The organism is Halomonas sp. BMC6, from assembly GCF_964204995.1.
Classification (GTDB): domain Bacteria; phylum Pseudomonadota; class Gammaproteobacteria; order Pseudomonadales; family Halomonadaceae; genus Vreelandella.
This window is the reverse complement of the sequence record NZ_CAXNSH010000001.1, coordinates 1,826,013-1,883,683: the sequence shown is the minus strand read 5'-3', so window position 1 is coordinate 1,883,683 and position 57,671 is coordinate 1,826,013. Positions and strand designations below refer to the sequence as shown.

The window sequence follows — 57,671 nt, the reverse complement described above, 5'->3', positions numbered from 1 at the left end:
AGAACTGCATCACGCTACGTGACATGAGCGCGACAGGTGCTGAGCTGTGGCCATTAGGCTGGGTGCAACACCGCCACCGCGCCAAGAGTGGCTACGTAGCCCGCATGGGCTTGCACCGTATGCTCGCTTGGCCGTACCTGTTTCAGAACTACGCCCTTGGCGATTTGGCGCAGTTGCTGGAAATCTACGGCCTACCGGCCCGCATCGGTAAGTACCCGAAAAACGCGACTGAAAAAGAGAAAGCCACGCTGCTGCGTGCCGTCGTCACCTTGGGCCAGAACGCCGCTGGCATTATCCCCGAAGGCATGGCCATCGACTTTACCGAGGCAGCGGGTAAAGGCAGCTCTGCCGATATTTACAAAACGATGATGGATTGGTGCGAACGCGCCAAGGCTAAAGCAATTCTAGGCGGCACCTTAACCTCCGGTACCGGCGAAGGTACGAACACAAATGCGCTGGGCAATGTTCACGAGCGAGGGCAAACCAGCCTCATTCGCTCCGACGTGCGCCAGTACGCGGGCAGTATCCGCAATAGCATCCTGTGGCCCATGGCGGCGCTGAACTTCGGTATTGATAAGCCAAACCGCGCCCCCCGTTTCTTTTTGGATACGGGCGAAACCGAAGACCTCGAACGCCTATCAAAGTCACTGCCCATCTTTGTGGATATGGGCGCGAAGATCCCGCTGTGGTGGCTGCATGAGAAATCCGGCATCCCCAAGGCGCAAGACGGCGAAGATGTTCTTATGCCAAAGGCAACGCCAAACCCCTTTGGTGCGCTGCGCATTCCCGCCTCACGGCCACTGCTAGCTGCCCTACGCCAAGCACCCACTCAACCGGGCCAGCCGAGCTACTACCGCGATGCCACGCTGGACCAGCTCGACGACCAGGCGCAGCCGATCGTTGATGGCTGGGTGGCGCAGGTGCAGCAGTTGGTAGAGCAGGCGACCAGCTTCGAGCAGCTGCAAGAGATGATCGCCACGGCCTTCGATGACCTGGATGAAACCGAGTTGGCCAACGTGATGGCCACCGCGTTTGAAGCGGCCAACCTAGCAGGCCGTGCCGTGGTGGATGAGGAAACCGGCGATGCCGATTAGCGCCCAGTTTAACCGCCCGTTCCCGGAGCAGGTCACGTTCTTCCGTAACAAGCTGAACCTGCCCACGACCCGCAGCGGCCAGATCACCCGCGACCAAAACGACGCGGCCTTTGTTGTGGCCGGTGCCACTAAGGCCGACCTGCTGGCGGATCTACGCGGTGCGGTCGATGATGCCATCAGCAACGGCCAAAGCCTCGGCGAGTTTCGCCAGCAGTTTGAAGAGATCGTTGCTAAACGCGGGTGGACGGGTTGGACAGGCGAAAGCTCTAAGGCGGGCCGTGCCTGGCGTACCCGGCTTATCTACAAGACGAACCTCGATACGTCCTACGCCGCTGGCCGCTGGGCACAGATGACCGACCCAGACGTCGTGCGCCTGCGCCCCTACTGGCGCTACATCCACAACACCATCGAGAACCCACGCCAGCAGCACCAGCGCTGGAACAACCTGGTTCTGCGTCACGACCATCCGTGGTGGCAAGCGCACTACCCACCTAATGGCTGGGGCTGCAACTGCGGCGTCGAGACGCTGAATGAGCGTGGCCTGCGCCGCCTGGGCAAAGACGGCCCGGACACAGCACCGAATGACGGCACCTATGAGCATGTCGATAACACCACAGGCGAAGTGGTCACAGTGCCCAACGGCATCCAACCAGGGTGGGACTACGCACCAGGGCAAACCGCCACCGAGCGTGCAATCGCCGCACGGCTAGAGCGCCTGGATAGCGTCGAGGCCACTATTGCTCGGCAGAACGTGGCCGACTTGGTCGAAGCGCCGTTATTCAACCGCTTTTGGAATGGCGAAGTGCGAGGCGAATATCCGGTGGCGGTGGTACCACAGGTAGAACGCCAGGTGTTAGGAGCTGAGTCACCAGTAGTGCTGCTCTCTCAAGAAAGCCTAACGGCGCATAAGGTCAGCCACCCCGAAGTGGGTTTGGAGGACTACCGCCGGATTCAGCAGATACTGGACGAAGGCGAGGTGTACCAACGGGAAAGCGAACCAGGGCGCATGGTCTACCTGAGCTTGGGCGAACGGCTATACAGAGCCGCATTAAAGCGCACAGCAGATGGCAAGAAGAACTACTTCCTCACGCTATTTATCGTGAGCGATGAAAAGGCCGAGCGGGAAGTCAGGCGGAAAATGGAGCGCGTGCGCTAGAGGAACTGAGCTGGAGGAACGTGGTGCAACGCTGGTTCGCCATCCCCAGATACCTCATCTGCTGACGCAGGGTACACCAGGCGAATATTGGTCTTTCGCACCACAAGAACAGTATAGGAGAGAACCATGATCACCATCAACGCAAACACCGACGCCATCGAGCGCGCCATCACTGACCTGATCAGCAAAGGCGACGACCTGACCGCGCCGATGAAGTCGATTGGTGAAGAGATGGTCAACCGCACTCAACAGCGGTTCCGCGATAAAGAAGCACCGGACGGCACGCACTGGGCACCGAACGCCCCTTCTACTGAAAAGCGCAAAGGCCATGACCGTGTACTCGAGGGCGAAAGCAAGCAGCTCGCAAAGCAGTTCAGCTACAGCGCCAGCAGCGAAGGTGTCGAATGGGGCAGCCTGATGGTCTACGCCACGATGCAAAACTACGGTGGCACCAAAGCGGAGTTCCCCCACCTATGGGGCGACATCCCAAGCAGGGAGTTCATCGGCCTGAACGATGACGACGAAGACGAGGTGCTGGCCACTCTCGCAGACTATTTCAGCCTCTAACCCCGAACCGCCAGAAACGCCCTGTAAGCGGCGCAAGGCGCTACCCCGCTACGCTGGCCCGACTTTTCCCCGCAATGCGGGTTAGACCCGCGTTAGATTTTGATTTGTGAATAGATGCATCACTCGCTAGGCGTAAAAAAAACGTGCTATGGAATTGACAGATTAATTTTACAAAATTATGATTCATTCAACCCTTAGGTTAAGCCATTCATCAAAGCGTAAACGCTGCTTGCCAAGGTAAATTAAAAAATCAAGGCGGAGGTGGGACCATGAACATCACAGCATTAGGAAAATACCTGAGGATTCTCCGGCTGAACCATGCTGAAATTATGAAGGTCATGGCTGAGAAGGTGGGTGTGAGCGTTGCTTACCTATCTTCTGTAGAGCTGGGGAATAAAGCGCCCTCCAACAAATTTCTAAAAAATATCGAGTTGTCCTATGGCTTAAAAGGAGATGAGCTAGATAATTTTCGTAGCGCCGCTGCAAAATCATTAGAAAACTTGAATATTGATTTAACCAGCTTTGACGATAGCGATAAAAAGTTAGCGCTTGTATTCGCTCGAAAAATCAGCGAATTAAACAGAGATGAAAAAAATGAACTAGCTCGCCTGCTTGATAAAGGAACCCATGATGAAACTAGCGCATGCCACTAAAGCAACCCCAAAAAGCCCGCAAGAAATTCGAGCCATCGCTCAAGGTATTCGTGATGTCATCGTAGACATCATGGAGAGGGGCAACGGAGGCATCGTCCACAGAATTCCTATGCTGGAAGTCTTTGAGAGCCTTTCTCTAAAAGATGAATTTATCATGGCCGTCGTGGATGACGGCCAGCTCCCAGAAGCATGTGCAGAGACCACGCCAGATAAGAAAACTATTACGCTAATGAACCGTACCGGTTTTCTCGGAGACCCGTTAGTTTGAGTCAAGCAGCCTTATTTGCCTGACTCTGTTGCTCATAATACATGGCTTCTCGCTCTGCTGGTGGGATGTGGCCAATCGGCTCCAGTAACCGCCGGTGATTGAACCAGTCGACCCACTCCAACGTTGCAAACTCAACCGCTTCTAGTTGCCGCCATGGTCCGCGTCGGCGAATCACTTCGGTCTTGAAAAGCCCTATCACGGTTTCAGCCATTGCGTTGTCGTACGAATCGCCCACGCTTCCGACAGAGGGCTCAATGCCGGCATCTGCTAAACGTTCCGTGTAGCGAATTGAGACGTATTGAACGCCTCGGTCGCTGTGGTGAATAAGATCACCTTTAGGTCGCTGAGGGCGCTCATGAAGCGCCTGTTCAAGCGCATCCAACACCATATCGGTTCGAGGTGTACTGGAAACTCGCCAGCCGATGATTCGGCGAGCAAACGCATCAATGACGAAGGCGACATAAACAAAGCCCTTCCATGTGGCAACGTAGGTAAAATCTGATACCCACAGTGCGTTCGGCTGAGCTGGCTGAAACTGCCGCTTGACCAAATCCGCCGGACAGGCCTTGTTAGGGTCAGATACAGTCGTACGCACCGGCTTACCACGTATCACACCGCGCAGCCCCATTTGGCGCATCAGGCGAGCGACGGTGCAGCGAGCCACCGGAGTGCCTTCTCGGTGTAGTTGACGCCAGACTTTGCGGATGCCGTAGACACCGAAGTTCTCTTCCCAGACGCGCTGAATTTCGGCCCTCAGCCAGCGCTCACGTTTATTGCGGGGAGGCGCTCGGTTGGGCTCGCGTGCGCGGGCACGATGCTCATAGTACGTCGACGGGGCGATCGGCAGGACACGGCAGATCGGCTCGACCCCGTATAACGCTCGGTAATCTTCGATAAAGTTGATCATCACTTCCCGCGGCGGTCGAGCTCCGCCTGGGCAAAATATGCAGAGGCCTTTCGTAGGATCTCGTTGGCTTGCTTCAACTCTCGGTTTTCACGCTCTAGCGCTTTGATCTGTTCACGCTCGGAGGTCGTAGCGCCTTCCCGACGCCCTGTGTCACGCTCGGCCTGTCGGACCCAACTGCGCAGTGTTTCAGGCGTACAGCCGATTTTTGGGGCGATGGCACCGAGGGCTGCCCACTGGGAGGAATAATCGGCCTCGTGGTCGAAGACCATACGTACCGCCCGCTGGCGAACTTCAGGGGAATATCGATTTGATTTGCTCATGGCTCCATCCTCTCAAGGTTTGGAGCCTCCGGGAATCCCGGTACGGTTCACCTCAGCGTAGCGTATTACATTTTTGAGGTGTCCACTGTTACTGGGCAGGATCAGGGTCCTCAGTCTGTGTGACCTCCGACCCTGCAACAATTTCCAGCACTTGTCCCAAGTATTGCCTCGCCTCTTTAGGCTCCGTCGACTTCCGCAGGTACTCGGGGATTACCTCGACGAATTCGGACATAGATACAGGTTCGAGCTCAACTAAAGCCTCTATCATAGCAGGCCTTAGTAGACACCTTTCTTTAGGTGTATTTGGGAAATGCTTTGCGATAACAGTCTTGCTAAAAGCTTCAAGACGATCACGTAAGCTAAATTCACTACCTAATATTGAAGATACTTCTTCATTATTATTCGCTCCTACCTCAACTTCGGCCTCCTCGAAACGATCAGCATCATGTTCGTAGAGATCCTCATCGGCAGACATATCAGTTTTCAGACTGTGCAATTCCCGAATAATCGGCTCAAGCTCACCTTTGGGATTACTAAACCAATCCGTTGACCAAATACGCCGAATCCTCCAGCCGAGCCGCTCTAAGACTTCTTGTCTCAAGCGATCACGATCCCGAGCTGATTTGGCAGAATGATATGTCGCCCCATCACATTCGATGCCCATCAAAAAACGACCTGGTTTACCTGGGTCCTTAACCGCTATATCTATAAAGAACCCAGCTACACCTACCTGAGCTTCACTTTCGAAACCGGCCTGGTGGAGCGCATCGATAACCGAGACCTCGAAGTCGCTGTCAGGAGATTTACCTGTATGGAGAGGCGTCCCATTCATACTGCCCTTCTCCGCATAGTCCAAGAAATCACGAAGGGCTATCACGCCACGCTTAGAGGTTTCTGAAATTAAAATATCGTCGGCACGCATGGAGCTAAAAATGTGCATCCGCTTTTTGGATCGAGTAAAAAGCACATTCAAACGCCGCCAACCTACATCAGAATTAATTGGGCCAAACCGCTGATAGACCCGCCCCCCGACCTCGCTTGGGCCATAAGTGCAAGAAATGAAGATCACGTCTCGTTCATCACCTTGAACATTTTCCAGGTTCTTAATGAACATGCCATCTTCCATATTCCTTAGAAAATCTACGGCATCTGCGATTTTACTATCTGCTTTGCACTCTTCTTCTACTGCACGTTCAATCTGCTCCCGCTGCTTCGAGCTCATGGCAACGATGCCAAGCGACTCATTTGGATGATTGACGGCATGCTTCACAGCGGCCTTAGCTACAATACTTGCTTCTTCAACGTTGTATTGGTTTACAAAACGGCCACCTTTAACATAGTTGAACTTAACTCCATATTCCTGAGCCTTAGCGTGGGGCGATGGAAAAATCACAAGATCGTTGTCGTAAAAGTTTCGATTCGAAAACGCGATCAAGCTTTCGTGCTGAGAGCGGTAGTGCCAACGTAGGCGACGCATTTTGAATAGAGGCAGGGAAGCATCAAGAATGCTATCTGTTTGCGTCATAGCAGCATTTTCCTCGTCATCATCATTCATCTCCTGACGATCGAAGAAGCTTGTAGGTGGTAGTTGTTTTGGGTCTCCTACAACGACAAGTTGTGCACCACGAGCAATGACGCCTAGCGCGTCCTCTGGTTTAACCTGCGAAGCCTCATCCATTACGACCAAATCAAAGTGCAGGTGACCTGGTTTAAGATAATGAGCGGCGGACATGGGCCCCATCATGAAGCACGGCTTCAAAGCTAATAAGGCGTTGCTTGAACGATTAATTAGCTGACGAATTGGAATATGCTTTGTCTTTTTTCCAAGCTCATTTTTTATTAGAGCCATTTCTGTATATTCGGATTTTCTTCCCCCTGCATTGCCCCCAGGCACATGACGCTCCGCCAATACACTGGCAATTCTTTGACGTTGTAATGTCTTTAGTTTTTGGTCATATTCGCGAAAGGTAGTCTGAAGTGCTGCTTGATTTTTGCCAGATATTCGGCCTAGGTGTGGCCTTTGTGAGAGGATTTCTCTGGACAACTGATCAAATATCGCCAAATTCAAAGCTTTCCTTGCACTCTCGATACTGAGCCTGCCACTCGTCACCAGATGCCAAAGTGGCTCAAGCCCTTGTGCTTTCATCTCGTTTCGAATTCGGACGAAGTTGACCCAATCATTCAGCCACTCAGGCTTTCCAATCGCTAGTAGGTTTCTTTGCCTGATTTCATCTATATTCCAATCTTGATTAGTCAACCATTGTGCGGGCCTCAGCTCAGTCTTTCTTTTAAACTGCTCGTATGCCTCTTCCTGATCACTCCAATCCGAAATATAAGCATCTGCTTCATCCTTTAGCCGCTCATACTCACCATGCGTTTTGATCGCTAGGATTACCTTTCTGAGCGGTTCGAACCGCAGCTTGCGATGGACGTAACTCGCGAAATCCAGTGTTTCGCGAATAGACTCTAGTGAACGTTTGTTTTCTGCAGTTGGCCCAACTGACAACTCAGCCTCAGGTGCGAAGAGCTTATATAGCAGATCATTCTCTTCAAACGTTAAATGCTGCTTTTGTAAAGTTCTCAACTGTTTTATACAAGACTCAATTTCTTCAAGAGTAAACTCGTTGTTTTTAAACCATTGCTGAATCACATGCACGGCCGCTTTAAAGCGACGGTGTGCCGACAGCAAAGAGCCTTGTTCGCCTGTAAGATTTTGGTTCTGATGAAGCTCATGCCGGATGCCGGGCAGAACCGCCTGAATATCATCTAGTGAAGCGAGTATCTCCCTCAGTTCTTTTACGAACCCTTTCTGTTGAAGCTGCTGAATACCTTTGAACAGCTGAGCATCTAGTGAAAAAATGCCGTCTCCGATAGCCACCGTTTGACCAAAACCGATGCCATAAGTATTGCGGATTTGCTGATACCATTCACGAAGAAGTTTCAGCCCCTCTATATCCGTTTCTAGCCCTTCAAATGCAGGACCTATTTGACGCTTGTACAACCGTGAATCGAATGTTTCCATTCCCGAGACATATTCTATTGCCTCAGATAGAACAGGATTGATCTGTTTTAATTTAATGTCAGGTTGTTTTGCCAAACCCTTAAGCTGCTTGCGAGCTCGCCACCAATCCCCAGAGAACCATTTACCCATTCCCTCTCGCAATAGCTGTATTTGTAAAGTTTGTAATTCTTTTGAATCAGGTAGTTTGTCAATATCAAAAATCTGCCTCACCCTTTCCCGCAACGGCTTGAGGTGAAGAAGCTTTACGTCTAGAGCTTCCAGTGTGGCATCGAGGTCATCTTCATCAAAATGCTCCGAACGAAGGCTAATCATCCGGCTATCAAGCGCTCCAATCGCTTCAATCATTTTGATTGCAGCTTCGAGGCCCTCAAAAGTTGGCTCTAAATTCGCATTTAATGCCTGAATTCAAACATTAAGCGCAGCACCCGCGGTTTCCAGCGCTCCTGAATACTCTCCCAGGAACACTTGTGCCGGTGTCCGATACCCCAAGCGTTTTCTGGGGCGATTATTCAGCTTGGCAACGACTCGCCTCAGTGCTGAGTCGCTCACCTTTCGGAAGTCCGTCCCTTTCGGGAAATATTGGCGAATCAGTCCGTTGGTGTTTTCATTGGTGCCACGCTGGCATGAGCGGTACGGGTCGCAAAAATAGGTCTTGGCCGAGACGGCCTTGGCAACCTGTCGGTGCTCGGCGAATTCCGAACCGTTATCCAAGGTGATGGTCTGCACTGCACCTCGGCGTGGTTTTAATAACCGGGTCATCGCTTTGGCCGTTCCTGTGGCCGTGATTGTCGGCAGGCGCGCTGCCAAGAGGTATCCGCTGCGTCTCTCGACCAGGGTCACCAGGCCGGATTCTTTGTGGCCCTTGAGCACCGTATCGCCTTCCCAATGGCCGATATGGCGCCTTTCTTCCACTTCGGCGGGACGTTGTTCAATACCTACCCGGTGTGGAATTTTGCCCAATCCCGCATGCTTGGCCAATCGGCGCTGATAGCGCCGCTGGTGTGGTAAGCGGAGTCGCTTCCATAATTCGCCGCCGTGTTTCTTGTCGTCCCAGATTAACGCATAGATCCACTGATGGCTTACGCAAACGCCGTTGGCATTCGCCATGAAGCCACTAATTTGCTGGGGGCTCCATTCGTCCATCAGTTGATCAGTGACCCATCGAATTAGGCTGGGCAGTCGCTTCGTCACTTTCCAGGCGCTGCGTCGACGCTGATCACTTCTCAATTGAGCCTGCTCAGGCGCATAGCCAGCAGTAAGCCCATTGCGCTTTATCTCCCGGCTAATGGTGCTGCTGTGAACCCCAATAGCCTTGGCTATCTGTCGCTGGCTGATGCCAGTCTCGAGGTAAGCGAAAATTTGGTATCGTTGGGCCTGGGTCAGTTGTCGGTATCCCATTCTCTGCTTCACTTTGGTCGGTAAAGTCGAGAGGGTACCGGCGCTGGCCCTCCTTCCTCTACTGTGTGATCCAAAGTGCTGCGGTTATTCTATGAATCCAGGTGGTGAAGGCAAAGCGACCTTCAATTCTTGCAGCTGCCGATCAAGAGCCTTCAGTTCACCCTCAACTTTCTCAAGCTTAATGGTTGCACGCACAATATTTGAGAAGTGTTCTTCTCGACATGCACCAGATAGAAGATGCAAGTCGGGGAATGCAGGTAAGGGCTCGCCACGCGATAGTGCTGAAAGCTTTTCTGAAAGGATGTGCTTTGCTAGCTTCCCAAATGTCTCCTGAATTCTTTGATGGAGACTGAGCAATTCCTCGACCTCAGACTGGGTCTTGAGATCAAGCCCATCAAGCGCCTTAAACAGCTCTTTACGAGAAAGTGCTGGTAGATCGTAGAGATCTAAAGCTAATGACTCGCATTTATCCAACGTTAACAGCTCTGACACATCAATCTTGAGAGTATGTGCAGCTCCCAGGTTGCGCTCATGCAATTGATCAAGTGACTGTTGCCACTCCCGAAGAACAGATACAACCTGTTCTGAGTCAAAAAGCTGAATTGCCGTACTCTCTACCCCAGACCAAGGATGGTCATGAAGTTGGGCACTTTGCCCGACCTGTTCTATCATTCCTCGATAAATCTGCTGGAACTCTTTAACTTGATCGACAAGCTGAAGCCGTTTCAATTCGGTGAGAGACGTCCCCGTCAGCCCAGTGATATGAATATCGGTTGGATTTATCTCTAACAGTTGACGATAACGAGCCGCACTACTAAAGATCTCGTGGATTGTTTTATCTGTATTAGCCCATGTTTCGTTGATTTCTTGAGCATAGTGATTGAGTCGCTCTTTAAGCTCCTCATAACGCATTGTTTCTGCGTCAATATTTTGTGTTGAGCTCAAATGCTTCTGCTTCACTACACGAGCATTGATATCTTCAAGCACCTTGCGCTTTTGTGATTTATGGCTGTGTAGCTCAAGACAGAAATCACCTAATCCGGCCTTATCTAGCCTAGTTTTAACTACGTCAAGAGCGGCCATTTTCTCCGCTACGAATAGTACTTTCTTGCCGTTTAACATAGCAGCAGCAATCAAATTAGTTATCGTTTGTGATTTACCAGTCCCTGGAGGCCCTTCAATAACGAGGTTCTGACCATTCACTGCATCAATAAGTGCACTATGCTGAGAGCTATCAGCATCATCGATTAGCGGGAACAAATCATGTATTTGTTCAACCTCATCGATGGAATACTCCACAGTATTGCCTTCCCCCTCATCCGAGCCATTTTCCGAACTTTTGAAAAAGCGCTGCACAATTAAATGCTTAATCAGGTTTCGCTCGTCGAGAGGCCATCTCTTTGGATCTAAATCCAAATACATCAGCATCTTGCCAAAATTCAGCAGAGCAAGAGCGCCGTAACGCCGGACGGTCCAATTTGGTTTTGTAATTCTAATTACTTCAGCAACATGATCGAGGTAGGTTTCAGGAGAGACATCTTCCTCAACTTCCGGTAACGCAAGACCAAAATCGACTGCTAGCTTTTCTTTTAGAGACAAGTTCGGGAGGATATCTTCGCCGGTGTAACTCAAGGTGTACTGATAAGTTCCACTATTGTGGTCTAGCTTCCCGCGGCTCAGATGTACCGGAACTGTAAAAAGCGGAGCCAATCTTGTTTTTGAGCCGCTGTCATTTTCTGCCCATTCCAGAAAACCAAGCGACAAATAGAGGATGCTTGAACCCATTTCCTCTATCGCGGTTTGAGCTTTGCTACGTATTGCACGTAATCTAGATTCCATTTCTGGTGGGTAGAGCAGAACCTGGATCGCTTCATCCTGATGCTTTCTACTGCCTAGAACCTCATCATCTCTCGGCAACTCAAAACTAATATCAAAACCGAGGACCTTTGCCCACTCCTTCGCATCAGGGTTAGCTTTTAACTGGCGGTCTTTGCCATTTTCTTCATCTACTTCAAGGTAACCATGCTCAATTAACTCCTCCCGGGTAGGAGGCGGAACAGACCTGAACGTAAGCTCACGCTCAGAAAGAAGCACTTTGCACAGTTGGTTTGGCACTTCATCTACAATCCGAAGGGCTGCCGCTTTCTGTTGAATAGGGAAATTCAACAATCTGTTTCGAGCCGTGAGATCTAATAGCTTTTTGCGCATCAGTTCCAGCGACTCAAGCACGAAAGGGTCTGACGAGTTTAGGAAGTTATCCGCAGCTTGCTGGTCTTGTTCATTAGACATAGTTTGGCTCAGTCCCTTTGTTTCAGTAGGCCTATAAGTCATTGATTTGACTTTATTATTTTTAACTTCTTGTGTTTGACGTGCTTCATGGGAAGCGTCTAATTGCTGACCAGGCAGCTCTAGCAGATGTTCAACTCGGCGTTTGAGCTGTCTCGCTGCACTTGTTTTTCGAAAGTTCAGCTCAAAGAGGACTGCCTCTAACAGGTTTTTATTCTGCTTGGCCGCAGAAACTGAGTGCAACACCTGAGCATTTCGCTAAGGTGTTGTCCCATGTCTTACCTCGAACTCAGTATTGAAGAACGTGCCAGCATCCAAGTGGGTCAAGCCCAAGGGATGAGCCTTCGGCATATTGCCCAGCTCCTGGGGCGAGCTCCTTCAACCATCTCTCGTGAAATACGCCGTAACCAAATGGCCCAGAACGGTTACTGCGCCCGGTACGCCCAACGTCAGCGAGAAAAGCGTCGAGAGGTCTGTCGTCCTGCGCGTAAGCTTTTGCCAGGCACCGAGCGGTTTGATCTCATCGTGCATATGTTGCGGCGATGCTTGTCTCCCGAACAAATTAGCGGCAAGCTCAAGACGATGAAACTCCCTGATTTGCGCGATGCCTACGTCTGCCGAGAGACCATCTACACGGCCATTTATGCCTTGCCTGTTGGCCACCTTCGCAAGGAACTGATTCACTGCTTGCGACAAGGTAAAACCACACGCAAGCCTCGCCGTGGCGAAGTGGATCGACGTGGACAGATCCCTGACATGGTCAGCATTCACTTACGTCCGCCCGAGGTCAGTAAGCGTGAAATGCCCGGCCACTGGGAAGGCGATCTGATCAAAGGTAAGAATAACGCGTCCGCGGTAGGCACCTTGGTAGAGCTTAGCAGTGGCTATCTGATCCTCGCAAAAATGGACGACGCCACCGCCACATCCGCCGTAGCAGGGTTTAGTGCCGCCCTGAACCGAATGCCGGCCACCGCTCGAAAAAGCATGACCTATGATCAGGGGCGTGAAATGGCACAGCATGCAAAAATCACTCAAGAAACGGGCGTTGCGATTTATTTTTGCGATCCCCACAGCCCCTGGCAACGTGGGGCCAATGAGAATATCAATGGTCTTATCCGTCAATATTTACCGAAAGGAACGGACCTTTCAGCACATAGCCAGGAAGAGCTGGACGCCATTGCCTTTGAGCTGAATATGCGACCTCGAAAACGCTTTGGATTTAAATGTCCGATAGAAGTGATGAGCGAGCTGATGGCCAAGTACCATGAAAGCCCATCAACCATCCAATGAGTGTGTTGCACTCAGAGTCTGCATCCGCCCTGTGTGTTGCCGTTTACGATCTTGCTCAGCCGGGTGGTCTCTAATGCAAGGTAAGGTCGCCGTTCCATCGTCCCCATGCTCCTGCCCAGAATAAATAGCTAGTTTGCCACCGAAGTATCGTTATTTACTACCAATTACTAGGGATACAATACGACCGCTTTGGTCGTTAAGCGACAGTTCGCCATCACATACGAAATTGCAACAGTTCAAGAAATCTATCAAAACCTCACCCTCTCCGCATGCTCCCTCAACCACTCACGACACTGCGCATAGTCCGGCATCACCCGTCCTAGCTCATTCCAAAACTCGGAGGAGTGGTCGTGGCGAATGAGGTGGCAAAGCTCGTGCATCACCACGTAATCCACCATGCGGTTGGGGGCCATCATGATCTGCCAGTTAAACTCCAGCTTGCCCTTGGCAGTGCAGCTGCCCCAGCGTGATTTGAACGTGCGAATGCCGACGCCCATGGGCGATACCCCCACAGCGGGGGCAAAGCGCGTTACTTTCTCTTTTATTTTTTGTTCGGCTTGGCGCTTGTACCAGCGTACCAAGGCATTGCGCACCATGGATGGGCGCTGGGTACTTTGGGGCAGCGTGACCAGTAGCCTGCCGTGTACCAGCTTTACGGGCGCAAAGGCACCGGTTTCTATCTTGAGACGGTAGTTACGCCCCAGGTAAGGGAACGCTTCACCGGAGACAAATTCTCGACTGCTGGCAGGTGCGGCCAGCTGGTGTAGCGCCATTTTTTCTTTGATCCAGCGCCGCTTGCTGGCCAACAGCTGGTCGATCTTTTCTAGCGGGGTGTCGCTGGGTACAACGATAGAGACAGCCCCTTCTTCCACGCGGATATCCGCCGATTTACGGCGGTTGGTGCGGATGATTTCAGCAATAAAGCCCGAGGCCTCTCGGTATTCGGTTGGGTGCGCCATGGCGGTCATTGGGCTGCTTTGCCGAAACGGTGCTTGGCCAGCTCCATAAAGCGGTCTTGCACGACGGTGACCAGGGCTTTGTCCGCGAAGGAGCCATCCAGTACGGCGCGCTTAATTTCTTTTTTCATGCGTTTGACCTGATCCTGCTTATCGAAGAAGTCGACGATTTGGGTGGCTTCATCAAACATATCGACGAGGTGCTGGCTGATGGCCTTGATCTCATCATGCACCGCTTCGCTAATGGCGTCTTCCCCGGCGTGGTGGGTCACTTCCGCTATTAGGATATTGTAGAACGCAAACTCGGTTTCACTCAGCCCTAGAGCATCGGCTTCTTGCTTATGCTCGGTGTCGATGTTGCTGACCATCTGCAGCAGTAGTTCTAGCTGTTGATCCCACTTGCCTGCCGTTTTTTCGATGATATCCCGCAGGCGCAGGCTGAGCGATTTGTAATACTCGGGGTCTTCTTCCAGGTTGACGGTGATGTGGTGCTTAATCGCGCTTTCGATCTCGGACGCCTTAGATTCCGGAGATTTGATCTGCTCCACGGTTTGCTTGAAGTTGGCATCCATTAAATCCACAGGTGGGATCTTGGGGTCTACCCCCGTGCTGATAATGTGGTCTTCCACCAGCTTGCGGACTTTCTCACCTACATCCGCCAAGTTAAGGCCGGGGTCGCGGTAGCGGTTTCTTGCGGCGTTTTGTACCTTGCCCCAGAATTTTAGGTCAGGCACAAACGGCTTGGCCGCCGTATCCGGCAGAATGATATCCATCTGCTTAGCAAAGGCTTTATAGGCCAGCTCAAACTGCTGGCGTTTGTCTTCGTCTTTGAGAAACAGCACGTAGGTATCAATATCCTTCTCTTTCAGCCCTGCAAATAGCTTCGCTACCCGCGTATGGGCGGCCTTCAGCTTGGGGATCTCGTCTTTCAGGCTGTGGTAAGTGCCTTCGGCGTCGTCGTGACTGAACATCTCCAGCGCTTCAGTGAGCTGGTCAGATAACCCGTAGTAATCGACGATAAAGCCAGCTTGCTTTGCCCCTTTGCCATTCGGGGAAGAGTAGGTGCGGTTAACCCGTGCTATTGCCTGCATGAGCGTGTGGTCTTTCAGGCTGCGGTCGATGTACATCGCCTGGGCAATGGGCGCATCGAAGCCCGTCAACAGCATATCCTTCACGATCAAAAAAGCCGTTGGGTCTTCACTTAACGGCTTGGTGAAATTGCTGATGACCTGTTTCTGGCGGGCTTTATCGGTGTACGGCGCTAGGTAAGCCGGGTCGTTGTGGCTGCCAGATACAATAACTTCAGACGGTGGGGCTCCCAGCTCATCCAGCGTTTTCTTGAACAGCGTGGCGGCATAGCGGCTACCCACCACAATCATCGCCTTAAAGCCGTTGGGCTGAATATGCTCGCGGTAGTGCTTCAGCAGGTCGATGCATACCCAGCGGATACGGGCCGGTGCTTCGCGTATCGCGCTCTCGACGCCGTACTTCCTCTTAATCTCTATTTTTTCGTCGTTGCTGTAGTCTCCGAAATATTCCTCAAACAGTGCATCCAGCGAATCGCCCACCACATCGGCGAGCACCTGACGGCCTTCATAGAGAATACGCACCGTGGCCCCATCGGCCACGGCCTCGTTAATTTTGTATTGATCAATGTAGCCACCAAACGCCTGGCTCATTTTCTGCGTTTTCAGCAACGGCGTGCCGGTAAAGCCAATCTTGGGCGCATTGGGTAGCGCCGCGTTAATGGTGGCAGCGAGATTACCGAACTGGGTGCGGTGGGCCTCATCGGCCAGCACGATCACTTTATCGCTGGGGTTCAGGTCGCTGAAATCGCCCTCGGCTTCGGCATCCTGAAACTTCTGCACCATGGCAGTGACGATATCGGATGAATCCCGCTGCAATAGTGTTTTCAGTTTTGCGACGGAACTGGCGTTGTGGATAGTTTCATTCTGAGCATCGCGGAAGGTGGCGGAGAGTTGGCTATCCAGCTGCGTGCGGTCGGTTAAAAACACCAGCTTGTACTGCTGAAGCTCCGGGTCGCGGCGCATCTTCACCGCGAGCATCACCATGGTGAGCGACTTACCAGAGCCTTGGGTATGCCACACCACGCCAGACTTTTCCTTACGATCCCGCCCCGTTTTTAGCCGTTCAATGACTTTATTAACCGCCCGGTACTGCTGATAGCGGGCGATCTTTTTGATCAGCCGCCCGTCCACGGCTTCAAACAGCGTGAAGTTCTGCAGAACATCGAGAAAGTTAGCCGGTGAAAAAAGCCCGGCGAGTAACCGCTCTTGGGCGGTAATAGCGCAGTGAAACGGGTCGCCCGCTGCAATACGTTGTGCTTCTAGCAGGTAAGCGGGGGAAGGCACCTCGTTAACGTCATACGCAGTGGTAGAAGGCTTAGGCGTGTTGGTGACTTGAGCGGAACTGAGTAACTGTTGAATATCCGCGTCGCTAAACGGGTAGGCATCTTTCCAATCGCCGTAATGCTGAGCGCTGGAGCTAATCGTGCCGACCCTGGCATGGTCTCGGCAGGTAGACACCATCAGTTGGTTGTACCAGAACAGCTTTTGCGCACCTTCGTCATCTTCGGGGTAACGCAGGTTGGCGTAGCGCCGTAACTGGTCAATACCTTGCGCTAAGGCATCAGCAATATAAGGCGATTTGCACTCAATCACCGCCAACGGTAGCCCGTTCACGAAGCAAACGATATCCGGGATGATGTTCTGGTTGAGGCCTTCAATCTTGAATTGGTTGGTGCAGAGAAAGTAAGCGTTCATTCCACGACGTTCTGCCACCCTGCTGAAAATCGCCCTACAGTAACCTCACACTTTCCAACACGAGGTTACCCCCATGAGAAAGCACCGCACACCCGAACAGTGGCAGGCTCTGGTCAATCAGCAGCGTGACAGTGGTCTGTCAGCTTCGAAGTTCTGCAAACAAGAGAACATCGGCTACGCCAGTTTCTGTAACTGGCGCAAGCGCCTGTCCGATCAGGCGGCCGGTGACTCAGCGGATTCCGGCGAAGCCGGTTTTCTGGACCTGTCCTCTCTGATGGGTGCGGCGCAGTCCGGCCCAGGCTGGAACATTGTGCTGAGCCTGGGCAACGGCGTCGAACTGCGGCTGAGCCAGAACGGATGATCGGGCTCGATAGCCAGGCGCGCATCTGGCTGTGCACCGAGCCCACCGACATGCGCAAATCGTTCCGGGGCCTGAGCGCCCTGGTTCGGAATCAATTGAAGCACGACCCCCTCAGCGGTCAGTATTTTGTCTTCGTCAATCGCCGTAAGACCCAGATGAAGATGCTCTACTTTACCGCCACCGGTTACTGTCTGTGGGCCAAGCGCCTGGAGCAGGGCCAGTTCCGGGTGCCGTTATCCGCCTCCGGTCAGCGAACCCTGACCCTGACGGATTTGCAGCTGCTGATTGACGGCATTGAGGTGCAGAAATACCGCCAGTTCAAGCGTTTTCGAGGGGTATAGAAGACAGAGTTCCGGTATAATATCGGCCATGAATTCAACGGCTTCAGCTTCTTCTCCCGGTACACTTTCCTCCTCGGCTCTGGCCGAGGAGAATGCACTGTTGCGGGAGCAGTTGGAGGCCCAGGCGGAATCCATTCGGCAGTTGAAACACCAGTTAGACTGGTTCAAGAAGCAGCTGTTCGGCCCCAAATCCGAGAAGCAGGTGGTCGATCTGCCCGGGCAGGACAGCTTGTTCCAGCCAGAGGAGGCACCGCGACCGGAACAGCCTGCCGATGAAGAAAAACGCACTATTAAGGCTTACCAGCGCGGCACCGGCAAGAAGCAGCGGGACGACGATTGTCTGAACGACACTGGCCTGCGCTTTACTGCCGGGGTGCCGGTGGAAGTCATTGAACACCTGCCACCGGAGCTGACCGGTCCGGACGCCGACCAGTACGACATCATTGGCACTAAAACGACTTATCGCCTGGCCCAGCGCGCCTCCAGCTATGTGGTGCTCAAATGCGAACGCCCGGTGTTCCGTCGTAAGGGCACTGACTCAAAACCTGTGACGACGCCAGCCCCGTTCAACGTGCTGGACAACAGCCTGGCCGATGTCAGCCTGCTGGCCGGGTTGCTGGTGGACAAGTTCCAGTTCCACCTGCCGCTGTATCGCCAGCACCAGCGCATTCAACAAGCGGGTATTACCCTCAGCCGCAGCACCCTGACGAACCTGGTGAAGCGGGCCATCGACCTGCTTCGGCCCATTGTGGACGCCCAGACCGACAACGTGCTGCGCAGCCGGGTGCTGGCCATGGACGAAACACCCATCAAAGCGGGCCACCAGGGCCGGGCAGGCCCGCAGAAAGGCAAGATGAAAACAGGCTGGTTCTGGCCCCTATACGGTGATGACGACGAAGTGGTGTTTACCTACTCGAACAGTCGGGGCCGACTGCACATCGAGCAGGTTCTGAACGACCAATTCAGTGGCACTCTGATCAGCGATGGTTATGCCGCATATGCCCGCTATGCCGCGGCCCAGAAAGGTATTACTCATGCTCAATGCTGGGTGCATAGTCGCCGTTGCTTCGTTGAGGCCCAAAAGGATCATCCTGAGAAGGCCACCGAAGCCCTGCAACAGATCGCGAAGCTGTACCAGATTGAAGATACCATTAAGGAAAAGGAGCTCACCGGCGAGAAGAAGCGCCAATACCGGCTGGACCATGCGAAGCCGGTCGTCAGCGGCTTCTTCCAGTGGTGCCGGGATCAGTTGGCACAAGGCGGCCTCGTGCCCAGCGACCCGCTGACCAAGGCCCTGAACTACGTGCTCGGTCGCGAAGCGAGCCTGACCGTGTTCCTGGAAAACCCGGACGTGCAGCCAGACACCAACCACCTGGAACGGGCGCTACGCCCCATTCCAATGGGCAAGAAAAACTGGATGTTCTGCTGGACCGAACTGGGCGCGGAACACCTGGGCATCATCCAGAGCCTGATCAGCACCTGCAAGCTGCACGATATTAACCCCTACACTTACCTGGTGGACGTGCTGCAACGCGTCAGTCAGCATCCCGCCAGTGAAGTGGCGAACCTGACTCCGCGGCGCTGGAAAATCCGGTTCGCCGAGAATCCGCTACGGGCTCTGATCGATCCCCGTCATCCGGACCGACAAGCCACGCAACTCACACCGGTGGAGGTCGTCCATGCGCATTGAGGACATGAGCATCGACGAGTTGCTGGAACTGAACCAGTACATCTGCCAGCGCATTGATGAACTGCAAGAACAGGAAACCCTGCAAGCCTTGAGTCGGTTGCGGGTTGGTCTGAAAGTGACCTTCGAAGGCCGAGAAGGACCGGTGTTGGGGATCGTCACCAAGATCAACCGCAAGAGTGTGATCGTGCTGGGCGAGGAAGGCAGGAAACAGTACAAGGTCTCGCCGGAGTTACTTAGGCCTCTGCGTGACGTGAAGTAGGTCAACTACGTCGTAGGATGAACGCTTACCAGAGAAAGTCGTTGTTGTCAGGCTGGTCGAAGTCGATGATTTTGACTGTCTGCCCCTTGCGCCCCTTGCCCACGTCCTGCTCTACCGAGAGGTAGTTGACCAGCTGTTGGTAAATCGCGTGGTTATACTCCATCAGGCCCGCATGGTGGGGATGAGTCATTTCCCGCAGTACCTTGCGCAGGTTCTCTTCACTGATCCAAGGGTTCAAGCGCCGCAGGGCGGCTTCTAACTGTTTGACGAGTACTACGTCACGATAGTAGCCGCGCTCACCGGTAGAAGGGGCACCGTCAATAGGCAGCACAGGGGATAAACTTGCCCCAGGAACGTATCGCCACCCCAGTTGCTGGAGTTGGGCAATAGCAGGTAGCTCAACCTTATCGACTTCATCCTGAAACAAGGTAATTATCCTTTGTCATGCTTTTGGCTCAGCCTAGCATGCTATCGCCACCGGTTCAGCCGTTTACGACACTCTTCTTTAGGTAATCGGGCACCTGCCTTCAGCATGCTGTCTAACGCATCGGCGAGCTGTTGCGTCGAGAGCAACACATGGCGTTCCAGCTCGTCCAAAATCCAGAGCACACCCCGCACATCAAGCTGGCCTTGCTGGCCAGATTTGCGCAGCGCACCGTCACCGGTTAATAGCGGCCAGCGTCGCTCCCTGGCCAGAAAATAGCAGGAGACATCGGCCAGAGAAGAGTTGCCCAGGGTCTGGCGAAGTTCAAAAAGCGACACCACCTCATCGCCATTTAAGCCTTCTATCGTCAGCCCCAGATCCGTCAACTGCTGGCCGGGTGGCTGCCTTAACTCTCGCCATACAAAATCCGTGGTGACGAATTGATGGGGCAGTGCAAAGACGGTTGAAAGCAGGCCACTACGATGAAGATCGATCCAAATATTGGTATCAGAGACAAGTATTGGTATCAGAGACAAGTATTTTCGCTGACATGCGCGCCGCCACCTGTCTGTCCGTTGGCCATGACCTCCTGGATATCCCCCAGGCCGGTATTAAGTAATTCTGCTGCCCGTGAGGGGGTGACTAACCCTTCCGCAAGGGCTCGGTAAACCAACTGCCGCAGGCGGTAAGACGTCTCTGAAGGTAAGGGGTTAGGCTCACTGGTGCGGTAGCCCTGCATTGACCAGTATTTGACGGTGCTTTGGTAGAGGTTTGGGTTGATGATGCCCAGGTCATGCAGCCGCCGTAGAATCGCCTGAATGGAAATGCCCCACTCTTGTTTTGCCAGCAGGAACTCATCAAACAGCACACGCTTGCGGTGCTCGCCGAAAATGGCGCGTACTTGGCTAGCAGGAAACAGAAAGGCACCGGCAAAGCGGTGGCAGTGGTTTTCTTCTTCCCGAGTGCCGTGAATGGCGTCAGGCATGGCCATGACAAGGTGACCTAGCTCATGGGCGAGGTTAAAGCGTTGGCGTTCACCGGGGCGATCAGTGTTGCTAACAATCACCGCATCTGCGCCCTCATTGACCAGCGCACACAGGCCATCAAACATTTGGTGTGCGTGCAGGCCCACGACCTTGATGTCGTTTTCTTCCAGGGTTTCGGTCAGATTGGCAATTGGGTTTAACCCCAGGTTCCAGGCGTGGCGTAATGCTTCCGCCGCCTGTTCTATCTCTTCAGGGTTAGCTACCGCAAAACGGCGATGCCATTGGGTAAAACCACGGCGGCGTGGTTCAGTCTCAAACACGCTTTCCGCTGCCAAGTAACGCTCAAGGTGCTCGCGCACTTGCTCTTTCACGGCTTCCTGCTGGCGTTTACCAAAAGCGGAGTGCTTGCGGAAATCGACTGCCCCTAGCGCGACGGAGTCAGGACGGAAAAAATACTCAGGGCTCACTCCCAGCACATCGGCGAGCTGGATTAAGCGAGTGGAGTTGGGCGCGTCCTTGCCCTGCTCATATTTGGACAGAGCCTGCTTGGTAATGTCCCCCAGCTGGTCGGCCACCTGCTGCAGGGTCATGTTCTTGAGGACACGCGCACGATGCAAACGATCATGCAGCATGGGGGATACCTTAGTAATGAGGAAGTGAGTTGACAAGTATGAGATAAAATGGAGACCTGTCAACTCAAGAAAAGGAGCAGTTGGGATGGGGAGTTCAGGCTTTAGCTAGCTCGCGGGCCTCTACTTGTACGCGGACTTTGCCGGTGAGTAGGTCTTGCATCAGGGCTTTTTTAAGGCTGTTTAGCTCGGCAATTTTGTCCTGCTGCTTTTCAAGAAGTGAATCAGCACTGCGGATAGATTCGCTGATTAATGTTTGCTCGCTAATTGGTGGTACTTTTAGCAGGATTTTGCTGCAATCTGGCACTCTTAAATGAGGCGTTGTGCTCCCCCCACTTAAGTCTGAAAGCTGCGCCTGGCAGCTTTCACTTTGCATGGAATACAACAAAAATAAATTACTCATCTTATTTTTATTAGCTCTGTACACCATGGTACGTTGCCCCAAAAACAGTCCGGTCGCATCTTCGAGTAGACCGCACTCACCTACTGGAGCTTCACGCGTAAAGATAAGGTCTCCTGCTTCTAGCTTTAATCGCCTAGTCCAAAGGTTGAATGTTTCAGGAGTTACATACCGCAAACCTTCTGTTTTTATTCTGCCGTCACGAACGTTTGTAGTACGAATCATTCTGTAAGGCGTCACATAATCAACAACGGGCGCAGTCTTATTGACACAGTCTACGATTTCACTGCACACCGCACTAATTGCCAGAACATCCCACGAAACCGGTATCCGCCCTATCGGCGAGTCTTTGAACTCAGTATGCGGAACGCCGTCCGCCCCAATCCCCTTGTTCAGCAATTCCTGCATCATGCCGGTTTTCAGGTCTTTCAGCTTGTCGATTTGGGCGCGTGTTTTTTCAATCACCTCATCAACGGATGAAAGAATGGCGGCGATTTTTTTCTGCTCGGGGAGTGGGGGAAGCGTCGCTCGAAGCCTTTTCACACTAGAAGAGGAAATCTCCGAAAATGTGCTGCCAGCAGACATTTTTTCTAACTCAGGACGTATCCAAGTAATATATTGATATATGTAGTCCGCTAAGGCATTTTTTTTGCAGCGTAAAGACTGAAATCCTTGGTTCGTAGCCATTGGAACAGTGTTGATCGCGACATAACCAATACTGGCCCGGCTGGTCATTAAAACAGTTCCAGGCGGGTGGAGCTTCGCAGAACTTTTTTCTAACCCTCTGAGAGTTATGCTTTCTTTAGTTTTTGAGATGTACTTTGAGTGACGTGTTGTAATTTCAGTAGGGGAAGCCCAAGGGATCTCACCATTCCAATATTCTTCAACTGACCGATCAGGTGTACCACCACCTACGGTATCGCAGAAATCAGACAGCTCAGCTGAAGTCCATCCCTCAGGCACCGAATCTACCGCTCTAGCGTATCCAGCGCTCGCGGTATTTGTGAATTCCTTCACGTCACTCATACCCCAGCTCCTTCAGATAGCCCTTCATCACGCTTTCTGCCTCGGCGACTTCAGCATCTAGTTCGTGCAGCGAGACCTTGTACTTATCCCACCAGCGTTCTAGTTGGCTAATAATGGCAGCGCTGTTATCAGCGTCAGGCGCTTCTTGCTGGACGATGTCGCGCAGCTGCTCTTTGCTGTCGATGGCGGGCTTGAAGTCGTAGTAGGCCTCATCACGCCGATCAAATACGCAGCGAACGTCAAACGCCATCAGGATTTCTTCGCGGATGTACTCGCTTTCCACTTCCCGCACGGGGATGCCACCGTGGAGGATGGCACGCACATCGAAGATTTCCGGCGGTGGGCTGGTATCGGCGTATCGACGGATGTTCAGGTTGTAGTCGTTCTCGGTTATTTCAGCCAAGCTGACGACTTTGGAGTAGCGCTTGATCTCGGCGTAATCGTCAAAGGTAGCAACGATCTTCTTAATATCCTGTGGACGCAGCTTGTTCTGGTTCTTACCTTCTTCAAACTCCAGCTCGCTGTTGATAAACAGCACCTTGCCTTTACGCTCGGCAGGCTTCTGCTTGTTGATAATCAACAGGCTGGCGGGAATGCCGGTGCCGTAGAACAGCGCCGGTGGCAGTCCAATCACCGCTTCCAGCAGGTCGTCGTTCAAGATGCCCTGACGGATGGCTTTTTCGCTAGCACCCCGAAACAGCACGCCATGGGGCATTACCACGCCCATCATGCCTTCGGCATTTAGGCTGGCGATCATGTGCTGCACAAAGGCCAGGTCGCCGGAATCTTTCGGCGGCGTGCCGTAGGGGTAGCGGCCATAGGGGTCGTTATCGGCTTCTTCCTTGCCCCACTTTTTCAAGCTGAACGGCGGATTGGCCAGTACCCGGTCGAAGGTCATCAGCTCACCGCCTTGGGTGTGCTGCGGGTCGCCTAGCGTATCGCCCTTGCGAATATCGGCGCTGTAAACACCGTGCAAGAACATGTTCATCTTGCAGATGGCCCAGGTGTTCAAGTTCATCTCTTGGCCAAACAGCGATAAGTTGGCCGGGTTCTCGCCATTGGTGGCTAGATGATTACGGGTTTGCACCAACATACCGCCCGACCCCACCGTGGGGTCGTATATGCGCATGCCCGCGTGGGGCTTGAGCAGCGATACCAGTAGCTGCACCACTTCAGAAGGCGTGTAGAACTCGCCGCCTTTTTTACCGGCGCTGTCGGCGAACATCTTGATCAGGTATTCGTAGGCCGTGCCCAGCAGGTCAGGCCGCTCGAAATCCTGGTTGCGTAACCGGTAGCGGCTGAAGTGGCTGAGCAGATCCCGCAGCTTCTTATCAGAGAGCTTGTTCTTGATGTTGAAGTCGATAGACACCAGCACACCTTCCAGCGTGGCGTTGTGCTCTTCAATCGCTTCGGTGGCTTTGTTCAACTCCGCGCCAATGTCGTGCTTAAGGTCTTTAATCACCCCCCAGCGGGCCACAGGCGGGATGTAGAAGGTTTTGTCGTACTCGTCTTCATCATCGGCCAGCTCACGTGCCTGAGGCTCGCTTTTGCCTTTGCTGAGGTAATACGCAACCACCGATTCCTGGGCTTCTTCAAAGGCATCCGACAGGCGCTTCAAGAACATCATGCCGAAGATGTAATCCTTGTACTCGGACGCATCCATATTGCCGCGCAGAATATCGGCGGCTTCCCATAGAAAGGATTCCAGCTGTTGCAGCGTAACGGTGTGGCTCATTGATGATTCCATGTATGCGATAACTGTGGGCATGGCGGATACCTAGCCCCCACAAAATAATGAGCCGAGTTTAGCGGTGTGGGGGCATGGGGGCAAAGCGATACTCCACTGACCGTATCCATTGCCTGGATAGGTTTAGTGAGCTTGTGGATCTATAGACAATGTCCCTTATTGGCGGCTAGTACCAAATGCACGCACCCCTAGCCCATACTGCTTTGTATTCGCTTTGCAGAGATACGAAGCGCGTGTGAAAGCCTGCTCAAAGCTAGTCAGGTCACCTCGGTCGATCCAGTAGTACGGGTTATCAGGGACGTGTATCCATGGCTCTTGAGGGTTCCAAGTGATTCCCAACGCGCTGTACCAAGCACGTGACACCCGGCTGATAAGGTTCTCGTTTTGAGAGCCTGCCTTACCTGGCATGTGATACGCGTCACGATTCAGTAGGAAGAAGAAGTGATAGTGCGGCTTGCCGTTATGGCCAATCTCCCGACACCACACGTAGCGCACCTTGGTATCTGGCACCCAGCCAGCCTTCCGCTTGTTCTCGCGGTCATGTTTGATAATTGCTTTAAAGGAAGCAATGAACCTTGCGATAAGCCCTTTGTGATCCTCCGGCCTCATCCGGTCGCTTATCGTTGTGGGAATGACAGGATCGACCCTGAAGGCTAGCACGCGAGGGTAGTCAGCGAGAGCCTTGTGCATTGTATTGTAAAGGGCCTGAAGGTATTCATCGGCCATTGGGAGATGTTTTACTTGGAGAGCAAGCCCATTGAAGGTAGGAGCAGCGTTCAAGCACAAATTAGCGTTTGATGGGTGTCGTTGAAGCATCGTAATTACCTCGATAGTGAGATCGACCCATGCCTTCGGAGGCATGAGCGTGTATTTCAGACACGACGAAACCTCCAGCGGAGGCTGGATTCATTGAGATGGATACGTTCGGATAGCTACCTTTACGCTCGCTACTCAGGTGCGGGGCTTGATGCCCCTCCCGTTACCCTTTGATTTAACTAATAATAATTAAACAAGGTTCTTGGGAATGGGTAGTGACCGATAGGTACTGATGGTTGCTGATGGGAGTGAGTCGCCGTTAGCGAATCATCACTCTTCAATTAAATGAGGAAAGGTTGAGTTACTTCAGCACTGCTTGATCTCTGCGCTCGATGCTTTCGCAGATCCAGGCTTCCACTTCACGCTCGACCCAGGCAACGGCCCGAGTGCCCAGCTTGATGGGCTGAGGAAACTGCCCAAGGCTGATGTACTTGTAGACCGTCGATCTAGCCAGCCCAGTGCGATCCATGACGTCTTTGATGCGGATAAGTCGATTGCTCATGACGAACTCCTGTTATTCGTTCATGAGATAAGGCAGGTGAGTATTTTTTAATTGGAGAGTGGCTTTGGCGACTGGTGGTTATGCGTCGCTAGGCTCTTGAGCATCTAACGCCGTTGCATCATCTGGCTCATCATTGATGGCTGAAAGGCAATCCTGATGATGTGTTTGCCAATAGGTTTTTAGATCCTCATCGACAGGATCCCGGTATAAGATATTTTTCTGTTTATCCTTACGATCTTCAGTTGTAACCCCATAACCACGCAGCTGATACGTAAGCAAGCGCTGTTTATCTGGCTTGCCAGCGTAAACAGGAACTAACACGTACGTTAGTGCTTCAAAATCGATACCGTCATCAGACCTAAAAGCACCTTGCAAATTTTTAGCCAAATGATGGGAAAGCGCATATATCAAAATTGCCAAAGGCGAATAATCGCTCTTTTTAGCGGATGAGTCGGTTGTCATGTGTTGGCTGTTGTTTTCCTCACCTTCACTGCGAGTGCTATGGGTATGCTCTTCAGTGTCAGCTGCTATTTCGTCGCATAGAGGTTCATGCCGTTCGGCTTCAAGTGTAAGGCTTAAGCGACGCGCAGCTCCTGCGATGATATCGGGTTGAGGTTGGTCGGGGCCTATTTTTCCTTCTTTCAATTCGAGCCAGCATGTTGAAAGCATTAACATGGCATCTGCATGGATGCTCGTAAGCAGTTTATCAGCGTTGCCGGTGTCGTAGGTATGGTAATCCCCCCGAAAAACAGCGGTGATCGAAAGTAGAATTTTCCGTAAGCTACACGCAGGGAGATTCTGCATGAAGAAGTCACGTTTTTCCGACAGCCAGATTCTGTCGATCCTGAAGCAAGCCGAGAACGGCGCCCCGGTTCCGGAGCTGTGCCGTGAGCACGGCATGAGCAGCGCCAGCTTTTACAAATGGCGCGCGAAGTTCGGCGGAATGGACGCATCGATGATGGCCCGTTTGAAAGAGCTGGAGGATGAAAACCGCCGGCTCAAGAAGATGTATGCCGAAGAACGGCTGAAGGCTGACATCCTCAAGGAAGCCATCGAAAAAAAGTGGTGAAGCCGTCTCGTCGCCGTGAGATGGCGCAGAAGGCCGTCACTGAGAAGCGTGTCAGCATTCGCCTGGCGTGTTGGATGTTCAGCATCAGCGAGACCTGCTATCGCTACCAGGCCAAGCTCAGCAGCGAGAATGCCGAGATTGCCGACTGGCTGATTCGATTGACCCATAATCAGCGGAACTGGGGCTTTGGTCTGTGTTTCCTGCATTTGCGCAATGTGAAAGGCTTTGCCTGGAATCACAAGCGGGTGTACCGGATTTACCGGGAGCTGGAACTGAATCTGCGCATCAAGCCCAAGAAGCGCCTGGTTCGTGAAAAGCCGGAGCCTTTGGCTGTGCCGGACACGATCAACGACAGCTGGTCGATGGACTTCATGCACGACCAGCTCAACGACGGACGCAGTTACCGGCTGCTGAATGTGATCGATGACTTTAACCGCGAAGGCCTTGGCATTGAAGTGGACTTCTCGCTTCCGGCAGAGCGTGTTATCCGATCACTGGAGCAGATCATCGAATGGCGGGGCAAGCCTCGTTCTATTCGCTGTGACAACGGCCCAGAGTACATCAGTGGCAAGCTGGCGACCTGGGCGGAGAACCAAGGCATTGCTTTGGCGTTTATCCAGCCCGGCAAACCCCAGCAAAATGCCTATATCGAACGCTACAACCGAACGGTGCGTTACGATTGGCTGGCACAATATCTATTCGACAGCACCGAAGAAGTCCAGGATTATGCCACTCGTTGGCTCTGGCACTACAATCACGAACGACCCAATATGGGACTCGGAGGGATTACCCCTCAACAGAAGTTGGCTATGATGGCCTGAGGTCTACTTTTGAACCCCGCTAAAAATGGGGGGATTACCGTATGAAGTAGCGTTTCGATACCGCCCTCTAGGTAACGAGTGTTGGGTAACAGTGTTAGAGCGCTTTGCATGACAACTTTAGCTTTGTAGTAGGCTTTGACCAAACGTGCAGATTCGACCCCTTGCTCTATTTCCTCACTAGTACCTTTTGACCTATCTCTTTCAGCAGCTTTGTATTGCCTCAGCAATAATTCGAGTTGTATGCCACACACCCCAGCGGCCATCACTGCATCGACGATTCCATCCACCAGCTCCGTTACACCAAAGGGTTCTGTTTCATCTACTAGCTCTGTTTCATCTACTAGCTTTGTTCCATCTACTAGCTCTGTTTCATCTACTAGCTCTGTTCCATCTATTATCTCTTCTGCATCTGCTAACTCCGCCTCCTTGTGCTGAAAGCTTGAGGATAAAGAGGAGATCGTTATAGATGCCCTACCGGTATTTCCCATTACCGGGTGTGCAAGGTCAAGCAAATAGGTAGAGGTCTTACGAGTACCAGTTTGAGGCGAGTATTGCCCTGGTTGATGATGAGCAATGACCCTCAGATCTGCTAGCTTCTTCAACTGCCTATCGATGCGAGAACGTGACATCCCCGTAAGCAGGTGCATTGTTGATATTCCAAGCCTAGTTACAAGCCCAGGTTTATCAGCGTGAGCTAGCAGAACTATGAGTAGATAACGGTTAGGTAAAGTAAGCCAAGATCGGCGTCGACGGCTATCTCTTACCAGATCTTCCACTTCACTCTTATTAGATAACAGCGTCGTTTTAGAAAGCGTAGCGATTTCTGCAGCGTGGAGGGGGTAAGGTGGCGAGCAATTCCGTAGTGTTTTCACAAGCTTGGTTGATAAGCGATAACGCGATCTTGGCCGACCGCGCCCTGCAGAGGGTAAGCGCTCGATGTCAACGAATCGCTCTTTAGACCGTGCGTGCCTATCAATGAGGACATCCCAAGCGCGACGACCTTGCGCGTAGGTCAAACCTAGGCTCTTGAAGAGCTCATGCAAAGGGCAGTCGATACTATTTTCGAGACCAATAACTGATGCCCATTGCATCAGTAACCACCTAGCTTCGGGCGTAAGGTGGGCATTTTTGTAAGTCAGGATGGGTGCGTTCATGCTGTGTAGTTTACGACGCCAAACGTAGAATAAAAATCCGATTTTGCGGATTAATTTGACGACAAGCTAAACACATTGTATAAATACGTTGAAATACTACAATGTCATCATACAACGTCATACGATGCAGCAAGAAAACCAACAAAATAAGCTATATCTAATTTAAAAAATGGAGTTTGGCGATGTCACGACCGTTTGATTGGGTAAATAAACGCAACAACGCTCATCTGAAGTGGATTGACGGTTACCTAAAGCGCAAGTCCCTTAAGGGATCTACTTTGTTCACTGAGGTAAAAAACCCTGCTATACATGGCTATTTTGAGATGGCCAAAAGCTTGAATGAGCTCCCTGATGAGGCAGAATATCGAGAAGCTAGTAGACAAATGAAATGGGCCTGGAATACGCATCAATATCGAAAGAACAATGGGAACCCTGTGTCTCTCCAAATGTCAGCTGATACTTTAGAAAAACTAAATTTCTTGTCTAAAAGCCGTGGTCAGTCCCAAGCAGCCACTCTCAATGAGATTATTAATGACACTATAAACCAAAATCAAAACATAACTGAAAAAGCTGAAAAAGCTGAAAAAGCTGAAAAAGCTGAAAAAGCTGAAAAAGCTGAAAAAGCTGAAAACAAAATAAATCTCAACACAGAAAAAGAAAACTTGGAGAGTAAAAAAACAGAAAAATATTACAATGAAACCATTGAATTACTACTAAGTGAGCTAGCAGAAAAAATAGCAAAAAGCTGTTTTTATCAAACAGCCTTAGAAGAGTCACAAAACATCTCTATAGAAGTAAAAAATAAATACAAATATGTCGAGTTGACAAAACAGCACTCCTCAGTGCTGAAGCCATTTTTCTTAAAATCAAAAAAACAAGAGCAGCATTTCGTTTCTTTATTACACAACCGTATAATAGAAAATTTAAAGCTCAGCGGATCTCATGAACCTGCATATGATGATTTTTTATTTGCAACTATTGCAGAATAGTTTTTTAAGCTCAATGTGTATCTTTTTCACATTAAACGCATACTAGTTTTATTTTTTTATTATTAAATGCTACGCACTCTCTCACATATACTTATAAAAACACAGTGGGACTTAACACTCAGAATACAAGTTGCTTGATGTGAAAAATAAAAAACATACCCCTAAAGCAGAGATAGACTCTTTAGGTATATTTATAATCGAATCGACCATCTATACATCATTTTAGCTCCACAGCTTACAACTCTCCCGCCAACTCATTCAAAAATATTGTTGAAGAAACTAATAGCAAAATTAATTTTTATTTAAAACTCAAGCTCAGATTAACACCTCATTTGCGACGCTGAAGAGTATTCTGGCCTCATTCATTAACTCGTTCTATCTAACTCTTAAAACCCTTTAGTAAATGTAAACTCCTAACCCCTAGAGCTCTTGAAAGTTTCTCTAGAAAAACCTAAGTTGGGACTATTAAAGTCTCAGGCGCTTACAGGACCTATTATTCAGCTTACGAAACACACACTTAAATTATGCATTATTAACCTCCCGCGGGCGTTTGACTTGCGAAAACGATCCTTAATTATGCCGTTAATGTTATTGTTAATTTCTTACAAGCCTGAACGACAATGATCACAGAAATAAACCGAGGCGCTAACCATTTTTGCAACAACTTTATGGCCTGAAAATTATGTGCCATTGTCTTAACTGAGCCTCAACAAGGCTTAAGTGACCGAAACTTGGCTTTATAAGTTAGTTACGCCGCCGCCATCGTTGGATGACTTGCCGTTAACAAAGAGCCACTTTGTCACTCTACCCACTCTTGCTTGTACCCATGAAGACTGCACCGCCTTCCCAATTATCGACAGTGAAACGTTTTTCGATAGCACAATTTTTCCGTGAGCTTAGGAAGCGTGTCTGATCCTGAAATTTTTGCATAGGCACGATGTTTATTGCGAGGCTTGGGCTAAAGGATGTATAGCCAAAAATTGCCACGATTGGCCCTATCGTCTCGAATCAGCAAATAGTGCCATTGATAACCAACTTCTATCTCCCGCTAGCAGCACAAACCACTAAACTTCTTTGGATTACACTTTTTTCTCACTTATCAGGCTAGCGAGGTGCTTTGTACAGCATAATCGGAGCACCCATTGACCAGATTCTGGAAGATTGAAGTCTGGAGCAGACTATAATTTTCATTAAGATTTCTATAGCGCAGGCGTTATTCGCAGTGGCTTGACTGACCTGGACTGACAAGACCCTCCATAACGCAGCCAAAGAGGAGTAGCCAGGCAAGCATCGAGCCTACTAGAAGTAAGCTCTCCAGCATATAGCCACACGCCACTGAGGTAGGTGACAGGCATCTAGGCACTGGTAAGGCATTATTGCTTGCTATTACTGCCTGCTAAGGAAACGCTGCACAAATCCGCTGGAGCTGCCTCGCATCGGCCGGCAGGGTAGAATCTGACCATTCCGACACCGTCTGACAGAGCTATCCGATGAAGCAGATCTCGTTCGCCCAGGCAGAGCACCAGAACAAGAAAAAGGTTACTCGGCGGGAGCGGTTCCTGGCGCAGATGGATGCCCTAGTGCCATGGCAACGACTGATCGACGCGTTGTCGCCGTCCTACTTCCCGAACTCGGCGGGCAAGCGGGGCCGGCCGCCCATTGGCCTGGAACGCATGCTGCGGATCTACTCCTCCAGCAGTGGTATGCCCTGGCCGATGAAGCGCTGGAGGACGCCATCTACGACAGCCAGGCGATGCGCGACTTCATCGGTATCGATCTGGCCATCGAGAACGTACCGGACGCGACTACGCTGCTGCGCTTCCGTCATCTGCTGGAGCAGCATGCGCTGACCCAGCGGATCTTCGAGGAGATCAATGCTCACCTGGCCGAAAAAGGACTGTTCATGCGCGAGGGCACCATCGTCGACGCCACCATCGTAGCGGCCGCGCCCTTCACCAAGAACAAGGCCAAGCAACGCGATCCGGAGATGAAGCAGACCAAGAAGGGCAACCAATGGTATTTCGGCATGAAGGCGCATATCGGCGTCGATGCCGTCACCGGGCTGACCCACAGTGTCGCCGCCACCTCGGCCAACGTCGCCGATGTCACCATGACCAGTGAATTGGTCCGGGACGATGACAAGCGGGTATACGGCGACGCGGGCTACACCGGCATGTGGAAGCATCTGGATGAAGAGAAGGATGCCCCGGATTCCCGGTGCTGTGTTGCCGCCAAGCGCGGCGCCATCAAGAAGATGGAGGACAGCCCGATGAAAACGCTGTTGCTGGCATTCGAGAAGGCCAAGGCCAGCATTCGTGCCAAGGTCGAACACCCGTTTCATGTCATCAAGAACCTCTTCGGCTACCGGAAGGTGCGCTACAAGGGGCTGGCCAAGAACCAGGCGCAGTTGTTCAGCCTGTTCGGGCTGGCCAATCTGGTGTTGGCGACACGCTGTGAGGGCCGAGTTGACGGGGCCGGTGCGCCTTGAATCTGCCCTGCCAGCCGGATAATCCGGCTGGCAGGGAAAACAAGCGGCCCAAGCGGGTCAGAAAATGACCGCAGGGTCTTTGAATTGACCGGGCTGAGCGCATCAGTTGCTCAGCGACGAATTGATCAGCGGTTCCCTAAGTTTGATGAAAGCTTGGGCAAATAATATCGTGAGTACAACATATTTCACTGGGGGACTAATTGGGGGACTGGTAAAACTATAAAAACAAAAAAGCCGCTGAAATCAGCGGCTTAATCTATGTTCTTGGCGGAGAGGGAGGGATTCGAACCCTCGAAGCCTTTCGACTTACACACTTTCCAGGCGTGCTCCTTCGACCACTCGGACACCTCTCCACATTTTAGCTCTGCTGTTAGGCGCTGCCTTTCTCAACAGAACGGCGCATATTCTATGGTCTAAGCTGTGAAATAGCAAGCCTTTTTCCTGACTAGGCGTTTGGCAGCACGGCGTAACGGCCTGTGGCTTCTAAACAGAGCGCATCACCGCAGTAGAGCTGGTGGGTCAATTCGATACTGCCCTTGCCTCGCTCGCTGAGTTTGGCGGCGAGCTTTGCAGGGCCATCCGGATGGCGGGGGGCACAGGTCATGCGGTAGTCACCCGTGACCGGGGCGAGAAAACGTTGGCTAGCCTCGGCGACCACCACGTCTTGCGCCCTGCCCTGCTGGCGAAGCCACAGGGTGACCCAACACCAGCCTTGCAGCGTGGTTTGCGCGGTCAGCGCCCCACCGAAGCCAGTGCCTTTGTCGTTGAGATTGGGCGTCAGCGCCAGTTGCCACGTGAGTGCACCGTTGGCTTGGCTCATACGGGTAATACCAAGCGCTGCCACCATGGGAATGGCGGCCTCCAACCAGCGCTGGAAAGCGATGAGATCCTCTTCTCCTTCCGGCAGCGGCAGTCGTGGGTATGGCATACCCGGCTGGCGTGTTGGGCGCATGTCGCTCTCCTTGGCGGCGGCGATTATTGCCAACGTTCGACGAAATCTGCCGTGTCGTGCTGGGGAAGAGGCTTGTGGCGACCGCCCACGCTACCCAGATAGATGAAGGCGACGACCTCGTCTTCTTCCTCAAGCCCTAACCCCTTACGCACCACGGGGTCGAACGCGTATTTTCCGCTGCGCCACATGGCCCCAAGACCGAGCGCATGAGCCGCCAGCAGGATGCCGTGAGCGGCACAACCTGCGGAAATCACCTGCTCCATCTTGGGCACCTTGGGAATATCCGGGGTGACCTTGGCAATCACGGCAATGATCATCGGCGCGCGTAAAGGCTTTTTACGCGCGGCGTTGAGCGTCTCGTCGCTCGCGTGAGGGTCTTCCTGAAACTCCGCTTCGGCAAACAGCTCGCCCAGGCGCTCCCGGCCTTCACCGGTGAATTCGATGAAGCGCCACGGTCGCAGCTCTTTGTGGTCGGGGGCACGAAGCGCCGCTTGATAGATGGCGCTGAGCTGGTCGGCGCTGGGGGCAGGCTCAGCGAGCTTGCCCATGGAGCTACGTTCGTGAAGCAGCGTGAGGGCGTCCATGGTGACTCCTTATCCGTTAGGGTGAGCGTTACTGGCGCGCCAGGCGCAGCGGGCTAGGGGGTGCCAAACCCGGTGTGGCACGCCACGGGCTGATGTCCAAGCCGCCACGACGCACGTAGCGCGCCAACACCAGCAACTCTTCCGGCTTCGCCTGCTGCATTAAATCAGTGAAGATATGCTCGACGCAGTGCTCGTGAAAATCCTGGTGCTGCCGGTAGCCAATCAGGTAGCGCAGTAGCCCTTCTCGGTCGAGCTTGGGGCCTTTATAACGAATCAAGACGCTTCCCCAATCCGGCTGACCGGTCACCGGGCAGTTGGATTTTAGCAGATGCGAATGCAGCGTCTCTTCGACGATCTCATCACTGGCAGTAAGGTGCGTGGCGCTTGGCGTGTAGTCGCTCACCTCGATATCCAGGTCGTCTAAGCACTCCCCTGGCAGGCGCTTGGGCGCCAGTTCACTATCATCAACGCCCAGCAACTCGACGCTAACGCTGGCACCAGCAGCGCGGCTCAAGTCGTGTACCAACGTATTCTCCACCTCGGCTTGGCTGGCAAAGCGGGTTTGGTTGAGGCTGTTGAGGTAGAGCTTCCAAGATTTGGATTCAATCAAATGCGGGGAGCTGGCTGGCAAGCGAAACCGCGCCACCGCGACGATGGGTTTGCCACGCGCGTTGAGCCAAGAGACCTCGAACGCGTGCCACTCGTCTTCGCCGACGAAGGGCAACGCATGCTCGTCGATGCCCAGCGGTGCGCGGTTGGCCGCACGGGGAATGGGGTACAGAAGCCCTGCATCGTACTGCTCTGGGTAAGCGGATTCGCGCCCCAAGGGCGCGTGCTCTAAGGTATCGGGGCGATGTGCCATGGACACTCTCTCAGTCGTGCGATGTCAATAAAGGCATGTCGTTGGGCGGCTGTTGCGGCCCATTAACTACGAATGCCTTTACCGCGTTCCAGCATGGTCAGCGCAACCATGAACAGGACGATAATAAAGGCAAAAATGGCGGCCAGCGCCCAGCCTACCGGAATATCGGAAACGCCCAAAAAACCGTAGCGGAAGACGTTCACCATATACAGAATCGGGTTGAGCATCGAAACGCCCTGCCAGAAATCCGGCAGCATCGAAATCGAATAGAACACACCGCCCAAGTAGGTCAGCGGGGTCAGAATGAACGTCGGCACGATGGAAATATCGTCGAACTTATTCGCCAATAGGGCGTTGATAAAGCCACCTATGGAGAACAGCGCCGAGGTCAGCACGACCACCAGTATCGTCAGCAGCGGATGCTCGACCGTCAAACGGGTGAAGAACAGCGATACCAGCGTCACGATCAGCCCGACGCCCAAACCCCGAGCCATGCCACCCAGAATAAAGCCTGAAAGGATCACGCTATTGGGCATGGGTGACACCATCATCTCTTCGATGGAGCGCTGAAACTTATTGGAGAAGAAGCTGGACGCCACGTTGGAGTAACTGTTGGTGATCACCGACATCATGATCAGCCCTGGCACGATAAAGTCCATGTAGCTGAAGCCGTCCATATCACCAATGCGCGAGCCGATCAGGTTGCCAAAAATGATGAAGTACATGGCCATGGTGATCGATGGCGGCAGCAGCGTTTGCGGCCAGATACGCGTAAAGCGCTTGATCTCTTTGAGCACCAGCGTCCATAGAGCCACCAGAGTTTGCATTGCGTTCATGAGCGGGCCTCCTGCTGTTCACGCTGGTCGATGGCCTGCTGACTGCTCTCTACCATGGAAACGAACATCTCCTCTAAGCGGTTGGCGCGGTTACGCATGGACACCACCTGAATGCCCTGCGCACTCAGCGCACTGAACACATCGTTCAACTGCTGGCCACGGTGAATCACCAGCGCCAGCTGAGACGGCTCGATTTGCTGCAGTTCGAAGCCTTCGAGGGCGGGCACTTGTTCTACCGGCTCGGCCAGATCCAGCAGGAAGGTTTCGGTATCCAGCTCTGCCAGCAGCTCGCGCACGCTCGTATTTCGCACGATCTCACCGTGATTGATGATCGCGATATTACGACACAAGCTCTCGGCTTCTTCGAGGTAGTGCGTGGTGAGGATGATCGTCGTCCCCTCATCACGATTGATACGCCGCATGTACTCCCACATGCTGCGGCGAAGCTCGATATCGACCCCGGCGGTAGGCTCGTCGAGGATCAGCAGTTTGGGGCGGTGCATCAAGGCACGCGCAATCATCAGGCGGCGTTTCATGCCACCCGAGAGCATCCGCGCGCTGCCGTTTCGCTTTTCCCATAGCCCTAAGTCAGTCAAGAGCTGCTTGGCGCGAGGCAGCGCTTCGCTGCGCTTCATGCCGTAATAGCCCGCCTGGGCCAGTGCGATATCCAGCACCTTTTCGAACTGGTTGAAGTTGAACTCCTGGGGCACCACGCCAAGCTGATATTTCGCTTTGGCGAAGTCTTTGTCGATGTCGATCCCAAAAATCGACACCTTGCCCGCCGTTTTCTGCACTAGCGAGCACACCACACCCAGAGTGGTGGACTTTCCCGCCCCATTGGGACCCAGCAGCGCAAAAAAATCGCCCTGCTGGACGTCTAAATCGATACCTTTTAACGCTTGAAAACCGTTGCCATACATCTTGGTAAGGCCACGGATCGACAATGCCGGTTCGGCCATGAACATGTCCTGTCAGCAAGTGGGGAGCAAAAAAGAGCTAGAAGGGAGGATATCGGGGCATGCATATGTTTTTTCAAGTTTGCGGCTTATAACCTCTGAACCACCACTTCCATGCCCCTGATTTTTCTCTATTTAGCACTACATTAGGTGACACTTTGCCACGCTATTGCTGCGGTAGCGCCTCGATTAATACTTTAGTATTAGCCCAGTGCCCGCCTGCCCAGGCAGCGGCACTTCAAGGGAACATACTGACCATATAAGCGAGCCTAACCGATAATGAGCACCGCCATTACGTCGTCACCCGTCGCTAACACTCACCCGTCATCAGGGTCGACTGCTTCCGCACAAAAAGGGCTGGCCGCCCTACCGCTGCGTCGCCAGCGTCTGCTGGGCGTCGCCATTTTATGGCTGATTCTGGCCATAATGATTGCGATCAACGCGTTTCAAAGCCGCGCGCTACTTTACGCCGAGCGCGAGCAGCGCATGGTCACCGCCGTGGATATCGCCGTGTCTACGCTGGAGCATTACCATCAGCTTGCCGAACAGGGCCAGCTCTCCATGCCAGAAGCGCAGCGACAAGCCTTCAACACCCTACGCGACGTGCGCTTCGGCGAAGAGGACAACTATCTGTTCGCGTTCAACGGCAGCCTGCGCATGCTTGCCCACCCAAGCCGTGACGTAGGAGAGGATATTTCGCAAGTCAAAGACCCCGAGGGGACGCTGATCTTCCAAACCATTCTGGATAATACGCAGCAAACCGGCAGTGGCTTTACCGAGTACTTCTCCAACTTTGCTCGTGGGGGCGACGCCAAACCCAAAGTGCGCGCTTACTCAGCCGCCTTTACGCCGTGGGATGTCTACGTGGCAAGCGGCGTCTTCGTGGGTGACGTCAGTAGCACCATCATGCGCCAGCTCGTCAAAAGCATCTTGGTCGGCATCGTGGCAGGCGCGCTGGTCACGCTGGCCTTTTGGGGCATGATCTCACTCATTCTGCGCCGGCTGGGCGGAGAGCCACGCTACGCTGCGGGTGTGGTATCGCGCATCGCCCAGGGCGACTTGACTGCCCCCGTAACGCTTCACCCCAACGACACGAGCAGCCTGCTGTATGACATTCGACAAATGCGCGACAAGCTGCGCGATGCGATGCAAGAGATTCACTCCACCAGCACCGCTGTGGATCATAACGCGGGCGATATCGCTGCGGGCAACCAGGAACTGTCATCGCGAACCGAACAGCAGGCTGCTGCGTTACAGCAAACGTCCTCCAGCATGGAAGAAGTGACCGCTACCGTCCGTCAAACGGCCGACAGCGTGCAACAAGCCAAAGAGCTGGTGCGCAGCGCAGGTGAAACATCTCAAGCGGGTCAGAAAGCCATCGGCGACGCCGTGGCGTCCATGAAAGAGATCACGGCCGAAGCGGACAAAATCACCGAGATCGTCACGCTGATCGACAGCATCGCGTTTCAGACCAACATTCTGGCCCTCAACGCCTCTGTCGAGGCCGCCCGGGCGGGTGAACATGGCCGCGGTTTCGCGGTGGTGGCCGGTGAAGTGCGCCAGCTAGCCAACCGCTCGGCCAACGCGGCTCATGAGATCAAAGGCTTGATCCATACCTCCAACGCCCAGGTCAGCAACGGCGCCACCTTAGTAGATACCGCTAAACAGCGCATGCAGGATATCGATCAGCACATACAGCGGGTCAACGACCTATTCACTGACATCACTGCCGCCACCCATGAACAAACGCGCGGTATCGAGCAGATCAACGTCGCCATTGCTCAGTTGGATCAGGCCACGCAGGACAACGCCGCCATGGTGCAGCAGACCGCCACATCTGCCCACGACCTGAAGCAGCGCTCCCAATCGCTCAACAGCGTCGTCGGCCACTTCACCTTGGTGGATTGACCCGCCGGCTGCCCAGGCCGTTGGCCTGGGCACGCACCTGCCATCTGCATCGCTTGACGCAAATCACGGGCACACAAAAATCCCGCTTCGAGGCGGCATCAAAAAAATCTTCTAGGGAGATATAAAAAACAGGAAGGAGTTTGCATGGAGCGGGAAAAGAGATTCGAACTCTCGACCCTCGCCTTGGCAAGGCGATGCTCTACCACTGAGCTATTCCCGCACTGCAAACATGCTACACGCTTAAGAGTGAGTGGCGTCCCATAGGGGGTTCGAACCCCTGTTCCCGCCGTGAAAGGGCGGTGTCCTAGACCACTAGACGAATGGGACGTGCTGGAGCGGGAAAAGAGATTCGAACTCTCGACCCTCGCCTTGGCAAGGCGATGCTCTACCACTGAGCTATTCCCGCTAAACAAGCTGTCTCACTACACAAGCATTTTTGCCATCGGATTGGCGTCCCATAGGGGGTTCGAACCCCTGTTCCCGCCGTGAAAGGGCGGTGTCCTAGACCACTAGACGAATGGGACGTGCTGGAGCGGGAAAAGAGATTCGAACTCTCGACCCTCGCCTTGGCAAGGCGATGCTCTACCACTGAGCTATTCCCGCAACTCCGATACCTTAACGACTTAATTGGCGTCCCATAGGGGGTTCGAACCCCTGTTCCCGCCGTGAAAGGGCGGTGTCCTAGACCACTAGACGAATGGGACGTTTCATTGCCTCGTCGAGGTGGCGCGTATATTACTCAGAGCAGGGGGTGAGTGTCAAGCACTCTGATATCAAAACATTAATTAACGAATCATGAGAGGTGACCACCCTACGCAGCGACTGCGCAATCGTAGTGCTTATCAAGGAGGGTACGCCTCGTTTCCGCATCATCGCGGTGCATTTCCCTTCTTCGTGCGCCAGTAGTAGCCCAACCTTCCCATGGCAAAGTAACGATAAACCGGCAAAAATCTTTCATTTAAAATAAAATCGATTTTTTGGCACACCCCTTGCAAACGCCTTTAGTGAACGAACGACGTGACTGATCCGCTAACTCTCGTTTCTCTTGACGGCTTGAGGTGCCCTATGTCCTTTACCCGACGCAAGTTTCTTACCACCGCTGCATTGACCTCCACGGCTGGCTTGGTGCTTGGCGCACCCAGCGTGGCCACCGCTCAATCCGCCGAGCGCTTCAACTGGCGCATGACCAACGCCTACAGCCCCGGCTCGCCCTTCTATGTCGAAGGTCCCGGCAGCCCCACCGATGTGATCGCCAAAATCAATGCCATGTCTGGCGGGCGCTTGAACATTCAACACTTTTCCGCGGGCGAACTGATTCCTGCCCTGGAAGGCTTCGAAGCCGTACAAAGCGGCACCATTCAAATGAATGCGGCCAACAGCTACTTTTGGTCGGGCACCACGTTCGCTGCCCAGTACTTCACCACCGTGCCCTTCGGCATGAGCTTCATGGGCCACATGGCTTGGCTCTACCACGGCGGCGGTTTAGAGCTGTGGGAAGAGGTCTACGCGCCTTACGGCATGATCGCCCTGCCGCTCAACAACACCGGCGTGCAGATGACCGGCTGGTTCCGTGAGCCGATTGAAGACATCGGCCAATTGAACGGCCTACGCATGCGCGTACCTGGCCTGGCAGGCAAGGTGTACTCAGCCCTGGGTGTCGATGCCCGCGTACTGCCCGGCGGTGAAATTTTCCCAGCCCTGGAACGTGGCGTGATTGACGCCGCTGAATTCGTTGGCCCTTACCAAGACCGCCGCATGGGGCTGCAAAATGCGGCCAAGTTCTACCACACCACCGGCTGGCACGAGCCTTCCACTACCGGCGAGCTGCTGATTTCCAAGCAGCACTGGGACGAACTGCCTGATGACCTGAAGATGATCGTGAAGAGCGCCTGTATGGCCGCCTGTCTGGAAAGCGTGACGTGGTCAGAAGCGGTGAACGGCGAAGCGATGACCGACCTTGTTGATAACCACGGCGTGACCGCCAGCATGCTCCCGGAACCCGTAGTGAGCGCCCTGCGCGAAGCCACCATGGACACACTGGCCACCGAAGCCAACGCCGACCCACTAGTGCGCAAAGTACACGATAGCTATATGGCCTTTAAGGCCAACCATGACCGCTGGGCAGGCGCCAGCGAACGTGCCTGGTTAAACGACATTATTGGGGTGTGATATGCAAGCCGTGGAACGTGTTGTCCACGGGATCGAAGCGGTGGTCCGGCTGTTTGGCTGGATCGCCGCTTGGACCTGCGTGGTACTAGTGGCCCTGGTCGCGGGCGATGTGGTGATGCGCTACTTTTTCAGCATTGGCGCCGTATGGCTTCAAGAGCTGCAGTGGCATTTAATCTCCCCCATTGCTCTGTTTGGTATGTCGTATCTGCTGTTCATGGGCGAACAGGTGCGGGTCGATGTGTTTTATGAGCGCTTCCCAGTGGCGCTACAGCGGGTGATTGAAGTGATTGGTGGCCTGCTGCTGCTCGCCATGGGGCTGTATATCGCTTGGCTCACGCTGCCCTGGGTGGAACAGTCCTACCTACGTAACGAAGCTTCCCCCAACCCTGGCGGCCTACCGCTTCGCTGGGTGCTCAAAGCCCTGATCCCCTTTGGCTTTCTCTTATTGGCAATGCAGGGCCTCGCCCACGCGCTGCGCCAAGGGTTTGCCCTTCCAAGCCGAGGTGAATAACGCATGTCTCCTAATGAGTGGCTCGCGATCGGCATGATCGCCGCTTTTTTTATATTGCTGATCATTGGTATACCGGTGGCCATCAGCATTGCCGTCACCGCCTTTGTGTTTGGCTATTTGGGCTTTGGCCCAATGCTGTTCAACCTGTTGCCGTCACGCATTTATGGGGTAGTGACGAACTACACCTTTATGGCGATACCGCTATTCGTATTTATGGGGGTCATGCTAGAGAAGTCGAAACTGGCCGAAGAGTTGATCGACGTGATTGGCCACCTGTTCGGTGGGATTTCCGGCGGTATGGGCGTGGCGATTATTTTCGTGGGTGTACTGTTAGGAGCGGCCACCGGTATCGTGGGTGCCACCATCGTCACACTTGGCCTGCTCACCCTGCCCACCCTGCTGCGCCGAGGCTATCCCAAACCGTTGGCCACCGGCATGATCTGCGCATCAGGTACGCTGGGGCAAATTATCCCACCTAGTTTGGTACTGATTCTCTTAGCAGAAATCCTCGGCGAATCCGTAGGCACCATGTTTGCCGCCGCGATGGTGCCTGGCTTGGCGCTGGCAGGCATCTACATCGTGGCCATTTTAGTAGTAGCCCAGCTCTACCCCGGCATGATGCCGCCCATTCCCGCTGAAGAGCGGGCCCAGCTCAGCAAGAAACGGCTGCTGTATAAAGTGGTCACCGTGGTCGGCCCACCGGTAGGGCTAGTATTTGCGGTCTTGGGCTCCATCATTGGCGGTATTGCCGCCCCAACCGAAGCTGCGGCAATGGGCGCGCTAGGGGCGCTGGTGTTTGTTGCCTGCTCTGGCCGCTTAACCGTATCGCTATTGAGCGACGTGGCCAAAGCGACGCTGGTGATCTCCGCCATGGTGTTCTTTATTTTGATCAGCGCTCAGGTGTTCGGGCTCGCGTTCCGGGGCTTGGGTGGCGAGCACTTGGTCGCACGGATGTTTGAGTGGGTGCCTGGTGGCGAAGTCAGCGCCCTGCTGTTCATGCTGCTGCTGATGTTTGTACTTGGCTTTTTTCTGGAGTGGATTGAGATTAGCTATATCGCCCTGCCGCTCTTTTTACCCTTCTTCGTACAGATGGGCGTGGATATGGTGTGGCTAGGCATTTTGGTGGGACTGGTGCTACAAACGTCGTTTCTAACCCCACCGTTTGGCTGGTCGCTGTTTTTCTTGAAAGGCGTGGCGCCTAAAGAAGTCTCCACCCTGAATATCTATAAAGGGGCGCTGCCGTTTATCGGGCTACAGTTTTTAGCCGTGGCGCTGGTGTTTATCTTTCCAAGCATTGCCACGTGGCTACCCAATGCCATTGGCTGGTAACCACAACCAATAACAAAGGACTTTTCAATGCTCCATACCCAACGTAGTTACGGCGGCAGCTGTGTTGCCCCGCATCACCTTGCCGCTAGCGCCGGTCGCGATGTATTAAAGCAAGGCGGCAATGCCGTCGAAGCCATGGTTGCCGCGGCGGCGGCCATCGCCGTGGTCTACCCGCACATGAATGCCTTGGGGGGCGATGGCTTTTGGCTGATTCACGAGCCGGGCAAAGCGCCGGTGGCCATCGACGCTTGTGGCCCCGCTGCACAGCTAGCCAACGGCGATTTTTATGCCGGCGAGTCGCAGATCCCGGAACGTGGGCCAAAAGCCGCGCTGACCATGGCGGGCACCATTAGCGGTTGGCAGGAAGCGCTCAACGTAGCGGCGGGCTGGGGTAACGCGCTGCCGCTGCCCACGCTGCTGGCCGATGCCATTCGCCATGCCGATGAGGGCGTGGCCGTCTCACAGAGCCAGGAAACGCTTACCGCCAAACACTTGGAGCGCTTGCGCCAAAGCCCCGGCTTTAGCGATGCCCTGCTGCTTAACGGCCAAGTTCCCCGTGAAGGCGAGCGCCTGCGCCAGCCGCGCTTGGCTAATACGTTAAAGCGCTTGGCCAGTGCCGGGCTGGATGATTTCTACCGGGGCGAGCTTGCCGCCAGCATGGCGAAGGAGTTAGAGGCACTCGGCAGCCCGCTGCGCTTAGCCGATTTTCACGCCTACCGCGCTCAGCAAGTCACACCGCTGCACGTACAACTCAATGACGCTACGCTGTATAACCTGCCCGCACCGACGCAAGGCATGGCGTCGCTGATGATTTTGGGCATTTACGAGCGTATCAAAGCCGCCGAGCCCAACGGCTTTGACCACCTGCATGGGCTGATTGAAGCTACCAAACGCGCCTTCATGCTGCGCGACCGCTATGTCACCGACCCACACCGAGTGCCCACGCCGCTGCAGGCGCTGCTCAGCGACGAACGCCTTAGCGCAGAAGTCGCCGAAATTGATGCCGCCCAAGCACTGCCTTGGCCTTACGAGCCCGCGCCCGGCGACACTATTTGGATGGGCACCGTCGACAGCGAAGGCCGCTCGGTGAGCTTTATTCAAAGCATCTACTGGGAGTTTGGTAGCGGCGTGGTACTGCCTGAAAGCGGCGTGCTATGGCAGAACCGTGGCATTAGTTTTTCGCTCGACCCAGACGATTTACGCGGCTTAGCCCCGGGACGCAAACCCTTCCATACGCTCAACCCGGCACTGGCACTGTTCAACGATGGCCGCACCATGGTGTACGGCACCATGGGCGGCGAAGGCCAACCGCAAACCCAGGCGGCGGTGTTCTCCCGCTACGCGCTGCACGGCATTCCGCTGCAACAGGCCATCACCGCCCCGCGTTGGTTGCTAGGCCGCACCTGGGGCGAAACGAGTACCAATCTCAAGCTGGAAAAACGCTTCGATGATGAGCTGGTCGCGGCGCTGGCCACGGCGGGCCACGATGTCGAGGTTTTGCCCGACGCCTTCAGCGACACCATGGGCCACGCGGGCGGCATCGTGCGCCACCCAGACGGGCTGATCGAGAGCGCTCACGACCCACGCAGCAACGGCGGTGCCGCTAGCGTATAAAGCCCACTGGCGAATTTGGCGAGTTTCGCACATGCTGAACTAGGATGGTCGGCCTATTGTCATTAGCCACAGCGCGGCCTAACGATGATAGGCTAGCCGACCTAGATAGCCTCTGATGAACGGCAACCAGAGGGAGAGGAGACCCCATGGCGAAAATAGAAAAATCCCCCGACGAATGGCGCAAGCAGCTCACCCCAGAGCAGTACCGGGTCGCCCGGGAGAAAGGCACCGAACGGCCATTTACCGGTGACTACCAAGTGAGCGATGCCCAAGGTATCTATCACTGTGTTTGCTGCCACGCACCGCTATTTGAAAACGAGCACAAATTCGACGCGGGCTGCGGCTGGCCAAGCTTTGACCGGCCGCTAGGAACGCGCTGCGTCGAGGAGCACCGCGACACCTCCCACGGCATGATTCGCACCGAAGTGGTCTGCTCTCACTGCGATGCCCACCTGGGCCACGTCTTCCCGGACGGGCCGCCAGACACCACCGGCTTGCGCTACTGCATCAACTCCGTCTCGTTGGAGTTCCACCCCGACGAGTAACCCCTGAAAGGAAGCACGGCAAGGCGGGCACCATCTGCTAGAATGGGCGCCCGCTTTTTTGTGCTTGTAGGAGAAACCCATGCTCGGCTGGTTCCCCGGACATATGAACAAGGCCCGCCGCCAGATCAAGGACGCGCTGCCGGAAATTGATGTGGTGATCGAGGTGCTCGATGCGCGCCTGCCCTACTCCAGCGCCAACCCCATGCTGGCCGAGCTGACCCGCCATAAGCCGGTGCTGAAAATTCTTTCCCGCGCGGATTTGGCAGACCCCACCCGTACCGACGAGTGGGTCGCCTTTTTCGATGCCCAGGAAGACACCCGCGCCCTGGCGATTACCACCACTAACACCCGCGAGCTAAAAAAAATTCCCAAGCTCTGCCACGAGCTGGCCGGTGCAGTGCGCGCCGACCGCGACGTGCGCGTGATGGTGATGGGCATTCCCAACGTAGGGAAATCGACGCTGATTAACGGCCTAGCCGGGCGCAAAATTGCCAAAACCGGCAACGAGCCTGCGGTGACCAAGCGCCAGCAAAAAGTGCGTATTGATGGCCGAGTAGCGCTCATCGACACCCCTGGGGTGCTCTGGCCCAAAATCGAAGACCAGGCCAGCGCCTACCGCTTGGCGGCCAGCGGCGCGATTCGTGATACCGCCATTGAGTATACCGATGTGGCTATTGTTGCCAGCGCGGAGCTCGCCAAACGCTACCCTGCCGAGCTCACCGCCCGCTACAAGCTGAAAGAACTGCCCACCTACGAAGCCCCCGTGGTGGAGGAAGTCGACGCCGACGGCCCTAAGAAGCCTGATTTCCTTGCTATTGCCGGGTTTGACGGCCACGCCATCCTCAAAGAGATCGCCGGAAAACGCGGCGGCCTGCGCCCTGGCGGGGAAGTGGACCTGCACCGTGGCGCCGAAGTGCTGCTGCATGAATTGCGCGACGGTAAGCTTGGACGCATCACGCTGGAAACCCCGGCGGACATTCCGCCGCCGCCCGAGCAAAACGACCAAGACAGCCCGGCACCATCCGACGCATAATGAACCGCACAACAGATACTTCCTCGGCACTGGACACTTTTGGATAACGCACCCATGGACACCCCGCAGCCTAGAGACTCACACACGCTGAAAAAATCACACAAACTGCACAACGTTTGCTACGACATTCGCGGCCCGGTCCTCGACCACGCCAAGCGCCTCGAAGAAGAAGGCCAGCGAATCTTGAAGCTCAACATTGGCAACCCGGCACCGTTTGGCTTCGAAGCGCCGGAAGAGATTCTGCAGGATGTGATGCGCAATCTGCCCACTGCCCAGGGCTACTGTGATTCCAAAGGCCTTTACTCTGCCCGCAAGGCGATCATGCAGGAGTGCCAGCGTAAGCAGATTCCTGGGGTGGGTATCGAAGATATCTATATTGGTAACGGCGTTTCCGAGCTGATCGTCATGGCCATGCAGGCGCTGTTGAACGATGGCGACGAAGTGCTGATCCCCGCGCCGGATTACCCGCTCTGGACAGCAGCCGCCCACCTTTCCGGCGGCCACGGCGTGCATTATCTGTGCGACGAGCAAGCCGACTGGGCACCGGATATGGCCGATATTCGTGCCAAAGTCACCAGCCGTACCCGCGCCATTGTGATCATTAACCCCAATAACCCCACCGGTGCGGTCTACCCACCGGAAGTGGTGCGGGAAGTGCTGGATATCGCCCAAGAGCACAATCTGGTGGTGTTCTCCGATGAGATCTACGACAAGATTCTCTATGACGGCGTCGAGCACACTGCTACCGGCGCGCTGGCCGACGATGACCAGCTGGTGATCACCATGAACGGTCTGTCTAAAAGCTACCGCTGCGCGGGCTTTCGCTCTGGCTGGATGACTATTTCCGGCACGCTAGCGAAACAGCGGGCGAAGGACTTTATTCAGGGCCTGACCATGCTGGCCTCGATGCGGCTATGCGCTAACGTTCCTGCCCAGCACGCCATTCAAACGGCGCTAGGCGGTTATCAGTCGATCAACGATTTGATTCTGCCGGGCGGGCGCTTGCTGGCCCAGCGCGACATTACCGTTGAGAAGCTCAACGCGATTCCTGGGGTCTCCTGCGTGACACCCAAAGGCGCGCTCTACGCGTTCCCGCACTTGGACCCCAAGGTGTTCAATATCAAAGACGACCAGCAGTTGGTGCTGGACTTACTCTTGCAGGAGAAAATTCTGCTGGTGCAGGGCACTGCCTTCAACTGGCCAGACCCCGACCACGTGCGTATCGTCACGCTGCCCTGGGCCGACCAGCTGGGTGACGCGCTCGACCGCTTTGCCAATTTCCTGTCTCGCTATCGACAGTAACGATCGACAGAAAAAACAGCGACTTGAAACTGTCATGCAAAGCACGTATCTAAGCCATCAGTCCATTGACACTTGTTATGACCTTGAGGGAGACCCTAACCCATGATGCGAATCGTGCTGTTTCTAGCCACCAACATTGCCGTGCTGCTGGTTGCCAGCATCACGCTGCGACTGTTGGGTGTTGAGAGCTATCTCACTAGCCAGGGCATTAACTTTACCAGCCTACTGATCTTCTGCTTTGTGTTCGGTATGGCGGGCTCGCTGGTATCGCTGTTCATCTCCAAATGGATGGCAAAGCGCTCGACGGGTACCGTGATTATCGAAAACCCGTCGAACTCCACCGAACAGTGGCTGGTGGATACCGTGGCCGAGCTTTCCCGTGAAGCGGGCATTAAAACCCCGGAAGTGGGTATCTTCCCCGCCCAGCAGTCCAATGCTTTTGCCACCGGCTGGAATAAAAACGATGCCCTGGTGGCGGTGTCGGCTGGCTTGCTCAACCGTATGCGCCCTGAAGAAGTCCGCGCGGTGCTGGCCCATGAGATTGGCCACGTGGCTAACGGCGACATGGTGACGCTAGCGCTGATCCAGGGCGTGGTGAACACCTTCGTCATGTTCTTTGCCCGCGTTGTCGCTCACTTGGTCGATAGCTTCCTGAAAAGCCGCAGCGACGGCGAAGGTGGCCTAGGCTTCATGGGCTACTTTGCAGTGGTGATGGTCGCTGAGATCGTCTTTGGTATCGTTGCGTCGGCCATCGTGGCCTGGTTCTCCCGCTACCGCGAGTACCGTGCCGACGAAGCGGGTGCCCGCTTGGCTGGCACTGGTGCGATGGTCAACGCCTTGGCACGCCTGAAAGCCGAAACCGAGATGCCCGATCAAATGCCGGACACCCTGCGCGCGATGGCCATCACCAAAGGTCAGACCCGCTCGCTGGTCGAGCAGCTGTTCGCCAGCCACCCGCCGCTGGATGACCGCATTCGCGCCCTAAAAGAAGCCGCGTACCGTCAGTAAGCTGTGAGCGCTCAATAAAATACGCCAAGGCCCGCCAATGCGGGCCTTGTGCATTTAAACAAACGCATAAGGTGGGTTAGCCGCAGCGCACCTGAAAACCGGCTGCCTGCAACGATGGCTGCAACGTCACTGCGTCGCTCTCTAGGCAAATGGTGAGCGTAGCGAACTCGCGGCGCAGCGGGTAATTAGCGCGGCAGCTATCAAAGCCCTTGGCAACTCCCTGGTGCATCACCTGACGCTGCAGCGCATCGTGGTCGCGGCGCACGTCATACACGGCCCGCGCGCAGAGCCGAAGTACCTCTTCCACCGGCAGTGCGCTCTGCAGCGTTAGGGTGGCCAGCGCTGGCGGCGGGCAGAGTTCGCTAAACGGCATGCTGCCTGACTGGCCCAACTGCGCTGCCAACGCTTGCTGAATCATCCAGGTGCCGCGTAGCTTGCCGTCCAGGCTGTGCCCGGCAATATGCGGCGTCGCTAAAGTGACCAAATCACGCAGCCCCGCATCAATGCCCGGCTCGTCTTCCCAAACGTCCAACACGGCGGTGATATCGCCCTTCCCTGCCAAACGGCTACGCAGCGCTAGGCCATCAATGCAGTCGCCACGCCCAGCGTTTAGCAGCAGCGTACCAGGGGCCAGCTCGTTGATGCGCTGGGCGTTCAGCAGTTGGTAGGTGGCGTGAGAGCCAGCCTTCACCAGCGGGGTGTGCAGACAAATCACGTCGCACTCATCAATCAGTTTATCGAGTGACACAAAGCCACTTGCGCCCTCTTGTTCTGCTCTGGGTGGATCGCACACCCGTACCGCCACGCCAAGCCCCTGTAAACGGCGCTGTAAGCGGCTACCCACGTTGCCTGCCCCGACGATACCCACGGTTCGCTCCAACAGCGGCCAGCCGTCTCGCTCGCTCACCGTCAGCAGGCTACTCAGCACATAGTCCACCACCGCTTCCGCATTGCATCCCGGGGCGCTGGCAAAGCCAATATCGCGCTCTTTGAGATAATCGAGATCGATATGGTCGGTACCTATGGTGCAGGTGCCCACAAAACGTACCGGGCTGTTCGCCAGCAGTGCGCGATTCACCTGAGTGATGGAGCGCACGATCAGCGCATCGGCGTTTTTCACGTCTGCCGCTCGGATCTCACGGCCCGGCAGGCGGTGCAGCAACCCTAGGCCTCCAAAACAGGCGTCGGCAGCGGGGATATTAGCGTCGATAACAAGTTTCATAGGCGTTTTGGTATCCGGGCTTTACAATACGCCCGCAATGGCTTGCTGTGCAGGCGTGATCAAGCAGTGGTTAAGGAGATGGTTGTGATCGTACGCTGGGAAACCGACCATGACTATGTGTTGGTGCATATTCACCAGGATATGTTCGGCGACTGGATTTTCAGCCGCGCCTGGGGGCAAATCGGCACCCAGTTTGGCGGGTTGAAACACCAGTTGGCGGACACTCTGGAGCAAGCAGAGATGTGGCTAGAGGATGAAACGACGATTCAATCCTCACGCGGGTTTCGCAAAGTGCTGGAAGCCGCCGACCATACACCGGAAGGCCAAGAAGCGATGCGCCAGCTGTCGCTATTAGACGCGCTCTGACGCATCACCCTTTTAGACGACTCTCCCCGCTTCATTAGCCTAAGAAGCGCCGCCCGTTGCGCTGATGCGCCCCCACAGGAGGCGCGTGTTCTGGCGGCGTGGTGAGCGCGGCAAGTGCCGCCTCATCCAACCAGCCCCGCTCGTTCAACCAGTGGCTTAAACGCACCACATCGAAGCCGCGATCCAGCTCAACCCCGTTGGCATCCACCAGTACCGGAATCCGCGTGCCGTATTGCTCCACCAGAGCGTCGTCGTCGCTGATCTCGATGTGGTGCAACCTCACCTCTTGATTAGCCAGTGTGGCCACCAGCGCCTCTAGCTGGGCGCACAAATGGCACCCCAGCGTCGTGTAAATCGATAGTTCAATCATCGCCCTTGCTCTTTATCGGCTCAGGAGGAGTGGCTCATGAAGAGTGGCGCAGCAAAAACACGTGGTGCAGGTTGGTGCGCCGCTGGAAATCCGGGTCGAAGGTGCGCGTGGTGATCTCCTCTACCGCATAGCGCTCGCTTAGCGCTTCATCCAGCTTAAAGCGCCGCTGGTTGTTGGAGAACACCAGCGTGCCGCCGGGGGCCAGGCGTGCCATGGCCAGTTCCACCAAACGCGGATGGTCGCGCTGCACATCCAGCGTGTCGCGCATCTTCTTCGAGTTCGAGAAGGTCGGCGGATCCATAAAGATCAGATCAAACTGCGCGTTGGCGGTTTCCAGCCAGCGGAAGCAGTCATCCCGCACCACGCGGTGCAGCCTAGGGTCAAGCTTGTTGAGCGCAAAGTTGTCCCGCGCCCACTCCAAGTAGGTGTTGGACATATCCACGCTGACGCTGTCGCTGGCCCCGCCCAGCGCGGCTTGCACGGTGGCCGTCGCGGTATAGCAGAACAAGTTGAGAAAGCGCTTGCCGCTGGCCATCTCGCCGAGCATCCGACGTACCGGACGGTGATCCAGAAACAGGCCGGTATCCAAGTAATCGCGCAGGTTGACCCATAGCCGAGCGCTGCCTTCCTGCACTTCAAAACGCTCGCCGCTGGCATCGCGCTTTTGGTACTGGGCCGCACCGGTTTGCCGCTCGCGGCGCTTGACGTAAATCTTACTGGGGTCGACACCCAGCGCCTCGGGCAGCACGTCCAGGGCATCGAACAGCCGTTTTTGCGCCTGCGCCGGATTAATAGAGCTGGGTGCCGCGTACTCCTGCACATGCACGCGGTCGCCGTAACGATCCACCGCCAGCGCGTATTCCGGCATATCGGCATCGTAAATGCGGTAGCAGGTCTCACCGCTCTGCTTCAGCCATTTTTTCAGACGTTTCTGGTTTTTCGCTAGACGATTGGCAAACATTTGCGCATTTTCCGACACCGCCGGTTTTACCGTACGGCTTGCCTGAGGCACTACGCCCGCGTCTGTCGGCTCACCGCTCTTCTCAGGCGCAGGGCGGGAGCTGCCAATCTCCATTAAAAGCAGTTTGGCATCCAGCGCGCCGTTTTTCAGTGCGTACTGTTTATGGGCACGCAGGCCTAAGCGGTGGCCAAGATCCGGGTTGCCGGTAAACAGCGCCAGCGTCCAGCCTGGGAACAGCGCCTTGGCTTTTTCACCTAGTTGGGCATAGAGCCGCACCAGTTCCGGCAGCTCGCCCAAGCGCTCGCCGTAGGGCGGGTTGGTGATCATTAGCCCCTGCTCGGCGGTCAGGGTGTCTGGTCGGCTCAGTTGAGCCAGACTCTGACCGTGGAGCGTAATTAACGCCGGAATGCCCGCCCGCATGGCATTAGACTTGGCGGCAGTCAGTGCTGCCGGGCTTTGATCGAAGCCCAACAGTTCCGTTTTGCAGCGTTTTCGGCCAATGGAGGCGCGCGCTTCGGCTTCGCGTTTTAACTCACTCCACACAGCGTCTTGATGGCCTGCCCAGCCGTGAAAGCCAAACCGCTCGCGGTTCAGGTTAGGGGCTTGGTCAGCCGCCATCAGCGCCGCTTCGATCAGCAGCGTTCCTGCCCCACATAGCGGATCGATCAATGGCTCGCCCGCTTTGGCCCGCTCCGGCCAGCCGGCCCGCACCAGCAGCGCCGCTGCCAGGTTCTCTTTAAGCGGCGCGTGGCCCACATCGCGGCGGTAGCCACGGCGGTGCAGGCTCTCGCCAGAGAGATCAATCCCCAGGCTCAGATTGGCCCGGTGCAGGTGGGCGTAAATACGCAGGTCGGGGGTTTTGGTATCGACATTGGGCCGTTCTTGACCGGCCAGCTGCAGCGCATCCACCACGCCATCTTTCACCGTTTGTGCGCCGAAGCGCGTGTGGCGAATATGGTCGCTGCGGCCATGAAAATCCACGGCCAGGGTCTTGCCGGGGGCAAGATGCTGGCTCCAGGCGATGCGCGCAACCACGTCGCGCACCTGCTCGGCGGTCTCTATCATCGCTTCACGCGCCAATAGCAGAATCACGCGGTTCGCTAGGCGGGACCATAAACAAACCCGGTAGGCAGTGGCTTGATCGGCAGAAAAATAGACCCCCGCCACAGTGGTTTTACCCGGTTCGGCGCCCAGGGCCGACAGTTCATCCGCCAGCAGGCCTTCGATGCCTTTGGGGCAGGTCGCCAGGAGATTAAGAGGGGCAGTTTGGCTCAGCTCGGTCATGATGATCGCCGCGCGTAACCGCGCGATATTCCTATATATGGCAAATGAATGTATGTCTTATGACAATTTGATGGTCGACAAGTGACCCCATCATGGTCTAACAATAAGAGGGTAGCTACTAAAAACGCATGCGTTGCTTGTCAGGGTCTCTATCGTGTCTGTTTCAAAACGCCGATAACGACCCATGGCTTGTCTGAGCTTGCCGCTTCGCCCGTTCAGCACGTGAGTGCTAGGCATTAGCGCTGAGGCAGCAGCTCGCTCTTGAACTTGAAGTCACCTCTCGAAGTGGAGTTGGCAATCCTGGTAAAGCGCGCCTGCGGGCCTGCTGTTACCACGTTGCCTTACGCACTGCTTCTTATCAAAGGCTTTCATGCAAAGAGGTTAGCCAATGAAACGACAAAAACGTGATCGCTTCCAACGGGCTTATGTTCACGGCTACAAAGCGGGCATTACGGGTCGCTCCCGTGATGATTGTCCCAGTCAAGATGTCAATTTACGCGAGTATTGGATGAGCGGTTGGCGTGAAGGTCGCGGCGACCAGTGGGATGGAATGATCGGCGTTTCCGGCATTCACAAAAACCCCATGGTCATGACCTAGTTTATTTACCTTTTACCCAAACATTGGAGACGGAGCCCGCTACCAAGCGGGCTTTTTATCGTCTCAACACCACGTATCCTCTCAACACTGCGGTGTTAGCCCTGCTGCTTTAGCGCCTCGACACACTGCCTCACCAGACCAGGCCCTTGGTAGATCAGCCCTGAGTAGAGTTGTACGACATCCGCTCCCGCGGCTATTTTCGCCCTGGCCGCCTCGCCGCTATCGATACCGCCTACGCCAATGATCGGCAGCATCGGCAGATGTGCGCGCAGCAAACGGATGACCGTATTGGATGCCTCGAACACCGGCTTACCCGAAAGTCCCCCAGCCTCTTGGGCTTGAGGGTCGTCCTGCACGGCGTCACGGGAGACGGTGGTATTGGTCGCAATCACGCCGTCCAGCTCGTTGCGCGCAATGCTGCCAGCCACCAGCGCGACTTCCTCTTCGCTCATGTCCGGTGCGATTTTTACCAGCAGCGGCACGTTTCGGCCTGCTTGGCCGTTCAGCTCTCGGCTTTTCTCACGAATCGGCCCCAGCAGCGCGTCTAACTGTTCGCCAAACTGCAGCGTGCGTAGCCCCGGCGTATTGGGTGACGAGATATTCACCGCAATGTAGTCTGCCGCGCCATGTACGGCGTCGAGGCACAGCAGGTAATCATCCAAGGCATGCTCTACCGATGTCGTCAGATTCTTACCGATGTTGATACCGACAATGCCGTTGTAGTGGCGCTTTTTGACCTGGGCAACGAGATGCGCCACCCCTTTGTTGTTGAACCCGAAGCGGTTGATGATCGCCTCATGCCCAGCCAGCCGAAACAGGCGTGGTTTCGGGTTGCCCGGTTGGGCTTTGGGCGTCACGGTGCCCACTTCCACAAAACCAAACCCCAGCTCGCCCAGCGCATCGAGATGGTCGGCGTTCTTATCCAGCCCGGCGGCCAGCCCGACCCGATTAGGAAAACGTAACCCCATGAGTTCGATAGGGTCACTCACCGGCTCACCATACAGCCGCTGAATACCGCCCACTTTGTGCAACGCGTCGAGCGCGTTCAGCGCCATGCCATGGGTGGTTTCGGGGTCCAGGCGAAACAGCAGCGAGCGGGCAATTGGGTACATCGGCAAGACTCTCCTAAGCGGTGGGCGACATGCGGGCGGGCGCAGTATAGCGCACATCGCCCGGGCTTCGCAGGATGAAAAAAGCCGCGCCTTGGTCTCCCAGGGCACGGCTTTTCCACGAGCGTACAGCGAGTCGCTGAGTACGCGTTGCGGCTTACGCTTCGCTATCGCTCTCGGCGAGGTCGACCAACTCACGCACGGCCACGGCAAACAGTGCGAATCCACCTTCACTGCCACCGCGCACTTCGTCGATCAAGCGGCACCAGCGACGGTGTAGCTCGGCATGCTGCTCTAGCCACTGGGCTACTCGCTCTTGGGTATCGCGGCTGCCCGCCTCCAACTTCAGGACGCTGGTGGTCAGCGCCAGCTGCTGGCGGTCAATGTCGTCGCGGAAGGTTTCCCGCGCCTGGGCCTGCCAGGCGTCGCGAACTTCCAGATGCGTGACCTGTTGAATCATCCAAGGTAGCTCTAGGCGGCTGCCGATTTCGTAGAATACCTCGGCCACCCGCTGGGGTTTCTCGTTGGTGATCCGTGCGGCCTGAATGATGCCCAGACCAGCGTAGAGGCTGGGCGCGGCGGCCACCGTAGCGGCCAGTGCTTCCGGCACGCCGGCTGCTTGCAGCTCGTCGCAGCGCTGACGCCATACGGCCTGCTCTTCGCCGCTGAGCAGCTCGCCGATGCCCTCCTGCAACTGCGCCAAACGGGGACCGAAGTACTCGATGGTGTCCTGGGTCGAGAGCCCCAGATGCTGACGCAGGAACCAGCGCGTAGCGCGGCGGATCATACGCATCAGGTCCAGCATCATGGAGTACTGCACACGGCTCGGCACTTGGTTATCCAACGCTTCGATCTGCGCCCACAGTGACGGCAGGTTGAAGGCGTCGCGAGCCACCACGTATGCGCGGGCGATATCGGCGCGGCCAGCGCCCGTCGAGTCCATCAAGCGGCGTACGAAGACGATGCCCATGTGATCGACGAGATCGTTGGCCACCTGCGTGGCGACGATTTCACGCTTCAGGCGGTGGTCGTACATCTCGGTTTGATAGCGCTCGGTGAGCACGGCGGGGAACAGGCGCTCCAGATGACGGTGAATATAGAGATCGTCCGGCACGTCGGAGTTGATCAAGTCGCCCTTCAGGGTGCTCTTGGCGTAGGAGATCAGCACCGACAGTTCCGGTAAGCGCATGCCCTGATTGTTGCTGGCGCGCTCTTTGAGCACGTCATCGGCGGGCAGGAACTCCAGCTCGCGGTCGATTTGACCGGCGGACTCCAGCTCGCTGATGAAGCGACGGTACGGCCCCATGCCCTGATGAGACAAGATCTCCGACAGGTCCAGCGCCTGGGTCTGGCGGTAGTTATCCAGAATCACCAGGTCGGCGACCTCTTCGGTCATGTCGGCCAGCAGCTGGTTACGCTGCTTGTCGGTCATATCGCCACGCTTGACCACTTCATCGATCAAGATTTTGATGTTGACCTCGTGATCCGAGCAGTTCACGCCGCCCGCGTTGTCGATAAAGTCGGTGTAGACGCGTACCCCGTTGGCGGCGGCTTCCATCCGGCCACGCTGGGTCAGGCCCAGGTTACCGCCCTCGCCGACCACGCGGCAGTTCAATTCTTTACCGTTGATACGCAGCGCATCGTTGGCTTTGTCGCCCACGTCTGCATCGGTCTCTTCAGAACTCTTCACGTAAGTACCGATGCCGCCGTTCCAAATCAGATCGACCTTCGCTTTGAGCATGGCGCGAATCAGGTCGTTGGGCGACAGGCGAGCGTCTTCGATCCCAAACGCTTGCTGCATTTCCGGCGTGATGGTGATCGACTTGGCGCTGCGGCTGAATACGCCGCCCCCTTGGGAGATCAGTTCGCTGCTGTAATCTTCCCAGCTGGAGCGCGGCAGATCGAACAGGCGCTTGCGCTCGGCAAAGGCCGCTGCGGCATCCGGGTTCGGGTCGACGAAGATATGCAGATGGTTGAAGGCGCCCACCAGTTGGATCTTGTCGGAGAGCAGCATGCCGTTACCGAACACGTCCCCCGCCATGTCTCCGATACCCACTACGGTAAACAGATCTTCTTGGGTATTCACGCCCAGGTTCTTGAAGTGGCGCTTCACGGACTCCCACGCCCCACGAGCCGTGATCGCCATCTTCTTGTGGTCGTAGCCGTTGGCACCACCAGAAGCAAAGGCGTCGCCTAGCCAGTGACCGTACTCCACCGAAATCGCGTTGGCGATATCGGAGAAGGTCGCGGTGCCTTTATCGGCAGCAACCACCAAGTAGGTATCGTCATCATCGTGACGCACGACGTTTTGCGGCGGCACTACCTCGCCACCTACGAGGTTGTCGGTGACGTCTAACAGCGCGCGAATGAAGATTTGGTAGCAGGCGATCCCCTCTTTTTGCTGGGTTTCGCGATCGGCGTTTTCCGGCATGCGCTTGCATACGAAACCGCCCTTCGCGCCGACGGGCACGATGACTGCGTTTTTCACTTGCTGCGCTTTCACGAGGCCTAGCACTTCGGTCCGGAAATCTTCGAGGCGATCCGACCAGCGCAGGCCACCCCGCGCCACTTTACCACCGCGCAGGTGAACGCCTTCGACCCGCGGCGAGCAGACGAAGATCTCGAACGCCGGACGCGGCTTGGGCATCCCGGTGACTTTCGATGGCTCTAGCTTGTAGGCAATGTAATCCTTGTAGCGGCCGTCATCGTTGGTCTGGTAGTAGTTGGTGCGCAGCGTCGCTTGAATCAGCTCCATGAAGCGGCGCAGCAGCTGGTCGTCGTTGAGACTGGCAACGCCTTCCAGGTGCTCGTTGAGCCGCGCAAGGCAGTCATCGACACTGCTGGGCTGTAGGGCAGGGTCGAAACGCAAGCGGAACAGCTCTACCAGGGTCTGGGTAATGGCCGGATAGTTGGCCAGCGTTGCGGCAATGTAGTCTTGCGACATACCGAAGCGAATCTGCTTCAAGTAACGGGCGTAGCCGCGCAGCATGGCCACTTCACGCCAGTCCAGCCCAGCGCCGATGATCAGGCGGTTGAAGGCGTCGTTGTCGGCCTCGCCTGCCCAAATACGCTTGAACGCTTCGCTGAAGGTATCGCGCATTTCGCTGAGATTGACGCCTTCACGGCTGTGCTCCAGCTCGAAATCGTGAATCCAGTAGCGCTGCTGTGGGGCATTGATATCGTAGGGGCGCTCGCCAATCACGCGCAGCCCCAGATTTTCCATCATTGGCAGCACGTCAGAGAGCGGAATTTGCGATTCGCGGTGGAACAACTTCAGGTTCATGCCGCCCGCCTGCTCTTCCAGCGGGCGATAAAGCGAGAGCGAGAGATCGTCGCCGTTATCCAGATTCAGCAGGTGCTGGACATCGAACACGGCCGTGCGAGCGTTGAAATCTTCCCGATAGCTGGCGGAGAACGCATCGTGGAACTGATCGATTAGGTGGTTCGCACGCTCTTCACCGAAGCCTTCGATCATCGCCGCCTGCAGGTCATCGCGCCAGCTGCGGGCTAAGCGAGCGACTTTACTCTCCAGACGTTTGAGATCGTATTGGCTCGGGGCATCGCCGTTGAAGCGCAGGATCAGTTGGATACGCGCCAGCACCGACTCGGATAAATAGGTGTTGAAGTCGCCAAAGTGGGCGTCGAGCTCATCGCACAGCATGCCCTGAATGCGCTGGCGAAGGTCGGTCGAGAAGACGTCGCGCGGCACGAACACCAAGCAGGAGTAGAACTTACCGCTGACATCGGCGC

Annotated in this window: 49 protein-coding genes, 7 tRNA genes and 1 other annotated feature (2 of these 57 cut by a window edge); of the genes, 24 read left to right on the top strand and 32 right to left on the bottom strand. The window is 54.9% G+C overall.

The features are described 5' to 3' along the window. The 5 genes from AB6K10_RS08925 to AB6K10_RS08905 form a co-directional block, all read left to right on the top strand. Positions 1 to 1,094, top strand: partial view of a DUF935 domain-containing protein gene (locus tag AB6K10_RS08925; protein ID WP_339118482.1) — the 3' portion only. 514 nt of this gene lie to the left of the window's left edge; the window shows 1,094 of its 1,608 coding nt (coding positions 515–1,608); its start codon lies beyond the left edge, outside the window; it ends in the stop codon at positions 1,092 to 1,094. Beyond that, on the top strand, positions 1,084 to 2,250 hold the full coding sequence (locus AB6K10_RS08920; protein ID WP_339118481.1) for a phage minor head protein: 1,167 nt from the start codon (positions 1,084 to 1,086) through the stop codon (positions 2,248 to 2,250). The genes AB6K10_RS08925 and AB6K10_RS08920 overlap by 11 nt, the downstream gene beginning before the upstream one ends. Before the next feature lie 126 nt (positions 2,251 to 2,376). Beyond that, positions 2,377 to 2,817 carry a phage virion morphogenesis protein gene (locus AB6K10_RS08915; protein WP_339118480.1) on the top strand — a complete coding sequence of 147 codons (441 nt, stop codon included), beginning with the start codon at positions 2,377 to 2,379 and terminating at the stop codon, positions 2,815 to 2,817. Between the two features lie 269 nt (positions 2,818 to 3,086). Next, on the top strand, positions 3,087 to 3,470 hold the full coding sequence (locus tag AB6K10_RS08910; RefSeq protein ID WP_339118479.1) for a helix-turn-helix transcriptional regulator: 384 nt from the start codon (positions 3,087 to 3,089) through the stop codon (positions 3,468 to 3,470). Continuing rightward, entirely contained in the window at positions 3,448 to 3,738 is a 291-nt protein-coding gene (locus tag AB6K10_RS08905; RefSeq protein ID WP_368473615.1) for a hypothetical protein, read from the top strand. Before AB6K10_RS08910 ends, AB6K10_RS08905 begins: the two co-directional genes overlap by 23 nt. Position 3,739: 1 nt before the next feature. Here the strand turns inward: AB6K10_RS08905 and AB6K10_RS08900 are convergent. From AB6K10_RS08900 to AB6K10_RS08885, 4 genes are all read right to left on the bottom strand, one after another. Beyond that, positions 3,740 to 4,965 (bottom strand): IS3 family transposase gene (locus tag AB6K10_RS08900; RefSeq protein WP_339118477.1). Its coding sequence is split into 2 segments (ribosomal slippage): positions 3,740 to 4,680 and positions 4,680 to 4,965, totalling 1,227 coding nucleotides; the frame shifts between segments, so codons are not numbered across the junction. Then, positions 4,571 to 4,687: a sequence feature (AL1L pseudoknot), on the bottom strand. It overlaps the preceding gene by 117 nt. Before the next feature lie 88 nt (positions 4,966 to 5,053). Beyond that, on the bottom strand, positions 5,054 to 8,332 hold the full coding sequence (locus tag AB6K10_RS08895) for an AAA domain-containing protein (RefSeq protein WP_339118476.1): 3,279 nt from the start codon (positions 8,330 to 8,332) through the stop codon (positions 5,054 to 5,056). 60 nt (positions 8,333 to 8,392) lie between these two features. Beyond that, positions 8,393 to 9,385, bottom strand: a complete 993-nt coding sequence (locus AB6K10_RS08890; RefSeq protein WP_339117985.1) for an IS30 family transposase — start codon at positions 9,383 to 9,385, stop codon at positions 8,393 to 8,395. An 84-nt stretch (positions 9,386 to 9,469) separates the two neighbouring features. Next, complete coding sequence (locus AB6K10_RS08885; protein WP_339118475.1) at positions 9,470 to 11,917, bottom strand: DUF4011 domain-containing protein; 2,448 nt, start codon at positions 11,915 to 11,917, stop codon at positions 9,470 to 9,472. 27 nt (positions 11,918 to 11,944) lie between these two features. On the opposite strand from AB6K10_RS08885, the gene AB6K10_RS08880 reads away from it, so the two are divergent. Beyond that, the gene (locus tag AB6K10_RS08880) at positions 11,945 to 12,961 is read left to right on the top strand and encodes an IS30 family transposase (RefSeq protein WP_339117984.1); all 1,017 of its coding nucleotides are present in this window, start codon (positions 11,945 to 11,947) and stop codon (positions 12,959 to 12,961) included. A gap of 248 nt (positions 12,962 to 13,209) precedes the next feature. On the opposite strand, the gene AB6K10_RS08875 is transcribed toward AB6K10_RS08880, so the two are convergent. Together AB6K10_RS08875 and AB6K10_RS08870 are read right to left on the bottom strand one after the other, a co-directional pair. Continuing rightward, positions 13,210 to 13,920 (bottom strand): SprT family zinc-dependent metalloprotease, encoded by a 711-nt coding sequence (locus AB6K10_RS08875; protein ID WP_339118474.1) that lies wholly within the window; start codon positions 13,918 to 13,920, stop codon positions 13,210 to 13,212. Between the two features lie 5 nt (positions 13,921 to 13,925). Next, positions 13,926 to 16,700, bottom strand: coding sequence for an HsdR family type I site-specific deoxyribonuclease (locus AB6K10_RS08870; RefSeq protein ID WP_339118473.1), 2,775 nt, complete (start codon positions 16,698 to 16,700; stop codon positions 13,926 to 13,928). Positions 16,701 to 16,773: 73 nt separating this feature from the next. On the opposite strand from AB6K10_RS08870, the gene AB6K10_RS08865 reads away from it, so the two are divergent. Genes AB6K10_RS08865 through AB6K10_RS08850 form a run of 4 tightly spaced genes read left to right on the top strand, consistent with a single transcriptional unit; the run spans position 16,774 to position 19,351 of the window. Continuing rightward, positions 16,774 to 17,061 carry a hypothetical protein gene (locus AB6K10_RS08865; protein ID WP_016915086.1) on the top strand — a complete coding sequence of 96 codons (288 nt, stop codon included), beginning with the start codon at positions 16,774 to 16,776 and terminating at the stop codon, positions 17,059 to 17,061. After that, on the top strand, positions 17,058 to 17,402 hold the full coding sequence (gene tnpB, locus AB6K10_RS08860; protein ID WP_044630870.1) for an IS66 family insertion sequence element accessory protein TnpB: 345 nt from the start codon (positions 17,058 to 17,060) through the stop codon (positions 17,400 to 17,402). The genes AB6K10_RS08865 and tnpB overlap by 4 nt, the downstream gene beginning before the upstream one ends. A 28-nt stretch (positions 17,403 to 17,430) precedes the next feature. Beyond that, positions 17,431 to 19,092 carry an IS66 family transposase gene (locus tag AB6K10_RS08855; RefSeq protein WP_339118472.1) on the top strand — a complete coding sequence of 554 codons (1,662 nt, stop codon included), beginning with the start codon at positions 17,431 to 17,433 and terminating at the stop codon, positions 19,090 to 19,092. Further along, positions 19,082 to 19,351, top strand: coding sequence for a hypothetical protein (locus tag AB6K10_RS08850; RefSeq protein WP_062375866.1), 270 nt, complete (start codon positions 19,082 to 19,084; stop codon positions 19,349 to 19,351). The genes AB6K10_RS08855 and AB6K10_RS08850 overlap by 11 nt, the downstream gene beginning before the upstream one ends. A 25-nt stretch (positions 19,352 to 19,376) precedes the next feature. On the opposite strand, the gene AB6K10_RS08845 is transcribed toward AB6K10_RS08850, so the two are convergent. The 8 genes from AB6K10_RS08845 to AB6K10_RS08810 form a co-directional block, all read right to left on the bottom strand. Next, positions 19,377 to 19,778 (bottom strand): type I restriction endonuclease, encoded by a 402-nt coding sequence (locus tag AB6K10_RS08845; protein WP_339118471.1) that lies wholly within the window; start codon positions 19,776 to 19,778, stop codon positions 19,377 to 19,379. A 41-nt stretch (positions 19,779 to 19,819) separates the two neighbouring features. After that, complete coding sequence (locus AB6K10_RS08840; RefSeq protein ID WP_339118470.1) at positions 19,820 to 20,311, bottom strand: hypothetical protein; 492 nt, start codon at positions 20,309 to 20,311, stop codon at positions 19,820 to 19,822. Continuing rightward, a complete protein-coding gene (locus AB6K10_RS08835) occupies positions 20,302 to 21,393 on the bottom strand; it encodes an XRE family transcriptional regulator (RefSeq protein WP_339118469.1) in 1,092 nt (363 codons plus the stop codon). The genes AB6K10_RS08840 and AB6K10_RS08835 overlap by 10 nt, the downstream gene beginning before the upstream one ends. A gap of 94 nt (positions 21,394 to 21,487) precedes the next feature. Then, positions 21,488 to 22,816 carry a restriction endonuclease subunit S gene (locus AB6K10_RS08830; protein ID WP_339118468.1) on the bottom strand — a complete coding sequence of 443 codons (1,329 nt, stop codon included), beginning with the start codon at positions 22,814 to 22,816 and terminating at the stop codon, positions 21,488 to 21,490. Beyond that, positions 22,809 to 24,551 (bottom strand): type I restriction-modification system subunit M, encoded by a 1,743-nt coding sequence (locus AB6K10_RS08825; protein ID WP_339118467.1) that lies wholly within the window; start codon positions 24,549 to 24,551, stop codon positions 22,809 to 22,811. Before AB6K10_RS08825 ends, AB6K10_RS08830 begins: the two co-directional genes overlap by 8 nt. A 168-nt stretch (positions 24,552 to 24,719) precedes the next feature. After that, on the bottom strand, positions 24,720 to 25,253 hold the full coding sequence (locus AB6K10_RS08820) for an inovirus Gp2 family protein (protein ID WP_339119610.1): 534 nt from the start codon (positions 25,251 to 25,253) through the stop codon (positions 24,720 to 24,722). 427 nt (positions 25,254 to 25,680) lie between these two features. Beyond that, positions 25,681 to 25,881, bottom strand: coding sequence for an AlpA family transcriptional regulator (locus tag AB6K10_RS08815; RefSeq protein ID WP_253018695.1), 201 nt, complete (start codon positions 25,879 to 25,881; stop codon positions 25,681 to 25,683). Positions 25,882 to 25,959: 78 nt separating this feature from the next. Next, positions 25,960 to 26,685 carry a hypothetical protein gene (locus AB6K10_RS08810; protein WP_339118466.1) on the bottom strand — a complete coding sequence of 242 codons (726 nt, stop codon included), beginning with the start codon at positions 26,683 to 26,685 and terminating at the stop codon, positions 25,960 to 25,962. Here AB6K10_RS08810 and AB6K10_RS08805 point away from each other — a divergent pair. Further along, positions 26,684 to 27,771, top strand: a protein-coding gene (locus tag AB6K10_RS08805) for an IS3 family transposase (protein WP_305948193.1) whose coding sequence is annotated in 2 segments (ribosomal slippage) — positions 26,684 to 26,936 and positions 26,936 to 27,771 — 1,089 coding nt in all. Because the reading frame shifts where the segments join, the coding sequence is not laid out codon by codon here. The genes AB6K10_RS08810 and AB6K10_RS08805 overlap by 2 nt on opposite strands. On the opposite strand, the gene AB6K10_RS08800 is transcribed toward AB6K10_RS08805, so the two are convergent. Next, entirely contained in the window at positions 27,744 to 28,373 is a 630-nt protein-coding gene (locus tag AB6K10_RS08800) for a hypothetical protein (RefSeq protein ID WP_339118465.1), read from the bottom strand. The two genes, AB6K10_RS08805 and AB6K10_RS08800, sit on opposite strands and share 28 nt — an antisense overlap. A gap of 734 nt (positions 28,374 to 29,107) precedes the next feature. Here AB6K10_RS08800 and AB6K10_RS08795 point away from each other — a divergent pair. Next, positions 29,108 to 29,914 carry a hypothetical protein gene (locus AB6K10_RS08795; protein ID WP_339118464.1) on the top strand — a complete coding sequence of 269 codons (807 nt, stop codon included), beginning with the start codon at positions 29,108 to 29,110 and terminating at the stop codon, positions 29,912 to 29,914. A 1,585-nt stretch (positions 29,915 to 31,499) separates the two neighbouring features. Then, on the top strand, positions 31,500 to 32,402 hold the full coding sequence (locus AB6K10_RS08790) for an IS5 family transposase (protein ID WP_339118463.1): 903 nt from the start codon (positions 31,500 to 31,502) through the stop codon (positions 32,400 to 32,402). A 265-nt stretch (positions 32,403 to 32,667) separates the two neighbouring features. Here the strand turns inward: AB6K10_RS08790 and AB6K10_RS08785 are convergent. From AB6K10_RS08785 to AB6K10_RS08760, 6 genes are all read right to left on the bottom strand, one after another. Next, positions 32,668 to 32,755: transfer RNA gene (locus AB6K10_RS08785), tRNA-Ser, on the bottom strand. Positions 32,756 to 32,847: 92 nt separating this feature from the next. Beyond that, on the bottom strand, positions 32,848 to 33,354 hold the full coding sequence (locus tag AB6K10_RS08780; protein ID WP_339118462.1) for a YiiD C-terminal domain-containing protein: 507 nt from the start codon (positions 33,352 to 33,354) through the stop codon (positions 32,848 to 32,850). 23 nt (positions 33,355 to 33,377) lie between these two features. Next, on the bottom strand, positions 33,378 to 33,938 hold the full coding sequence (locus AB6K10_RS08775; protein ID WP_253017112.1) for a nitroreductase family protein: 561 nt from the start codon (positions 33,936 to 33,938) through the stop codon (positions 33,378 to 33,380). Between the two features lie 28 nt (positions 33,939 to 33,966). Continuing rightward, entirely contained in the window at positions 33,967 to 34,800 is an 834-nt protein-coding gene (gene queF / locus AB6K10_RS08770; protein ID WP_339118461.1) for an NADPH-dependent 7-cyano-7-deazaguanine reductase QueF, read from the bottom strand. 62 nt (positions 34,801 to 34,862) lie between these two features. After that, positions 34,863 to 35,636 carry an ABC transporter permease gene (locus AB6K10_RS08765; RefSeq protein WP_339118460.1) on the bottom strand — a complete coding sequence of 258 codons (774 nt, stop codon included), beginning with the start codon at positions 35,634 to 35,636 and terminating at the stop codon, positions 34,863 to 34,865. Then, positions 35,633 to 36,595: an ABC transporter ATP-binding protein gene (locus AB6K10_RS08760; protein WP_339118459.1), complete on the bottom strand. Its 963-nt coding sequence runs from the start codon at positions 36,593 to 36,595 to the stop codon at positions 35,633 to 35,635. The genes AB6K10_RS08765 and AB6K10_RS08760 overlap by 4 nt, the downstream gene beginning before the upstream one ends. Positions 36,596 to 36,871: 276 nt before the next feature. Between AB6K10_RS08760 and AB6K10_RS08755 the strand changes: the two genes are divergently transcribed. Next, positions 36,872 to 38,500 carry a methyl-accepting chemotaxis protein gene (locus AB6K10_RS08755; RefSeq protein WP_339118458.1) on the top strand — a complete coding sequence of 543 codons (1,629 nt, stop codon included), beginning with the start codon at positions 36,872 to 36,874 and terminating at the stop codon, positions 38,498 to 38,500. Between the two features lie 145 nt (positions 38,501 to 38,645). On the opposite strand, the gene AB6K10_RS08750 is transcribed toward AB6K10_RS08755, so the two are convergent. The 6 genes from AB6K10_RS08750 to AB6K10_RS08725 form a co-directional block, all read right to left on the bottom strand. Then, positions 38,646 to 38,720: transfer RNA gene (locus AB6K10_RS08750), tRNA-Gly, on the bottom strand. A 31-nt stretch (positions 38,721 to 38,751) separates the two neighbouring features. Continuing rightward, positions 38,752 to 38,827: transfer RNA gene (locus tag AB6K10_RS08745), tRNA-Glu, on the bottom strand. A gap of 4 nt (positions 38,828 to 38,831) precedes the next feature. Continuing rightward, a tRNA-Gly gene (locus tag AB6K10_RS08740) sits at positions 38,832 to 38,906 on the bottom strand. A gap of 42 nt (positions 38,907 to 38,948) precedes the next feature. Further along, positions 38,949 to 39,024 (bottom strand) — tRNA-Glu (locus tag AB6K10_RS08735). Between the two features lie 4 nt (positions 39,025 to 39,028). Further along, positions 39,029 to 39,103: transfer RNA gene (locus AB6K10_RS08730), tRNA-Gly, on the bottom strand. A 25-nt stretch (positions 39,104 to 39,128) separates the two neighbouring features. After that, positions 39,129 to 39,204, bottom strand: a tRNA-Glu gene (locus AB6K10_RS08725). A 361-nt stretch (positions 39,205 to 39,565) separates the two neighbouring features. Here AB6K10_RS08725 and AB6K10_RS08720 point away from each other — a divergent pair. From AB6K10_RS08720 to htpX, 8 genes are all read left to right on the top strand, one after another. After that, a complete protein-coding gene (locus AB6K10_RS08720; RefSeq protein WP_339118457.1) occupies positions 39,566 to 40,669 on the top strand; it encodes a TRAP transporter substrate-binding protein DctP in 1,104 nt (367 codons plus the stop codon). Between the two features lies 1 nt (position 40,670). Then, positions 40,671 to 41,180: a TRAP transporter small permease subunit gene (locus tag AB6K10_RS08715; protein ID WP_083026565.1), complete on the top strand. Its 510-nt coding sequence runs from the start codon at positions 40,671 to 40,673 to the stop codon at positions 41,178 to 41,180. 3 nt (positions 41,181 to 41,183) lie between these two features. Next, on the top strand, positions 41,184 to 42,509 hold the full coding sequence (locus AB6K10_RS08710) for a TRAP transporter large permease subunit (protein ID WP_339118456.1): 1,326 nt from the start codon (positions 41,184 to 41,186) through the stop codon (positions 42,507 to 42,509). A 27-nt stretch (positions 42,510 to 42,536) separates the two neighbouring features. Beyond that, positions 42,537 to 44,123, top strand: coding sequence for a gamma-glutamyltransferase family protein (locus tag AB6K10_RS08705; protein ID WP_339118455.1), 1,587 nt, complete (start codon positions 42,537 to 42,539; stop codon positions 44,121 to 44,123). Between the two features lie 146 nt (positions 44,124 to 44,269). Continuing rightward, on the top strand, positions 44,270 to 44,668 hold the full coding sequence (gene msrB, locus AB6K10_RS08700; protein ID WP_159341593.1) for a peptide-methionine (R)-S-oxide reductase MsrB: 399 nt from the start codon (positions 44,270 to 44,272) through the stop codon (positions 44,666 to 44,668). 79 nt (positions 44,669 to 44,747) lie between these two features. Continuing rightward, the gene (gene ylqF / locus AB6K10_RS08695) at positions 44,748 to 45,701 is read left to right on the top strand and encodes a ribosome biogenesis GTPase YlqF (RefSeq protein ID WP_285262609.1); all 954 of its coding nucleotides are present in this window, start codon (positions 44,748 to 44,750) and stop codon (positions 45,699 to 45,701) included. A gap of 54 nt (positions 45,702 to 45,755) precedes the next feature. Beyond that, positions 45,756 to 47,003 carry a pyridoxal phosphate-dependent aminotransferase gene (locus AB6K10_RS08690; RefSeq protein WP_339118454.1) on the top strand — a complete coding sequence of 416 codons (1,248 nt, stop codon included), beginning with the start codon at positions 45,756 to 45,758 and terminating at the stop codon, positions 47,001 to 47,003. Between the two features lie 102 nt (positions 47,004 to 47,105). Then, entirely contained in the window at positions 47,106 to 48,011 is a 906-nt protein-coding gene (gene htpX / locus AB6K10_RS08685; protein WP_339118453.1) for a protease HtpX, read from the top strand. A gap of 76 nt (positions 48,012 to 48,087) precedes the next feature. On the opposite strand, the gene pdxB is transcribed toward htpX, so the two are convergent. Then, complete coding sequence (gene pdxB / locus AB6K10_RS08680; RefSeq protein ID WP_339118452.1) at positions 48,088 to 49,233, bottom strand: 4-phosphoerythronate dehydrogenase PdxB; 1,146 nt, start codon at positions 49,231 to 49,233, stop codon at positions 48,088 to 48,090. An 84-nt stretch (positions 49,234 to 49,317) separates the two neighbouring features. On the opposite strand from pdxB, the gene AB6K10_RS08675 reads away from it, so the two are divergent. Next, a complete protein-coding gene (locus AB6K10_RS08675) occupies positions 49,318 to 49,599 on the top strand; it encodes a hypothetical protein (RefSeq protein WP_139525487.1) in 282 nt (93 codons plus the stop codon). Positions 49,600 to 49,633: 34 nt separating this feature from the next. Here AB6K10_RS08675 and AB6K10_RS08670 read toward each other — a convergent pair whose 3' ends face one another. Both AB6K10_RS08670 and rlmKL read right to left on the bottom strand, forming a co-directional pair. Then, positions 49,634 to 49,969 (bottom strand): glutaredoxin family protein, encoded by a 336-nt coding sequence (locus AB6K10_RS08670; RefSeq protein ID WP_339118451.1) that lies wholly within the window; start codon positions 49,967 to 49,969, stop codon positions 49,634 to 49,636. Positions 49,970 to 50,003: 34 nt separating this feature from the next. Beyond that, entirely contained in the window at positions 50,004 to 52,214 is a 2,211-nt protein-coding gene (rlmKL, locus tag AB6K10_RS08665) for a bifunctional 23S rRNA (guanine(2069)-N(7))-methyltransferase RlmK/23S rRNA (guanine(2445)-N(2))-methyltransferase RlmL (RefSeq protein WP_339118450.1), read from the bottom strand. Positions 52,215 to 52,602: 388 nt separating this feature from the next. Between rlmKL and rmf the strand changes: the two genes are divergently transcribed. Next, positions 52,603 to 52,812, top strand: coding sequence for a ribosome modulation factor (gene rmf / locus AB6K10_RS08660; protein WP_159341586.1), 210 nt, complete (start codon positions 52,603 to 52,605; stop codon positions 52,810 to 52,812). A gap of 95 nt (positions 52,813 to 52,907) precedes the next feature. Here rmf and AB6K10_RS08655 read toward each other — a convergent pair whose 3' ends face one another. Next, positions 52,908 to 53,924 (bottom strand): quinone-dependent dihydroorotate dehydrogenase, encoded by a 1,017-nt coding sequence (locus AB6K10_RS08655; protein WP_159341585.1) that lies wholly within the window; start codon positions 53,922 to 53,924, stop codon positions 52,908 to 52,910. Between the two features lie 154 nt (positions 53,925 to 54,078). Next, positions 54,079 to 57,671: the 3' portion of an NAD-glutamate dehydrogenase gene (locus AB6K10_RS08650; protein WP_339118449.1), read on the bottom strand. The gene runs 1,231 nt beyond the window's last position; 3,593 of the gene's 4,824 nt are visible here — the last part of the coding sequence; its start codon lies beyond the right edge, outside the window; it ends in the stop codon at positions 54,079 to 54,081.

Coding starts and splice junctions, on each gene's coding strand:
- AB6K10_RS08920 (WP_339118481.1), top strand. CDS start 1,084: ATGCCGATTAGCGCCCAGTTTAACCGCCCGTTCCCGGAGCAGGTCACG.
- AB6K10_RS08915 (WP_339118480.1), top strand. CDS start 2,377: ATGATCACCATCAACGCAAACACCGACGCCATCGAGCGCGCCATCACT.
- AB6K10_RS08910 (WP_339118479.1), top strand. CDS start 3,087: ATGAACATCACAGCATTAGGAAAATACCTGAGGATTCTCCGGCTGAAC.
- AB6K10_RS08905 (WP_368473615.1), top strand. CDS start 3,448: ATGAAACTAGCGCATGCCACTAAAGCAACCCCAAAAAGCCCGCAAGAA.
- AB6K10_RS08895 (WP_339118476.1), bottom strand. CDS start 8,332: ATGATTGAAGCGATTGGAGCGCTTGATAGCCGGATGATTAGCCTTCGT.
- AB6K10_RS08890 (WP_339117985.1), bottom strand. CDS start 9,385: ATGGGATACCGACAACTGACCCAGGCCCAACGATACCAAATTTTCGCT.
- AB6K10_RS08880 (WP_339117984.1), top strand. CDS start 11,945: ATGTCTTACCTCGAACTCAGTATTGAAGAACGTGCCAGCATCCAAGTG.
- AB6K10_RS08875 (WP_339118474.1), bottom strand. CDS start 13,920: ATGGCGCACCCAACCGAATACCGAGAGGCCTCGGGCTTTATTGCTGAA.
- AB6K10_RS08870 (WP_339118473.1), bottom strand. CDS start 16,700: ATGAACGCTTACTTTCTCTGCACCAACCAATTCAAGATTGAAGGCCTC.
- AB6K10_RS08865 (WP_016915086.1), top strand. CDS start 16,774: ATGAGAAAGCACCGCACACCCGAACAGTGGCAGGCTCTGGTCAATCAG.
- tnpB (WP_044630870.1), top strand. CDS start 17,058: ATGATCGGGCTCGATAGCCAGGCGCGCATCTGGCTGTGCACCGAGCCC.
- AB6K10_RS08855 (WP_339118472.1), top strand. CDS start 17,431: ATGAATTCAACGGCTTCAGCTTCTTCTCCCGGTACACTTTCCTCCTCG.
- AB6K10_RS08850 (WP_062375866.1), top strand. CDS start 19,082: ATGCGCATTGAGGACATGAGCATCGACGAGTTGCTGGAACTGAACCAG.
- AB6K10_RS08835 (WP_339118469.1), bottom strand. CDS start 21,393: ATGCTGCATGATCGTTTGCATCGTGCGCGTGTCCTCAAGAACATGACC.
- AB6K10_RS08830 (WP_339118468.1), bottom strand. CDS start 22,816: ATGAGTGACGTGAAGGAATTCACAAATACCGCGAGCGCTGGATACGCT.
- AB6K10_RS08825 (WP_339118467.1), bottom strand. CDS start 24,551: ATGAGCCACACCGTTACGCTGCAACAGCTGGAATCCTTTCTATGGGAA.
- AB6K10_RS08820 (WP_339119610.1), bottom strand. CDS start 25,253: ATGCACAAGGCTCTCGCTGACTACCCTCGCGTGCTAGCCTTCAGGGTC.
- AB6K10_RS08815 (WP_253018695.1), bottom strand. CDS start 25,881: ATGAGCAATCGACTTATCCGCATCAAAGACGTCATGGATCGCACTGGG.
- AB6K10_RS08810 (WP_339118466.1), bottom strand. CDS start 26,685: ATGCAGAATCTCCCTGCGTGTAGCTTACGGAAAATTCTACTTTCGATC.
- AB6K10_RS08795 (WP_339118464.1), top strand. CDS start 29,108: ATGTCACGACCGTTTGATTGGGTAAATAAACGCAACAACGCTCATCTG.
- AB6K10_RS08790 (WP_339118463.1), top strand. CDS start 31,500: ATGGCAACGACTGATCGACGCGTTGTCGCCGTCCTACTTCCCGAACTC.
- AB6K10_RS08780 (WP_339118462.1), bottom strand. CDS start 33,354: ATGCGCCCAACACGCCAGCCGGGTATGCCATACCCACGACTGCCGCTG.
- AB6K10_RS08775 (WP_253017112.1), bottom strand. CDS start 33,938: ATGGACGCCCTCACGCTGCTTCACGAACGTAGCTCCATGGGCAAGCTC.
- queF (WP_339118461.1), bottom strand. CDS start 34,800: ATGGCACATCGCCCCGATACCTTAGAGCACGCGCCCTTGGGGCGCGAA.
- AB6K10_RS08765 (WP_339118460.1), bottom strand. CDS start 35,636: ATGAACGCAATGCAAACTCTGGTGGCTCTATGGACGCTGGTGCTCAAA.
- AB6K10_RS08760 (WP_339118459.1), bottom strand. CDS start 36,595: ATGGCCGAACCGGCATTGTCGATCCGTGGCCTTACCAAGATGTATGGC.
- AB6K10_RS08755 (WP_339118458.1), top strand. CDS start 36,872: ATGAGCACCGCCATTACGTCGTCACCCGTCGCTAACACTCACCCGTCA.
- AB6K10_RS08720 (WP_339118457.1), top strand. CDS start 39,566: ATGTCCTTTACCCGACGCAAGTTTCTTACCACCGCTGCATTGACCTCC.
- AB6K10_RS08715 (WP_083026565.1), top strand. CDS start 40,671: ATGCAAGCCGTGGAACGTGTTGTCCACGGGATCGAAGCGGTGGTCCGG.
- AB6K10_RS08710 (WP_339118456.1), top strand. CDS start 41,184: ATGTCTCCTAATGAGTGGCTCGCGATCGGCATGATCGCCGCTTTTTTT.
- AB6K10_RS08705 (WP_339118455.1), top strand. CDS start 42,537: ATGCTCCATACCCAACGTAGTTACGGCGGCAGCTGTGTTGCCCCGCAT.
- msrB (WP_159341593.1), top strand. CDS start 44,270: ATGGCGAAAATAGAAAAATCCCCCGACGAATGGCGCAAGCAGCTCACC.
- ylqF (WP_285262609.1), top strand. CDS start 44,748: ATGCTCGGCTGGTTCCCCGGACATATGAACAAGGCCCGCCGCCAGATC.
- AB6K10_RS08690 (WP_339118454.1), top strand. CDS start 45,756: ATGGACACCCCGCAGCCTAGAGACTCACACACGCTGAAAAAATCACAC.
- htpX (WP_339118453.1), top strand. CDS start 47,106: ATGATGCGAATCGTGCTGTTTCTAGCCACCAACATTGCCGTGCTGCTG.
- pdxB (WP_339118452.1), bottom strand. CDS start 49,233: ATGAAACTTGTTATCGACGCTAATATCCCCGCTGCCGACGCCTGTTTT.
- AB6K10_RS08670 (WP_339118451.1), bottom strand. CDS start 49,969: ATGATTGAACTATCGATTTACACGACGCTGGGGTGCCATTTGTGCGCC.
- rlmKL (WP_339118450.1), bottom strand. CDS start 52,214: ATGACCGAGCTGAGCCAAACTGCCCCTCTTAATCTCCTGGCGACCTGC.
- rmf (WP_159341586.1), top strand. CDS start 52,603: ATGAAACGACAAAAACGTGATCGCTTCCAACGGGCTTATGTTCACGGC.
- AB6K10_RS08655 (WP_159341585.1), bottom strand. CDS start 53,924: ATGTACCCAATTGCCCGCTCGCTGCTGTTTCGCCTGGACCCCGAAACC.